This is a genomic window from Pseudomonas sp. OE 28.3 (genome assembly GCF_014268205.2).
Taxonomy (GTDB): domain Bacteria; phylum Pseudomonadota; class Gammaproteobacteria; order Pseudomonadales; family Pseudomonadaceae; genus Aquipseudomonas; species Aquipseudomonas edaphica.
Window position 1 is genome coordinate 6,470,781 of sequence record NZ_CP077082.1, and the last position, 56,659, is coordinate 6,527,439.

At 60.4% G+C, this 56,659-nt stretch carries 53 protein-coding genes and 1 other RNA gene (2 of these 54 only partly in view); 25 read left to right on the forward strand and 29 right to left on the reverse strand.

Annotation, left to right across the window (positions count from 1 at the left end):
* A protein-coding gene (tauA, locus tag HU759_RS29260; protein WP_169987991.1) for a taurine ABC transporter substrate-binding protein crosses the window boundary here: on the forward strand, window positions 1-585 show its 3' portion. Its footprint begins 402 nt before the window's first position; 585 of the gene's 987 nt are visible here — the last part of the coding sequence; the start codon falls outside the window, past its left edge; it ends in the stop codon at window positions 583-585.
* Between the two features lie 132 nt (window positions 586-717).
* On the opposite strand, the gene argA is transcribed toward tauA, so the two are convergent.
* Both argA and argE read right to left on the reverse strand, forming a co-directional pair.
* A complete protein-coding gene (gene argA / locus HU759_RS29265; RefSeq protein WP_017139545.1) occupies window positions 718-2,016 on the reverse strand; it encodes an amino-acid N-acetyltransferase in 1,299 nt (432 codons plus the stop codon).
* Between the two features lie 135 nt (window positions 2,017-2,151).
* A complete protein-coding gene (argE, locus tag HU759_RS29270) occupies window positions 2,152-3,300 on the reverse strand; it encodes an acetylornithine deacetylase (protein ID WP_170036762.1) in 1,149 nt (382 codons plus the stop codon).
* 158 nt (window positions 3,301-3,458) lie between these two features.
* On the opposite strand from argE, the gene HU759_RS29275 reads away from it, so the two are divergent.
* The gene (locus tag HU759_RS29275; RefSeq protein ID WP_170036760.1) at window positions 3,459-4,826 is read left to right on the forward strand and encodes a CYTH domain-containing protein; all 1,368 of its coding nucleotides are present in this window, start codon (window positions 3,459-3,461) and stop codon (window positions 4,824-4,826) included.
* Between the two features lie 310 nt (window positions 4,827-5,136).
* Here HU759_RS29275 and HU759_RS29280 read toward each other — a convergent pair whose 3' ends face one another.
* Window positions 5,137-5,607 carry an Lrp/AsnC family transcriptional regulator gene (locus HU759_RS29280; protein ID WP_003195279.1) on the reverse strand — a complete coding sequence of 157 codons (471 nt, stop codon included), beginning with the start codon at window positions 5,605-5,607 and terminating at the stop codon, window positions 5,137-5,139.
* 127 nt (window positions 5,608-5,734) lie between these two features.
* Here HU759_RS29280 and HU759_RS29285 point away from each other — a divergent pair, with 127 nt between their 5' ends.
* The 6 genes from HU759_RS29285 to HU759_RS29310 all read left to right on the forward strand — a co-directional run bounded on the left by HU759_RS29285 (window position 5,735) and on the right by HU759_RS29310 (window position 10,993).
* Window positions 5,735-6,073 (forward strand): hypothetical protein, encoded by a 339-nt coding sequence (locus tag HU759_RS29285; RefSeq protein ID WP_017135282.1) that lies wholly within the window; start codon window positions 5,735-5,737, stop codon window positions 6,071-6,073.
* 82 nt (window positions 6,074-6,155) lie between these two features.
* Window positions 6,156-7,850 carry a GspE/PulE family protein gene (locus HU759_RS29290; RefSeq protein WP_170036758.1) on the forward strand — a complete coding sequence of 565 codons (1,695 nt, stop codon included), beginning with the start codon at window positions 6,156-6,158 and terminating at the stop codon, window positions 7,848-7,850.
* 77 nt (window positions 7,851-7,927) lie between these two features.
* Complete coding sequence (locus tag HU759_RS29295; RefSeq protein ID WP_017135280.1) at window positions 7,928-8,848, forward strand: SPFH domain-containing protein; 921 nt, start codon at window positions 7,928-7,930, stop codon at window positions 8,846-8,848.
* A 10-nt stretch (window positions 8,849-8,858) separates the two neighbouring features.
* Entirely contained in the window at window positions 8,859-9,305 is a 447-nt protein-coding gene (locus HU759_RS29300) for an NfeD family protein (protein WP_017135279.1), read from the forward strand.
* Window positions 9,306-9,374: 69 nt separating this feature from the next.
* Entirely contained in the window at window positions 9,375-9,689 is a 315-nt protein-coding gene (locus tag HU759_RS29305) for a DUF2388 domain-containing protein (protein WP_017135278.1), read from the forward strand.
* Window positions 9,690-9,850: 161 nt separating this feature from the next.
* Complete coding sequence (locus HU759_RS29310; protein WP_056860748.1) at window positions 9,851-10,993, forward strand: DegT/DnrJ/EryC1/StrS aminotransferase family protein; 1,143 nt, start codon at window positions 9,851-9,853, stop codon at window positions 10,991-10,993.
* Window positions 10,994-11,066: 73 nt separating this feature from the next.
* On the opposite strand, the gene gcvH is transcribed toward HU759_RS29310, so the two are convergent.
* From gcvH to HU759_RS29355, 9 genes are all read right to left on the reverse strand, one after another.
* Entirely contained in the window at window positions 11,067-11,450 is a 384-nt protein-coding gene (gene gcvH, locus HU759_RS29315) for a glycine cleavage system protein GcvH (RefSeq protein WP_017135276.1), read from the reverse strand.
* A 52-nt stretch (window positions 11,451-11,502) separates the two neighbouring features.
* Window positions 11,503-12,585, reverse strand: coding sequence for a glycine cleavage system aminomethyltransferase GcvT (gene gcvT / locus HU759_RS29320; RefSeq protein ID WP_099550298.1), 1,083 nt, complete (start codon window positions 12,583-12,585; stop codon window positions 11,503-11,505).
* Window positions 12,586-12,741: 156 nt separating this feature from the next.
* Complete coding sequence (locus HU759_RS29325; RefSeq protein WP_170036756.1) at window positions 12,742-14,358, reverse strand: iron ABC transporter permease; 1,617 nt, start codon at window positions 14,356-14,358, stop codon at window positions 12,742-12,744.
* Window positions 14,359-14,538: 180 nt separating this feature from the next.
* Window positions 14,539-15,543, reverse strand: coding sequence for an extracellular solute-binding protein (locus HU759_RS29330; RefSeq protein ID WP_017135273.1), 1,005 nt, complete (start codon window positions 15,541-15,543; stop codon window positions 14,539-14,541).
* A gap of 160 nt (window positions 15,544-15,703) precedes the next feature.
* Window positions 15,704-16,921, reverse strand: coding sequence for a 2-octaprenyl-3-methyl-6-methoxy-1,4-benzoquinol hydroxylase (locus tag HU759_RS29335; RefSeq protein WP_170037053.1), 1,218 nt, complete (start codon window positions 16,919-16,921; stop codon window positions 15,704-15,706).
* 9 nt (window positions 16,922-16,930) lie between these two features.
* Window positions 16,931-17,416, reverse strand: coding sequence for a DUF4442 domain-containing protein (locus HU759_RS29340; RefSeq protein WP_186618282.1), 486 nt, complete (start codon window positions 17,414-17,416; stop codon window positions 16,931-16,933).
* Window positions 17,409-18,596, reverse strand: coding sequence for a 2-octaprenyl-6-methoxyphenyl hydroxylase (gene ubiH / locus HU759_RS29345; RefSeq protein ID WP_058421185.1), 1,188 nt, complete (start codon window positions 18,594-18,596; stop codon window positions 17,409-17,411). Before ubiH ends, HU759_RS29340 begins: the two co-directional genes overlap by 8 nt.
* Window positions 18,593-19,915, reverse strand: coding sequence for a Xaa-Pro aminopeptidase (gene pepP / locus HU759_RS29350; protein ID WP_170036752.1), 1,323 nt, complete (start codon window positions 19,913-19,915; stop codon window positions 18,593-18,595). The genes ubiH and pepP overlap by 4 nt, the downstream gene beginning before the upstream one ends.
* A 20-nt stretch (window positions 19,916-19,935) precedes the next feature.
* Window positions 19,936-20,493 (reverse strand): YecA family protein, encoded by a 558-nt coding sequence (locus HU759_RS29355; RefSeq protein ID WP_017135268.1) that lies wholly within the window; start codon window positions 20,491-20,493, stop codon window positions 19,936-19,938.
* A gap of 138 nt (window positions 20,494-20,631) precedes the next feature.
* On the opposite strand from HU759_RS29355, the gene HU759_RS29360 reads away from it, so the two are divergent.
* The 4 genes from HU759_RS29360 to HU759_RS29375 all read left to right on the forward strand — a co-directional run bounded on the left by HU759_RS29360 (window position 20,632) and on the right by HU759_RS29375 (window position 22,052).
* Window positions 20,632-20,841, forward strand: a complete 210-nt coding sequence (locus HU759_RS29360) for a TIGR02449 family protein (protein ID WP_003177365.1) — start codon at window positions 20,632-20,634, stop codon at window positions 20,839-20,841.
* The gene (locus tag HU759_RS29365; protein WP_017135267.1) at window positions 20,838-21,155 is read left to right on the forward strand and encodes a cell division protein ZapA; all 318 of its coding nucleotides are present in this window, start codon (window positions 20,838-20,840) and stop codon (window positions 21,153-21,155) included. The genes HU759_RS29360 and HU759_RS29365 overlap by 4 nt, the downstream gene beginning before the upstream one ends.
* A gap of 30 nt (window positions 21,156-21,185) precedes the next feature.
* A non-coding RNA gene (gene ssrS, locus HU759_RS29370) (6S RNA) lies at window positions 21,186-21,364 on the forward strand.
* 58 nt (window positions 21,365-21,422) lie between these two features.
* Window positions 21,423-22,052 (forward strand): 5-formyltetrahydrofolate cyclo-ligase, encoded by a 630-nt coding sequence (locus HU759_RS29375; RefSeq protein ID WP_099550294.1) that lies wholly within the window; start codon window positions 21,423-21,425, stop codon window positions 22,050-22,052.
* Window positions 22,053-22,061: 9 nt separating this feature from the next.
* Here the strand turns inward: HU759_RS29375 and HU759_RS29380 are convergent, their stop codons facing one another.
* Window positions 22,062-22,211 carry a hypothetical protein gene (locus tag HU759_RS29380; RefSeq protein ID WP_010207387.1) on the reverse strand — a complete coding sequence of 50 codons (150 nt, stop codon included), beginning with the start codon at window positions 22,209-22,211 and terminating at the stop codon, window positions 22,062-22,064.
* Window positions 22,212-22,405: 194 nt separating this feature from the next.
* Here HU759_RS29380 and HU759_RS29385 point away from each other — a divergent pair, with 194 nt between their 5' ends.
* From HU759_RS29385 to HU759_RS29400, 4 genes are all read left to right on the forward strand, one after another.
* The gene (locus HU759_RS29385; protein ID WP_099550293.1) at window positions 22,406-22,855 is read left to right on the forward strand and encodes an EVE domain-containing protein; all 450 of its coding nucleotides are present in this window, start codon (window positions 22,406-22,408) and stop codon (window positions 22,853-22,855) included.
* Window positions 22,856-22,995: 140 nt separating this feature from the next.
* A complete protein-coding gene (locus tag HU759_RS29390; protein WP_099550436.1) occupies window positions 22,996-23,961 on the forward strand; it encodes an efflux RND transporter periplasmic adaptor subunit in 966 nt (321 codons plus the stop codon).
* A complete protein-coding gene (gene rbbA / locus HU759_RS29395) occupies window positions 23,958-26,675 on the forward strand; it encodes a ribosome-associated ATPase/putative transporter RbbA (protein ID WP_186618283.1) in 2,718 nt (905 codons plus the stop codon). Before HU759_RS29390 ends, rbbA begins: the two co-directional genes overlap by 4 nt.
* On the forward strand, window positions 26,675-27,793 hold the full coding sequence (locus HU759_RS29400) for an ABC transporter permease (RefSeq protein ID WP_017135262.1): 1,119 nt from the start codon (window positions 26,675-26,677) through the stop codon (window positions 27,791-27,793). Before rbbA ends, HU759_RS29400 begins: the two co-directional genes overlap by 1 nt.
* Before the next feature lie 97 nt (window positions 27,794-27,890).
* On the opposite strand, the gene HU759_RS29405 is transcribed toward HU759_RS29400, so the two are convergent.
* Window positions 27,891-28,298, reverse strand: a complete 408-nt coding sequence (locus HU759_RS29405) for a flagellar basal body-associated protein FliL (RefSeq protein ID WP_017135261.1) — start codon at window positions 28,296-28,298, stop codon at window positions 27,891-27,893.
* A 150-nt stretch (window positions 28,299-28,448) separates the two neighbouring features.
* Here HU759_RS29405 and HU759_RS29410 point away from each other — a divergent pair, with 150 nt between their 5' ends.
* Both HU759_RS29410 and glpT read left to right on the forward strand, forming a co-directional pair.
* Window positions 28,449-29,426: an NADPH:quinone oxidoreductase family protein gene (locus HU759_RS29410; protein WP_017135260.1), complete on the forward strand. Its 978-nt coding sequence runs from the start codon at window positions 28,449-28,451 to the stop codon at window positions 29,424-29,426.
* Between the two features lie 281 nt (window positions 29,427-29,707).
* Complete coding sequence (gene glpT / locus HU759_RS29415; RefSeq protein ID WP_017135259.1) at window positions 29,708-31,045, forward strand: glycerol-3-phosphate transporter; 1,338 nt, start codon at window positions 29,708-29,710, stop codon at window positions 31,043-31,045.
* Here the strand turns inward: glpT and HU759_RS29420 are convergent.
* Window positions 31,042-31,695 carry a gamma-glutamylcyclotransferase gene (locus HU759_RS29420; protein WP_017135258.1) on the reverse strand — a complete coding sequence of 218 codons (654 nt, stop codon included), beginning with the start codon at window positions 31,693-31,695 and terminating at the stop codon, window positions 31,042-31,044. The genes glpT and HU759_RS29420 overlap by 4 nt on opposite strands.
* Before the next feature lie 26 nt (window positions 31,696-31,721).
* Complete coding sequence (locus HU759_RS29425) at window positions 31,722-34,103, reverse strand: TonB-dependent receptor (RefSeq protein WP_186618284.1); 2,382 nt, start codon at window positions 34,101-34,103, stop codon at window positions 31,722-31,724.
* Between the two features lie 301 nt (window positions 34,104-34,404).
* On the opposite strand from HU759_RS29425, the gene HU759_RS29430 reads away from it, so the two are divergent.
* Window positions 34,405-34,881, forward strand: a complete 477-nt coding sequence (locus tag HU759_RS29430; protein ID WP_017135256.1) for a hypothetical protein — start codon at window positions 34,405-34,407, stop codon at window positions 34,879-34,881.
* 123 nt (window positions 34,882-35,004) lie between these two features.
* On the opposite strand, the gene HU759_RS29435 is transcribed toward HU759_RS29430, so the two are convergent.
* The 6 genes from HU759_RS29435 to HU759_RS29460 form a co-directional block, all read right to left on the reverse strand.
* Window positions 35,005-35,973 (reverse strand): CDP-6-deoxy-delta-3,4-glucoseen reductase, encoded by a 969-nt coding sequence (locus tag HU759_RS29435; RefSeq protein WP_056860765.1) that lies wholly within the window; start codon window positions 35,971-35,973, stop codon window positions 35,005-35,007.
* Complete coding sequence (ubiD, locus tag HU759_RS29440; RefSeq protein WP_017135254.1) at window positions 35,973-37,439, reverse strand: 4-hydroxy-3-polyprenylbenzoate decarboxylase; 1,467 nt, start codon at window positions 37,437-37,439, stop codon at window positions 35,973-35,975. Before ubiD ends, HU759_RS29435 begins: the two co-directional genes overlap by 1 nt.
* Before the next feature lie 59 nt (window positions 37,440-37,498).
* Complete coding sequence (locus HU759_RS29445) at window positions 37,499-39,502, reverse strand: acyltransferase family protein (protein WP_177033781.1); 2,004 nt, start codon at window positions 39,500-39,502, stop codon at window positions 37,499-37,501.
* A 155-nt stretch (window positions 39,503-39,657) separates the two neighbouring features.
* The gene (gene rho, locus HU759_RS29450) at window positions 39,658-40,917 is read right to left on the reverse strand and encodes a transcription termination factor Rho (RefSeq protein WP_003176825.1); all 1,260 of its coding nucleotides are present in this window, start codon (window positions 40,915-40,917) and stop codon (window positions 39,658-39,660) included.
* Between the two features lie 235 nt (window positions 40,918-41,152).
* Window positions 41,153-41,482 (reverse strand): thioredoxin TrxA, encoded by a 330-nt coding sequence (gene trxA / locus HU759_RS29455; RefSeq protein ID WP_003213989.1) that lies wholly within the window; start codon window positions 41,480-41,482, stop codon window positions 41,153-41,155.
* Between the two features lie 120 nt (window positions 41,483-41,602).
* Window positions 41,603-42,298: an FCD domain-containing protein gene (locus tag HU759_RS29460; protein ID WP_169988007.1), complete on the reverse strand. Its 696-nt coding sequence runs from the start codon at window positions 42,296-42,298 to the stop codon at window positions 41,603-41,605.
* Window positions 42,299-42,554: 256 nt separating this feature from the next.
* Between HU759_RS29460 and HU759_RS29465 the strand changes: the two genes are divergently transcribed.
* From HU759_RS29465 to HU759_RS29480, 4 genes are read left to right on the forward strand one after another with little or no spacing between them, the layout of a single operon-like run.
* Window positions 42,555-43,340, forward strand: coding sequence for a transporter substrate-binding domain-containing protein (locus tag HU759_RS29465; protein WP_017135251.1), 786 nt, complete (start codon window positions 42,555-42,557; stop codon window positions 43,338-43,340).
* Between the two features lie 14 nt (window positions 43,341-43,354).
* Window positions 43,355-44,023, forward strand: a complete 669-nt coding sequence (locus tag HU759_RS29470; RefSeq protein ID WP_017135250.1) for an amino acid ABC transporter permease — start codon at window positions 43,355-43,357, stop codon at window positions 44,021-44,023.
* Window positions 44,020-44,670 (forward strand): amino acid ABC transporter permease, encoded by a 651-nt coding sequence (locus tag HU759_RS29475; RefSeq protein WP_017135249.1) that lies wholly within the window; start codon window positions 44,020-44,022, stop codon window positions 44,668-44,670. Before HU759_RS29470 ends, HU759_RS29475 begins: the two co-directional genes overlap by 4 nt.
* Window positions 44,657-45,394: an amino acid ABC transporter ATP-binding protein gene (locus tag HU759_RS29480; protein ID WP_017135248.1), complete on the forward strand. Its 738-nt coding sequence runs from the start codon at window positions 44,657-44,659 to the stop codon at window positions 45,392-45,394. Before HU759_RS29475 ends, HU759_RS29480 begins: the two co-directional genes overlap by 14 nt.
* Before the next feature lie 4 nt (window positions 45,395-45,398).
* On the opposite strand, the gene HU759_RS29485 is transcribed toward HU759_RS29480, so the two are convergent.
* The 4 genes from HU759_RS29485 to HU759_RS29500 all read right to left on the reverse strand — a co-directional run bounded on the left by HU759_RS29485 (window position 45,399) and on the right by HU759_RS29500 (window position 49,937).
* A complete protein-coding gene (locus HU759_RS29485) occupies window positions 45,399-45,995 on the reverse strand; it encodes a hypothetical protein (RefSeq protein ID WP_017135247.1) in 597 nt (198 codons plus the stop codon).
* Window positions 45,961-48,399: a fimbria/pilus outer membrane usher protein gene (locus tag HU759_RS29490; RefSeq protein WP_225933016.1), complete on the reverse strand. Its 2,439-nt coding sequence runs from the start codon at window positions 48,397-48,399 to the stop codon at window positions 45,961-45,963. The genes HU759_RS29485 and HU759_RS29490 overlap by 35 nt, the downstream gene beginning before the upstream one ends.
* Before the next feature lie 43 nt (window positions 48,400-48,442).
* A complete protein-coding gene (locus HU759_RS29495) occupies window positions 48,443-49,123 on the reverse strand; it encodes a fimbria/pilus chaperone family protein (protein WP_264082992.1) in 681 nt (226 codons plus the stop codon).
* Between the two features lie 157 nt (window positions 49,124-49,280).
* Window positions 49,281-49,937, reverse strand: coding sequence for a DUF1120 domain-containing protein (locus tag HU759_RS29500; protein WP_017135244.1), 657 nt, complete (start codon window positions 49,935-49,937; stop codon window positions 49,281-49,283).
* A 477-nt stretch (window positions 49,938-50,414) separates the two neighbouring features.
* Between HU759_RS29500 and ppx the strand changes: the two genes are divergently transcribed.
* Window positions 50,415-51,917, forward strand: a complete 1,503-nt coding sequence (ppx, locus tag HU759_RS29505) for an exopolyphosphatase (RefSeq protein ID WP_017135243.1) — start codon at window positions 50,415-50,417, stop codon at window positions 51,915-51,917.
* 174 nt (window positions 51,918-52,091) lie between these two features.
* Here the strand turns inward: ppx and ppk1 are convergent, their stop codons facing one another.
* Window positions 52,092-54,314, reverse strand: a complete 2,223-nt coding sequence (ppk1, locus tag HU759_RS29510; protein ID WP_017135242.1) for a polyphosphate kinase 1 — start codon at window positions 54,312-54,314, stop codon at window positions 52,092-52,094.
* A gap of 18 nt (window positions 54,315-54,332) precedes the next feature.
* Complete coding sequence (hemB, locus tag HU759_RS29515) at window positions 54,333-55,346, reverse strand: porphobilinogen synthase (protein ID WP_138450130.1); 1,014 nt, start codon at window positions 55,344-55,346, stop codon at window positions 54,333-54,335.
* Between the two features lie 208 nt (window positions 55,347-55,554).
* Here hemB and HU759_RS29520 point away from each other — a divergent pair, with 208 nt between their 5' ends.
* Window positions 55,555-56,190 (forward strand): DedA family protein, encoded by a 636-nt coding sequence (locus HU759_RS29520; protein WP_026013544.1) that lies wholly within the window; start codon window positions 55,555-55,557, stop codon window positions 56,188-56,190.
* On the opposite strand, the gene HU759_RS29525 is transcribed toward HU759_RS29520, so the two are convergent.
* Window positions 56,171-56,659: the end of a sterol desaturase family protein gene (locus HU759_RS29525; protein ID WP_017135240.1), read on the reverse strand. Its footprint extends 747 nt past the window's final position; only the last 489 of its 1,236 coding nucleotides appear in the window; the start codon falls outside the window, past its right edge; the stop codon is at window positions 56,171-56,173. The two genes, HU759_RS29520 and HU759_RS29525, sit on opposite strands and share 20 nt — an antisense overlap.

Below are 56,659 nucleotides of genomic sequence, written 5' to 3' on the forward strand. Positions count from 1 at the left end.
GTCTCGACCTCCCATTACAGCCTGCTCGGTGCGCTGAAGCACTGGGGCCTGGACACTCAAAAAGTCAAAGTGGTGAACCTGCAACCGGCAGAAATCGCCGCCGCGTGGAAACGTGGCGATATCGACGGCGCATTCGTGTGGTCACCGGCGCTGGGGGAGATCCGCAAGACCGGAAAAACCCTGACCGACGCGGCCCAGGTGGGTCAGTGGGGCGCGCCGACGTTCGAAGTGTGGGTGGCGCGCAAGGATTTCGCGCAAAAACATCCTGACGTAGTGGCCAAGTTTGCCAAGGTCACGCTGGATTCGTTTGCTGACTATGCGGCCCATAAAGACCGCTGGACCGTCGATTCCGAACCTGTGCAAAAAATCGCCAAATTGACAGGTGCGAATGCCGCCGATATTCCTGAACTGTTGGCCGGCACCACCTTCCCGGATGCCCAGGCACAGCAGACCGAGGCACTGCTTAAAGGCGGCACCGCGAAGGCGATTGGGGAGACGGCGAAGTTTTTGAAGGAACAGGGGAAGGTCGAAACGGTGCTGCCGGATTACTCGGCCTTTGTGACCGATAAATTCATCAAAGAATAAATGCAGTCCCCTGTGGGAGCTGGCTTGCCTGCGATTGCATCACCTCGGTTTATCTGAAAAACCGAGTCGCCTGCATCGCAGGCAAGCCAGCTCCCACATGAGCCAGCTCTGTATTGGGCCGAAAGAACGGGCTTACAGCGCCTTCTCGAAAATCTTCGAATTACGCTGATAGTTGTACAGCGAGGCCCGTGCCGACGGCAGGCGGTCCACGCTGCTCGGCACAAACCCGCGCTCGCGGAACCAGTGGGCGGTGCGCGTGGTGAGGACAAACAAAGTCTTCAAACCCTGGGCCCGCGCGCGGGTCTCGATGCGCTCCAGCAATACATCACCGCGTGCGCCGTGACGGTACTCCGGGTTCACTGCCAGGCACGCCAGCTCACCGGCATCCGAATCGGCGATCTGATACAACGCCGCACAAGCGATGATCATGCCTTCGCGCTCGACCACGCTGAACTGCTCGATCTCACGCTCCAACACCTCACGCGAACGCCGCACCAGAATGCCCTGCTCTTCCAGCGGGCTGATCAGGTCGAGCAAGCCACCGACGTCTTCAATCGCCGCTTCACGCACCAGTTCGAATTGCTCCTGGGCCACCAACGTGCCGCCACCGTCGCGGGTGAACAGCTCGGTGAGCAACGCGCCGTCTTCGGCATAACTGACGATATGGCTGCGCCCTACTCCGCCACGGCAAGCCTCGGCGGCGGCATCCAGCAACTCAGCCTGATAGTTGTTACCCAGCCGCTGCAGGTGCGCCGGCACTTGTTGCGGGCGCAACTCACGCACCAGGCGACCATGCTCATCGAGCAAACCGAGGTCGGCGCCAAACAGCAGCAGCTTGTCGGCGCCCAGGTCGATGGCGGCGCGGGTGGCGACGTCTTCGCAGGCCAGGTTGAAGATCTCGCCGGTGGGCGAATAACCCAATGGCGACAGCAGCACGATGGAGCGCTCGTCCAGCAGGCGATTGATGCCTTTGCGGTCCACCCGGCGCACTTCGCCGGTGTGGTGGTAGTCCACGCCTTCGAGTACACCGATCGGCCGTGCAGTAACGAGATTGCCGCTGGCCACGCGCAAGCGCGAGCCCTGCATCGGCGACGAGGCCATGTCCATGGACAGCCGCGCCTCGATAGCAATGCGCAGATGCCCGACCGCGTCGATCACACATTCCAGGGTCGCCGCATCAGTGATGCGCAAACCTTCGTGGTAAGCCGGGGTGAGGCCGCGTGCTTCAAGGCGGGTTTCAATCTGCGGGCGCGAACCGTGCACCAGCACCAGCCGCACACCCAGGCTGTGGAGCAGCACCAGGTCGTGGACGATATTGCCGAAGTTAGGGTGGTCCACGCCATCGCCGGGCAGCATGACCACAAAGGTGCAGTCGCGGTGGGCGTTGATGTAAGGCGAAGCGTGACGAAGCCAATTGACGTATTCGGGCATAAAACCTGGGCCTGTAATAAAAAGCAGCCAAAAAAGGATGAATCGTGAAAGCGCACAGCGGGCTGATGGTTATCGTCGGAACAGGCTTGGCGACACGCTCGCTCTCCTTCTATGTACGAATAGGCAGGGGTTAATTTATGCAGGTTTCAGGCAGTAATGCTCGATCAGTTCCCGCAATAGACGCACTGTAGGCGTCAAGCGTGACATTTCGAGGTACTCGCCCGGTTGGTGAGCACAGGCGATATCGCCAGGGCCGAGCACCAGGGTTTCACAACCAAGGCGCTGAAGATAAGGCGCTTCGGTGCCGAACGCTACTGCTTGCGCACGATGACCGGTCAATCGTTCCGCCACCCGCACCAGCTCGGCATCTTCGGCCTGCTCGAACGGCGGCACTTCGGGGAACAACGGTGCGTAGTCGATCTTGACTTTATGACGCTCCGCCAAGGGTTCGAGCTTCTGACGAATGGCGGCGCGCAGTACCTGCGGGTCCATGCCCGGCAACGGCCGCAGGTCGAATTCCAGCGAGCATTGGCCGCAGATGCGGTTGGGGTTGTCGCCACCGTGAATACAACCAAAGTTCATGGTCGGTTGCGGCACGCTGAATTGCGGGTTGCGGTACTCACGCTGCCAGGCCAGGCGCAGGCCACGCAGTTCGCCAATAGCATCGTGCATGGCTTCAAGGGCGCTATGACCCAGGCTTGGGTCCGACGAATGGCCGCTTTGGCCCAGAATATCGATGCGCTCCATCATCACGCCTTTGTGCAGGCGGATCGGCTTGAGCCCCGTCGGCTCACCAATCACCGCCGCACGGCCCAACGGGCGTCCGGCCTCGGCCAGTGCACGAGCACCGGACATTGAGCTTTCTTCATCGCAGGTGGCGAGGATCAGCAAAGGTTGCTTGAACGGCTGATCCAGCAAGGGCAGCAAGGCTTCGATGGCCAGGGCAAAAAAACCCTTCATGTCGCAGCTGCCCAAGCCTACCCAGCGGCCGTCGACTTCCGTCAGTTTAAGCGGATCGGTCTTCCACAGCGCGGCGTCATACGGCACGGTATCGCTATGCCCGGCCAGCACCAGCCCGCCGGGGCCACTGCCGAAACTGGCGAGCAAGTTGAACTTGCCGGGGCTGACTTGCTGGATATCGATGGCAAAACCCAGGTCGCCCAGCCAACTGGCGAGCAGGTCGATGACCGGGCGGTTGGTCTGGTCGAGAGACGCTTGGGTGCAACTGACCGACGGCGCGGCAATCAGCGCGGCGAATTGCTCTTTCATGGACGGTAACGGCATGCGCGGCCTCTCAACTTCCCGGATGAGCCCCACTATAGAACCATCTGCACGACACAATAAACCGTTGCGGCACGTTGCCGGGCTCAGTCCTGTACACTGCACGACCTTGGCAGCCACACATTTCCCCGGCTGCGCTCCCGATCCTGGATTTTCCGGCCATGCAGAAAGAAACCGAAATCAAGCTCCGCGTCAGCCGCGAAACCCTCGCCGCGCTACGTGAGCACCCGCTACTGAAAAAACGCAACAAAAGTGGCTGGGAACGCCGTGAGTTGATGAACCAGTACTTCGACACCCCTGAACGCGACCTGGCCCAGGCCAAAGTCGCCCTGCGCCTGCGCAAGGACGGTGACGACATCATCCAGACCCTCAAGACCCGCGGCCAAAGCGTCGCCGGCTTGTCGGAACGCAATGAATACAACTGGGACCTGCCCAAAGCCAAGCTCGATGTGAAGAAACTCGACGGCGAGTGCTGGCCCGAGCAATTGGCCGAGCTGGACAAAAAGACCCTCAAGCCAATCTTCACCACCGATTTCGTGCGTGAGCGCGCCGAAATCGCTTGGGGCCGTGGCAAGGCCAAGGTGGTGATCGAAGCCGCCCTGGACCTGGGCCATGTGGTGGTCGGCAAGCAGAAAGAAGAAATCTGCGAGCTGGAACTGGAACTGCGCGAAGGCGAACCGGCTGCCCTGCTGGAACTGGCCGCCGAACTGGCCGCGACCCTGGCGCTGATGCCGTGCGATATCAGCAAGGCCGAGCGCGGCTACCGCCTGTACGACGCCAGCAGCTACTCGCTGAGCCTGCCAGCCCCGCAGATCCACGCCGAAATGCCGTTGGACGACGCCTTCGCCGCAATCATGTGGCACCTGTTGGGCAGCAGCCAGCGTCTGGCTGAGCAATACCGTTTCAACGGTCATTGGCGTCTGCTGCAGGACTGGGTCGACAACCTCGGTGAACTGCGCGCCCTGGTCGGCAGCCTCGGCCAGGCCGCGCCGCGTCAATCCACCAGCGAACTGCGCAGTGCACTGGACGCACTGCTGGAAGACTGGCGCCCACTGGTACAGGCTGGCGATGACGATGAAGACATCCGCAAAGCCGCGCCGGAACAGTTCGCCGAAGAACTCGAAGACGTGCGCTGGGGCCTGTTCTCGCTGAACACCTCGCGCTGGCTGCTGGCCCGCGCCTGGACCACCGACCGCAATGTGCGTGGCAACCGCCAGGGCGCCGCGCAAATCACCAACTGGCTGCCACGCCTGCTGGCTGACGACGCCGTCGCCCTGCAACTGCCGCGCTACCAGCAGCAACCGGAAGACCTGGCCGAGCAACTGCCGCGCATCGAGCGCATCCAGGCCTGGCTGCACCACGCACGTAACGTGGTGGACATCCCGGAACTGGACCGTTTGTACGGCGAACTGAACAAGTTGGCGCTGCTGGCCAACCAGCCGATCACCGATGAATCGCTGGATGCGCGCATGCATCAGGCGATTGCGGTGTATCAGAACCGGGCCTGGAAGACCCTGCTGCGCCTGTAAGATCGCTATCGCGGGCAAGCCCGCTCCCACAGGGGAATGCATTCCAATGTGGGAGCCGGGCTTGCCCGCGATGAGCATAGGTATCTACACAACTTCTGAAGGCAGCCGATTTCTCCTGTGGCGAGCAGGCTTGTCCTGCGTTGGGCCGCGAAGCGGCCCCAGTAAAGGCACTGCAATTTTCCTGAAAGAATTCAGTGTCTGGGTTTGGGGCTGTTTCGCGGCCCAACGCAGGACAAGCCTGCTCGCCACAACAGCCCACTGGCCACTAACCGGTTGTGTAGATACCTATGCCGCGATGAGGCAGGCCTTATCAACGCAAGACTGGCAGGCTGGTGGTGGACTTGATCTCCGATAAAGCCACGATCGAGTTCACCTCCTGAATCCCCGGCACCATCGACAGCTTCTCGAAGAAAAACCGCTCATACGCCTCGATGTCCGAGGTGACGATGCGCAGCAGAAAATCCACCGCACCCATCAGCACATAACACTCCAGCACTTCCGGAAACCCGCGAATCGCTTCGGTGAACTCGGTGAAGTTGGAACGGCCGTGGGCGTTGAGTTTGACCTCGGCAAAAATCTGCGTGTTAAGGCCGATCTTCTTGCGGTCCAGCAATGTGACCTGGCCGCGAATCACCCCTTCCTCCTTGAGCCGCTGGATACGCCGCCAGCACGGCGACTGGGACAGGCCCACCTGTTCGGCGATCTGAGCACTGGACAGCGAAGCATCCTCTTGCAGCAGCGCCAGGATACGGCGGTCGTAGGCGTCCAACTCACTGTGCATAAAAATACCTTTGAATGTGCTTATCCTGAATTGTTCTATTCAATAAATCGCAGATAGGGCCCATCTTAGATAAGAAATCTCCGCCCGCGAATGTAAAAATTTCTCCAGTCGAATTTGGAGAGTCAGCATGCACGCCGTCGAAACCACCCACACTCCCGCACGCGTCGACGCCTGGGCTGTCAACAGCGCCCATTGCCAGGCGCATTATCAGATCGTCGCCGAGGCCGAGCCGGACGTGCTGTGCCGGGTGCTCAACTATTTCGCTTTGCAGTTCCTGACCCCGCAACAGGTCAATGTGAGCCGTGAAGACGACCTGTTGAACATTGATATCGTCATGGACGGTTTGAGCTGGCACCGCGCCCAGGTGATCGGTGAAAAGATTAGAAACCTGATCAGCGTCTGCTCGCTGGAAGTGTGGCGAGCTGACTCTCTGCGGCCTGCAGCGATGACGGCGGCCAGCCTGTAAAAGCCGGCAATACTCATGGGAAGGTGGATGTTCGGGGGCAGGCTAGCCTGGGTTTACACCCGACGCCTGCCAGGAAATGCCCATGCCTACCGCCTTGCACACTCACCGCCTGGAACTGCATCAGTTGCTGCCGACGCTGGTCGAGCAAGGGCTGATAACCGCAGAGGTGGCACATTCACTGGCGGCGGCGCCCGCTACCCAACAACACCCTCTGGCATGCATCGCAGCCCACGGGCTGTGCCTGGAAACCTTGACGCAATGGCTGGCCACGCAGGTCGGGCAGCCTTATCTGCGTATCGACCCGCTCAAGATAGACGTGGCAACGGTAGTGCCATTGATGTCCCACGCCTTTGCACAGCGCCACGGGATCCTGGCGGTGGCCGTGGATGCGCAGACCGTCACCGTCGCCAGCGCCCAGCCCCATGTCCGCGACTGGGAAGCCGGGTTGGCACAGGTGCTCAAGCGCTCGATCAAGCGCGTGGTCGCCAACCCCAAGGCTATTGAGCGCTGCATCGGCGAGTTCTACCGCTTGGCCAAATCCGTCAGCGGCGCCGATCAAAAGGCGACGGTGGCCGGCAATGTCGAACTGCTCAGCCTCGGCGCCAGCGATCAGGAGCCGGATGCCAATGACGCGCATATCGTCACTATCGTCGACTGGCTGTTGCAGTACGCCTTTGGGCAGCGGGCCAGTGATATCCATGTCGAACCCTGTCGCGACCAAGGCCGCGTGCGTTTTCGCATCGACGGGCTGCTGCACGATGTGTATCAGTTTCCGCCTCAGGTCACGATGGCGGTGGTCAGCCGCCTCAAGAGCCTGGGTCGGATGAACGTCGCGGAAAAACGCAAACCCCAGGACGGCCGGGTCAAGACCAAAAGCCCGGCGGGCATAGAGGTGGAACTGCGCCTTTCGACTTTGCCAACAGCGTTTGGTGAAAAACTGGTGATGCGGATTTTCGACCCACAGGTGCTGCTGAAAGATTTTGACCAGCTTGGTTTGTCAGATGACGACCAACAACGCTGGCACGCCATGACCGGCCAGGCCAACGGCATCATCCTCGTCACCGGGCCAACCGGCTCCGGCAAGACCAGCACCCTCTACGCCACGCTCAAGCAACTGGCAACCCGCGAGGTCAACCTGTGCACGGTAGAGGACCCGATTGAAATGATTGAACCGGCCTTCAACCAGATGCAGGTGCAGCACAACATCGACCTGACCTTCGCCAGCGGCGTCCGCGCCCTGCTGCGCCAGGACCCGGACATCATCATGATCGGTGAGATCCGTGACCGGGAAACCGCAGAAATGGCGATTCAGGCCGCATTGACCGGGCATCTGGTGCTGTCGACGCTGCACACCAATGATGCGCCCAGCGCCATCAGCCGGTTGCAGGAGCTTGGCATTGCTCATTATTTGATCAAGGCTACCCTTATAGGGGTGATGGCGCAGCGTTTGGTGCGGCTTTTATGCCCTCACTGCAAACGCGCGGTGGGCGCGCCGGGCACCGCGCATGAAGCTGTCGGCTGTGCAGGATGCCGCGAAAGTGGTTATCGAGGCCGCGCCGGGCTCTACGAAATCATGCCGATGAGCGAGGCGCTCAAGGCGCTGATCACCCCAGGTGCCGACGTGCAGGCTCTACGCCGGGCCTCAGTGGAGCAAGGCATGCGCAGCCTGCGCATGGCTGGTATCGACAAAGTGAACGCCGGGCTGACCACCCTGGCAGAGGTATTACGGGTAACGCCTGGGGATTCAGAAACAAATGATTTGATTGTTCGCCCGTGAAACCGTCCTTATCCGTGACTGGGCCGTTACAATCGGCCACACGTCGCATCACTGACACCATCAGATAGGGAATCGCTATGCAGATCGGAACCGTACTGCTTCTTTTCGTGGGTTTGGCCGTTGCCATCCTGTTCATGGGCTTTAAAGTGGTGCCCCAGGGCTACCAGTGGACTGTCGAGCGTTTCGGCCGCTACACCAACACACTCAAGCCCGGCCTCAACATCATTATTCCGATCATGGACCGCATCGGTCGCAAGATAAACGTGATGGAAAGCGTGCTGGATATTCCACCGCAGGAAGTGATCACCGCCGACAACGCCACCGTGCAGATCGACGCCGTGTGCTTCTTCCAGGTGGTCAACACCGCCCAGGCCGCCTACGAGGTCAATAACCTCGAGCACGCCATCCGCAACCTGCTGCAAACCAACATCCGCACCGTGCTTGGCTCCATGGAGCTGGATGCCATGCTGAGCCAGCGTGACGGCATCAACGAAAAGCTGCTGCGTACCGTGGATGAAGCCACAGCGCCGTGGGGCATCAAGATCACCCGCATCGAGATCAAGGACATCAGCCCGCCTGCCGACCTGATGGCCGCCATGTCCGGCCAGATGAAAGCCGAGCGGATCAAGCGTGCGCAGATCCTGGAAGCCGAAGGCCTGCGGGCATCGGCGATCCTGACGGCCGAAGGTAAAAAACAGGCGCAAATCCTTGAGGCCGAGGGCAGTCGCCAGGCGGCTTTCCTGGAGTCCGAAGCCCGTGAGCGTCAGGCCGAGGCCGAAGCCCGTGCCACACAAGTGGTCTCCGAGGCCATCGCGTCGGGCAACGTGCAGGCGGTTAACTACTTCGTCGCGCAAAAATACATCGATGCCCTGGGCAAGCTGGCATCGGCCAACAACAGCAAAGTCATCCTGATGCCGCTGGAAGCCAGCCAGGTAATTGGCGCCGTCGGTGGCATCGGCGAAATCGTCAAGGCAACCTTCGACAACAAGAAAGGCTGAGGCAACTGCCATGTGGGAATTCCTGCAGCATCTGTCGTTCTGGGATTGGCTGGCACTGGGCACGGTGCTGTTGATTCTTGAAGTGTTCGGCGCCGGCGGTTACCTGCTGTGGATGGGCATCGCCGCTGCCGCTGTAGGCGTGATCAAGTTCGTGGTGCCGCCGCTGGGGTTGGAATGGCAACTGCTGCTGTTCGCCGTGCTGTCGATTTTGACCGCCGTCTATTGGTGGAAACGCCAACGCAGCAGCGCCAAGGTCAGCGACCAGCCGGGGCTGAACATGCGTGGCTCGGAGCTGGTTGGCCGCACGTTTGTGGTGCACCAGGCCATCGTCGATGGCCGGGGCAAGATAAAAGTCGGTGATGGCGTGTGGATGGCCACTGGCCCGGATACCCCGATAGGCGCTCAAGTACGTGTCATTGGTCAGGACGGCGTGGTTTTACAGGTCGAAACTGTTTAGTCAGTGATGGAACTCGACTGAGCTAACTACAATCAAACTGTTCAGATAACCCAGTCGGAGTCACCCATCATGCGTTTCAAATATGCTGTCGCAACCCTCGCTGTGCTTTCCCTTCCTGTCGGTTCAGCCATGGCCGACAGCTTTTGGCGTAATGTCATTTCATCGGGCGCTACTACCGGCTCGACGTACCTGACCTTCAAGGACCACAAGCTGGTGGTCGCCGCCCAAGACGACGCAGGCAGCTTTGTTGCCAGCGACGGCGGCATCCGCGGTCCATACCTGGAAGCCGCCATGCAGAAAGTCCGCGCTGACAACCCAGGCCTCAAGGCCACCGATATGGAATTGGCCAACGCTATCCTCGCGAAAAACGCTGTGACCGAGTAAAGCGCCCATAAAAAATGCCGCTCTTTGGGAGCGGCATTTTTTTGCTCGTAACATGACGATTCATTCACGTGTGACAGGCTATATTCAGTCGAACCGTGCAACCATGCGGTACTGATACGTTTATTACTCATCGCCTATCTGAAACGGATGCCTTCGTCGTTATGAGCCAACAGCCCTTTCTGCCGTTTTCCAAACCTACCATTGATGAAGCCACCATCTCGGCGGTCGGCGATGTACTGCGCTCGGGCTGGATCACCAGCGGGCCAAAAGTGCAGGCGTTCGAAGCACAGCTGTCGGAATACTTTGGCGGCCGGCCGGTGCGGACGTTCAACTCCGGCACCTGCACCATGGAAATTGCTCTGCGCATCGCCGGGATTGGCCCAGGGGACGAAGTCATCACCACGCCGATCTCCTGGGTCGCCACTGCCAACGTGATCCTGGAAGTCGGTGCCACGCCGGTATTTGCCGATATCGACCCGGTAACCCGCAATATCGACCTGGCCCAAGTAGAAGCTGCAATCACCCCACGTACCAAGGCGATCATTCCGGTGTACCTGGCGGGCCTGCCCCTGGACATGCCGATGCTGTATGCACTGGCCAACAAGTACAACCTGCGTATCGTCGAAGACGCCGCCCAGGCACTGGGTTCCAGCTGGGATGGCGAACGCATTGGCGCAACCGGCGACTTTGTATCCTTCAGCTTCCAGGCCAACAAGAACATCACCTCTTCCGAGGGCGGTTGCCTGGTATTGAACAATGCCGAAGAAGCCCGCCTGGCCGAGAAATATCGCTTGCAGGGCGTTACCCGCACGGGTTTCGATGGCCTGGACGTAGATGTGTTGGGCGGCAAGTTCAACATGACCGACATTGCCGCAGCCATCGGCCTGGGCCAGTTCGCTCATATCGAGAAGATCACTGCCCATCGCCAGAACCTGGCGCGCCACTACTTCAAATGCTTCGGCAGTGATTTCGAAGCGCAATACGGCGCACAACTGCCACCGGCAGACTTCGAAAACAGCAACTGGCACCTGTTCCAACTGGTATTGCCGGAGCGTCAGGATGGCAAGCCGGCACGCGCCACCTTCATGGAACAGATGCAGGCGCATGGCGTCGGCATTGGCTATCACTACCCGCCGATCCACCTGCTGAGCCTGTATCGGGCACAGGGTTTCAAGGAAGGCATGTTCCCGGTGTCGGAACGTGTTGGGCGTTTGATCGTGTCGTTGCCGATGTTCACGGCGATGACAGAGGCGGACGTAGAGCGGTCGGTTGCGGCGGTTAAAGCGGTATTGAAAGCGGGTTAAACAAAAAAGCGTTGGCTTGCAACAATCAATGTGGGAGCTGGCTTGCCTGCTCCCACATTGATTTGTGTCGTGTTTACTCGCCGATGGCAGCTTTGTAACCCGCAGCATCCAGCAGTTTTTCCAGATCGGCCGGGTTGCTTGGCTTGAGCTTGAAGATCCAGGCGCCGTAAGGGTCGGTGTTCAACAGCTCAGGGCTGCCACTCAGTTCCTCGTTGACGGCAATCACTTCGCCAGCAATCGGGGCGTAGATATCCGAAGCAGCCTTCACCGACTCAACCACGCCAGCCTGGCCTTCAGCTTCAAACTGGGCGCCAACTTCCGCCAGCTCAACAAACACCACATCACCCAACGCTTCCTGTGCATGGTCGGAAATCCCGACGGTCACAGTGCCGTCGGCTTCCAGACGGGCCCATTCGTGACTTTCGGCAAAACGCAGGTCAGCTGGGATATCGCTCATAATCTGTGTCCTCAAGAAGAAATGTCAGCGGCCTTCGGCCTGCCGGAAATAGTTAGATCAAGGTTTTGCCATGGCGTACGAAGGTCGGCTTGACCACTCGAACCGGGTACCACTTGCCGCGGATTTCCACTTCGGCCCGATCGGCGGTGGCCGTCGGTACGCGCGCCAGGGCAATGGATTTGCTCAGCGTAGGAGAGAAACTACCACTGGTGATCTCTCCTTCGCCAACATTGGCGATACGAACCACTTGGTGAGCGCGCAAAACCCCACGCTCCTCCAGTACCAGCCCGACCAATTTGTACTGCACACCCGCCGCTAACTCTGCTTGCAGCGCGCTGCGACCAATGAAGTTGCGACCGGCAGGTTCCCAGGCAATGCTCCAGGCCATGTTAGCCGCCAAGGGCGAAACATCCTGGTGGATATCCTGACCATACAGGTTCATGCCGGCTTCCAGGCGCAGGGTATCGCGGGCGCCAAGACCAATGGGTGAAATACCCGCGCCGACCAGGTCGTTGAAAAAGCCTGGCGCCTGATCGGCAGGCAGGACTATTTCCAGGCCGTCTTCACCGGTATAGCCGGTACGGGCGATAAACCAGTCACCGTCGGCCTGGCCTTCAAAGGGCTTGAGTTGATGAATCAGGTTGCTGCGCGACTGGGTGACCAGTTCGGCGATTTTCTGCCGGGCATGGGGACCCTGAATGGCGAGCATGGCCAACTCGGGCCGCTCCTGCAGTTGCACCGAATAGTTGCCCAGTTGCGCCTGCATCCAGGCCATGTCCTGGTCGCGGGTGGCTGCGTTGACCACCAACCGGTAACCGGCTTCGGTGCGGTAGACGATCATGTCGTCCACCACGCCGCCCTGCTCATTGAGCATGGCGCTGTAGAGCGCACGGCCGCAGCCATGCAAACGATCGACATCATTGGCCAGCAGGTGCTGGAGCCATTCCTTGGCCTGAGGGCCGGTGACATCGATCACGGTCATATGAGATACATCGAACACCCCGCAGTCGCGTCGCACCTGATGGTGTTCTTCAACTTGCGAGCCGTAGTGCAGAGGCATATCCCAACCGCCAAAATCGACCATTTTCGCGCCGAGGGCGAGATGCAGGTCATACAGAGGCGTACGCTGTCCCATGGGTTTCTCCTTCCGGGCTTGGCGAAGGTGCGCGGAGCTGCTGTTTGCGCTGAACACCTTGAATTACAAGGCCTGCAGCCACGCCCAGCGACTCGCTCCGAAAGACGAAGCGCACCGAATGCCGCGCATTGTAGCCGCAAGCCGTAGGACTGGCACCTAACCGATTTGCCTCGCAGAGCGTCGGATCAAGCCGATGACCGGCAGTAACCCCACCAGTACGAGGGTCAGCGCCGGCAACGAGGCTCGCGCCCATTCGCCTTCACTGGTCATTTCAAAGATGCGAACCGCCAGGGTGTCCCAGCCAAATGGGCGCATCAGCAAAGTTGCGGGCATTTCCTTGAGCACATCGACGAACACCAGCAACGCTGCGCTCAACGTGCCCGGCAGCAATAACGGCAGATACACTTTGCAAAACAGTCGTGGCCCGCTTACCCCGAGACTGCGTGCCGCTTCCGGCAACGACGGGCGGATTCGCGCCAGGCTGTTTTCCAACGGCCCGTAGGCCACCGCCAGAAAGCGCACCAGATAGGCCAGCACCAGTGCCGACAGGCTGCCAAGCAGCAAGGGTTTGCCCGCGCCGCCGAGCCACCCCGAGAGCGGTACCACCAGCTCTCGGTCCAGGTAGCTGAATGCCAACATGATCGACACCGCCAGCACCGAACCCGGCAAGGCATAGCCGACGTTAGCCAGGCTGATACCAGAGCGAATCGCCCGTGTCGGCGCCAGCCGGTTGGCGAAGGCGAGTATCAACGCCACGCTGACCGTGATCAGCGCCGCGATACCGCCTAAGTAAAGGGTGTGAACGATCAGGCCGGTGTAGCGCTCATCCAGGTCGAAGCGGCCGCGCTGCAAGAACCAGGCGACCAGTTGCAGCATGGGGATGACAAAGGCGCAGGCGAACACCAACCCGCACCACGTGCTGGCCGCTGCCGCCTTGAACCCTCGCAAGTGATACAACGCCTGGCCCCGTGGCCGCTCGTTGCTTGGGCGGCTGGCACCGCGGGCTCGCCGTTCGCCGTACAGCACCAGCATCACCACCAGCAGCAACAGGCTGGCCAGTTGGGCAGCGCTGGAAAGACTGAAAAAGCCGTACCAGGTCTTGTAGATGGCGGTGGTGAAGGTGTCGAAATTGAACACCGAGACCGCGCCGAAATCCGCCAGGGTTTCCATCAAGGCCAGGGCCACGCCGGCACCAATCGCCGGCCGTGCCATGGGCAGCGCGACGCGCCAGAACGCTTGCCAGGGCGATTGCCCGAGCACACGTGCCGCCTCCATCAGCCCTTTGCCCTGGGCAAGAAACGCCGTGCGCGCCAGCAGGTAGACGTAGGGGTAGAACACCAGCACCAACACGATAATCACGCCGCTGGTGGAGCGCACGCGCGGCAGCCGCAGGCCGGTGCCGAACCATTCACGCAGCAGGCTTTGCACCGGGCCAGCGAAATCCAGCAGGCCGACAAACACAAAGGCCAGTACGTAGGCGGGAATGGCAAAAGGCAGCATCAAGGCCCAATCGAGCCAGCGCCGCCCAGGAAACTCGCAGAGGCTGGTCAACCAGGCCAGGCTCACGCCCAGCAGGGTCACGCCCACACCGACGCCCAGCACCAAAGTAAGGGTATTGCCCATCAAGCGCGGCATCTGGGTGTCCCACAGGTGCGACCAGATTTGCGCATCAATGCTTTGCCAGGACAGCAACAGCACACTCAGCGGCAACAGCACCAGGGCGGCGACGCTGAAGACCGGCAGGTACCAGCGGCGTTGGGCGGGGTGGGCCAAGGGCTAGCTCTCAGGTTGGTAAAAAATTCAAGGTGAACACAAAGCAATGTGGGAGCTGGCTTGCCTGCGATAGCAGCACCTCGGTGTGTCAGTTACACCTGGGTGATGCTATCGCAGGCAAGCCAGCTCCCACACAAGCCCGCTCCCACATTTAGTTCGGCGCTTGCCTGCAAATTGTAGTTAGTTCCAGCCGGCGCGATCCATCAGGCGGATAGCCTCAGCCTGGCGCTTGCCTGCCACTTCCACCGGCAAGGTGTCAGCCACGAACTTGCCCCAGGTCGCCACTTCTGCTGATGGCGGCACCGCCGGGTTGGCCGGGAACTCCTGGTTCACATCGGCAAAGATCTGCTGCGCCTCAGGCGTGGTCATCCACTCGACCAATGCCTTGGCCGCTTCCGGATGCGGCGCGTGCTTAGTCAGGCCAATGCCCGACAGGTTCACGTGCACGCCACGGTCGCCCTGGTTCGGCCAGAACAGTTTTACCGCCAGGTCTGGCTTCTGCTTGTGCAGGCGGCCGTAGTAGTAGGTGTTGACGATCCCCACGTCGCATTGCCCGGCGTTGATCGCCTCCAGCACCGCGATGTCGTCGGAGAACACGTCGGTGGACAGGTTGTTGACCCAGCCTTTGACGATTTCCTCGGTTTTGGCCGCGCCATGGGTTTCGATCAGGGTGGCGGTCAGCGACTGGTTGTAGACCTTCTTCGCCGTGCGCAGGCACAAGCGGCCTTCCCATTGCTTGTCGGCCAGGGCTTCGTAAGTGGTCAGGTCACCGGGTTTTACCCGGTCGGTGGAATAGGCGATGGTCCGTGCACGCAGGCTCAAGCCGGTCCAGGCGTGGTTAGAGGAGCGATATTGCAGCGGAATATTCTTGTCGATCACCGCCGAGGTGAACGGCTGCAGGATGCCCATTTGCTCAGCCTGCCAAAGGTTGCCGGCGTCCACGGTGAGCAACAGGTCAGCCGTGGCGTTCTCGCCTTCGGCCTTGATGCGCTGCATCAGCGGGGCTTCCTTGTCGGTGATGAACTTCACCTGCACGCCGGTCTTTTTGGTGTAGGCATCGAACACCGGCTTGATCAGTTCGTCGATGCGCGAGGAGTAGACCACGACTTCGTCGGCTGCCTGCACGGTGGTGCTGCCGATAAGGGTGAGTGCCAGGGCAGTCAGGAGGCGCTTGGGTGCCAACATGGGTGCGGTCTCTCATTTGCAAAAAGAGGGCAAATGATAAGGACTCACATTTGGTAGCGCTTGGTGGAGGCGTTACGAGATGTTGCATGGCTGGGATTTGTGCTGGGGCCAATGGCCCCATCGCGGGCAAGCCCGGCTCCCACAGGGTACTCAGGCGCCCTCAGGGTTTGGCCAGCTCCGGGAGGTCGCCGGTCAGGCCCAAGGCCTGGCGGACGAAGATGGCCTTGGCTTCGGGCATCTGGTCGACCATTTTCAGCCCGGCGTTGCGCAGCCAGCGTAATGGCAACTGGTCGGCCTGGAACAGGCGCTCAAACCCTTCCATAGCCGCCATCAGCGCAAGGTTATGCGGCATGCGCCGACGTTCGTAGCGGCTCAAAACTTTCACATCAGCCAGGCGCTCACCGCGTTCATTGGCTGCCAGCAGCACCTCGGCCAGCACCGCCGCATCGAGGAAACCCAGGTTTACGCCCTGCCCCGCCAACGGGTGGATCACGTGGGCCGCGTCGCCGATCAACGCCAGGCCTTCTGCCACGTAGCGTTTGGCGTGTCGTTGGCGCAATGGCACGCACACACGTGGATCGGCGCTGAGCACCGTGCCGAGCCGCCCTTCAAAGGCGCGCTCCAGCTCACGGCAGAAATTTTCATCATCCAGCGCCATCAGGCGCTCGGATTCGGCCGGTGTGGTGGACCAGACGATCGAGCACCAGTCTTCCTGCCCCTCGCGCACCAATGGCAGAAACGCCAGCGGGCCAGTGTCGGTAAAGCGCTGCCACGCCGTGCGCTGGTGGGGCTGGCTGCTGCGAACGCTGGTGACAATGGCGTTATGCAAGTAATCCCACTCGCGGGTCGCTGTGCCGGTCAGGCGGCGTACGGCGGAGTTGGCGCCATCGGCGGCGACCACCAGCGGTGCACGCAATGTGCGGCCGTCGGCAAGGGTCAGCAGCCAGTCATCGCCGGAGCGGCGCATCTGTTCCAAGCGGGCGTTGGCCAGCAGGCCCAGGTCGCAGTCATGCAGGCGGTCGAGCAGCGCGTCCTGAACCACGCGGTTCTCGACGATATGCCCAAGCACTTCGGCGTGCACACTGGCCGCCGAGAAGTGGATCTGCCCGGTGCCGCTGCCGTCCCACACTTGCATCTCGCCATAAGGGCTGGCGCGCCGCGACACAATGCCGTCCCACACGCCGAGGCGCTCAAGGATGCGCTGGCTCGCGGCCGACAACGCGCTCACCCGTGGCTCGAAGGCAGCCTCACGGTCAAATGGCTTGACGCTCAGCGGGCTGCCGTCGAGCAGCAGCACCTGCAGGCCACTGCCCTGCAACGCGAGCGCCAGGGCGCTTCCGACCATTCCGGCCCCGACAATCAGCACATCTGCGCGCATGTCCATGCTTTAAGCCTGCTTTGCTGGCGGCTTGCGCCGCACGTAAAGGGTTTTGTCGACCCGCGCCACCAGGGTGCCGGAGCCGTCATGAATCTCGACCTTGAGGTGGGGCAGGTACTTCTCGCCACCTTCGGTTTGCCGGCGAATCTCGTCCAGCAAGGCGTCGTCGATGGAGAACTCGGCGTACACCGGGCCTTTGCCCGGCGACACAAAGTCGATGCCCGCGGCCTTGTCCCACACGATGTAGTCGCGGCCCAGGTTCTCCATCAACAGCAACATGTAGAACGGGTCAACCATCGAATACAGGCTGCCGCCAAATTGCGTGCCGACGTAATTACGGTTGTACCAGCCCAGGCCCATGCGCACTTTGACATGACGAAAGTCAGCGCTCATGTGCTGCACGCTTATCCCCGCCCCGAGATAAGGCGGATAAAGGGTCATGACCCAACGCAACAGCCGCGCTTTACCCAAACGTTGGATCAACCACTTACGCATCGGGGCGCGTACCCAAGCCCATGGCCTGACGGGCGAACCAGCGTTTGGCCGGCGGTAGCAGGTCCAGGCCAAGCAGGCCCATGTTGCGGCCCAAAGCCACTAACGGCTGGGCACTGCCAAACAGGCGTGTGACTTGATCGGAGAAACCCACCGTGAGTTTCTGGTCCAGATGCTGGCTTTCGCGATAGCGCTGCAAGGTCGCCAAGTCGCCCGGCACCGCCGGCCCGGCCAGCAAGGCTTCGGCCAAGGCATTGGCATCGCGCAGGGACAGGTTGAACCCCTGCCCGGCTATCGGGTGCAGGCTGTGGGCGGCATTGCCGAGGATCGCTAGGTGCGAGCGCACTTGTTCTTCGGCTTCCACCAGCGTCAGCGGGTACAGGTGCCGTGCGCCGACTTGCTTGAGGGTGCCCAGGCGATAGCCGAACACGCCCTGCAGTTCGCTCAAGAAACTGCGCTCATCGAGGCTGGCCAAACGCTGGGCGTCCATGCCGATGCGTGTCCACACCAGCGCGCAGCGGTTGTCCGGCAACGGCAACAGGGCCATCGGGCCTTCATCGGTAAAACGCTCGAAGGCCTCGCCGTTGTGGGCTTCGCTTGGGGTGATGTTGGCGATCAGCGCGCTCTGGTTGTAAGGGCGGGTTTTCACGCCAATACCTAACTGCTCGCGCAAACCGGAGCGGCCGCCATCGGCCAATACCGCCAGGTCGCAGTCCAGCACGGTTTCATCGTTGAGGGTCAGGCGATAGCCGTCGGGCAGCGGCTCCATACGTGTGACTTCCGCCGGGCAGCGCCAGCTCACCACCTCTTTGTCCAGGCCTTGCCACAGGCACTGTCCGAGCCAGGCGTTTTCCACCACATAGCCGAGGGCCGGCACGCCCTCCTCCATGGCGGACAAGCGCGCAGTGGAGAAACGCCCACGGTCAGACACGTGGATCTGCTTGATCGGCTCGGCGCGGCGGGAGATGTCCTGCCACACACCCAGGCGCTGATAGATCTGACGGGCACCGTAAGACAACGCCGAAGAACGTGCATCGTAGCTCGGTTGGTAAGTGTCGCCTGGGGCAAATGGCTCGATCAGCACGATCTTCCAACCCCGCGCCTTGGCGCCGGCCTGCAAGGCCAACGCCAGGCTGGCGCCCACCAGGCCACCACCGATAATCGCCAGGTTGACCCGGCTCATCGGGCAGCCGCCATCAGCGCTTCGATCTCAGCGACAGTTTTAGGCACACCACCGGTCAGAATTTCACAGCCTTGCTTGGTCACTACCACGTCATCCTCGATGCGTACGCCAATGCCACGCCATTTCTTTGCCACGTTCTGGTTGTCCGGCGAAATATAAATCCCCGGCTCCACGGTCAAGGCCATGCCCACTTCCAGCACTCGCCATTCACCGCCCACTTTGTATTCGCCCACATCGTGCACATCCATGCCCAGCCAGTGGCCGGCGCGGTGCATATAAAAGGCACGGTAGGCTTCGCTGGCGATCAACTCGTCGACGTTACCTTGCAACAGCCCCAACCTCACCAGCCCGGCGGTGATGACCTGCACGGTCGCCTCGTGGGCCTGGTTCCAATGTTTGTTCGGCGCAATCTGGGCGAAGGCGGCTTCCTGGGAGGCCAGCACAATCTCGTAGATCGCCTTTTGTTCTGGCGAAAACTTGCCGCTGACCGGCCACGTGCGCGTGATATCGCTGGCGTAGCAGTCGATCTCGCAACCGGCGTCGATCAACACCAGATCGCCGTCCTTGAGCAGCGCGTCATTCTGCTGGTAGTGCAGGATGCAGCTGTTGCGCCCGGCGGCGACGATGGAGCCATAGGCCGGCATCTTCGCGCCGCCCTTGCGGAACTCGTAATCCAGCTCGGCTTCGAGGCTGAACTCATACAACCCCGCGCGGCTGGCCTGCATCGCCTTGACGTGGGCCGCACAGGAAATTCGCGCAGCCTCGCGCATCACCTTCACTTCTGCCGCCGATTTATACAGGCGCATGTCGTGGAGCAGATGATCCAGGGCAACAAATTCGTTCGGCGGCTGGGCGCCCAGGTGCGCCTTGGAACGGATCACGTTGATCCACTCCATCAGATGCCGGTCGAATTCGGCGTTGCTGCCCATGGCCGAATACACCCGGTCGCGGCCTTCGATCAGGCCGGGCAGGATGTCGTCGATATCGGTGATGGGGAACGCATCGTCAGCACCAAAGTCGCGAATGGCGCCTTCGGTGCCGGCGCGCAGGCCGTCCCACAGTTCGCGTTCGACGTTGCGCTCGCGGCAGAACAGCACGTACTCGCCATGCTGGCGACCGGGCATCAGCACGATCACAGCTTCAGGTTCAGGGAAGCCGCTCAGGTACTGGAAGTCGCTGTCCTGGCGGTAGACGTGCTCGACATCACGGTTGCGGATGGCCACGGCGGCGGCCGGCAGGATCGCGATGCTGTTGGGTTCCATCTGCGCCATGAGCGCCTTGCGGCGACGGGTGTATTCCGCTTTCGGGATATGGATCATGGGCAGATGGGCTTCCTTACTTAGTGCAGCGACGGCTTGGGTGCGGCGGGCTCAGCGGATTTTTTGGTCTCGGTGAACAACAGCAGCGGCGCGACACGCAGGTATTCCATCACTTCCATATAGTCGCCTTCGCCGTCTTCGGATTCTTCCAGGGCATCTTGCACCTGGGAGATGGCCGCCAGGTCTTGCAACACTTCCTTGGCGTCGGTGCTCAGCTCCAGGCCGCCGGCGTTCACGCCAAAGCCGTGCAGGAAGCCCTGGCACCATTGGCCCAGTGCGGCGGCGCGTTCGGTGAGCGGTGCATCGTCGGTCGGCAGCAGCAGAACGACGGTGACGTCATCACCGGTCAGCTCGCCTTTAACCATCTCTTGCAGGCCGATCAGCGCGTTACGCACGTTCTCGGTAGGTTCGGTTTCCAGCAGCTCGGCCACATCGGCCAGCCAGTTGTCGGCATCGAAGCCAACGCCCGTGCAGCTGCGGCCCAACAGCACGCCGTGCAGTTCGGCAGGCGAGCAAGGATGACCGCTGGAGCTCAGCAGTTTGGAAAAAGCGTCGTACGGGGAGTTCTGAATAGGCATGGTGAGCTAGGCGCCAGACGGCGCAATGTCTAGAATGAAGCGCTGTATCCTAGCACCGGCAGACGTACCAAGACTATCGAGGGCGTCAGATCGTTTATCCTGAAGTTGCCATTCATCAGACAAATCCAGTGGAACCCAATGGAAGACACCGACCTGCAAGCGCTGATGGCCAGACTCGAACTGCTAATTGATCGGGTCGAGCAACTTAAGAGTCAAAACGGACTCCTATTAGCTCAGGAAAAGACCTGGCGCGAGGAACGCGCTCACCTCATTGAAAAAAACGAAATCGCCCGGCGTAAGGTCGAATCGATGATTTCGCGCCTGAAGGCCCTGGAGCAAGACTCATGAGTTCAAGCAATAGCGTTACCGTGCAGATCCTCGACAAAGAATATTCGATCATCTGCCCCCAGGAAGAACGTAGCAATCTGGTGAGTGCTGCCCGCTATCTGGACGGCAAGATGCGTGAAATCCGCAGCAGCGGCAAAGTCATCGGCGCCGACCGTATCGCCGTGATGGCCGCACTGAACATTACCCACGATCTGCTGCATAAGCAGGAACGGCCTGACGTGCAGGCCAGCGGCTCGACGCGTGAGCAAGTGCGTGACCTGCTCGAACGCGTGGATCTGGCACTTTCTACCGAGCCAGAGCCACCCAAGGGCTGATTGACGCGTCTGTTTAAGGTATACTCGCCCCACTCCCTGGCGTGTTTGCCAGTCGGCGATGTCCCTGAGCCGATTCGCACTACCCTGGAAGTTGCACGTTGGGCTGGTGTGCATGTCCGCTAGACGGAAAGCCTTAAAGCCTACTGCATCTTCCACCTTGAACTTTCGGGTTCAAGGGCTAAGTCGACAGCGGCTCTGTCGGGGAGCCTGAATTCCCAAACTCAATGCCAGTCCCAGGACTGGCATTGTTTTATGAGCCGAACAACCATGACCGAACCTGCGCCGCTTTCCCGTCCGCAACTTCGACGCATGTTGCGCAAAGCCCGCCGCGCGCTTACGCCGAGCGAGCAGCGCAAGGCCGCTCACGGCCTGTATCGGCAACTGGCACAGCACCCGTTGTTTCGCCGGGCCAAACATATCTCTTTATATCTGCCCACGGACGGTGAAATCGATCCGCGCCTGCTGCTGCGCGCTGCCCAGCGCCGGGGCAAGGCCACTTATCTGCCGGTACTCAGTGCCTGGCCGCGCACCAAGATGGTGTTCCAGCGTGTGCGGCCTGGAGATAAGTTGTTGCCCAACCGCTTTCGCATCCTTGAGCCGCACGTAAATGCCAACCGCCAGCGCCAAGTTTGGGCGCTGGACCTGGTGCTGTTGCCGCTGGTGGGCTTCGATGATGTGGGTGGGCGACTGGGCATGGGCGGTGGGTTTTATGACCGCAGCCTGGCCTACCTGGCTCGGCGCAAAAACTGGCGAAAACCCACGCTGCTGGGCCTGGCCCATGAATGTCAGAAGGTCGAGCGCCTGGCACAGGCAAGCTGGGATGTGCCATTGGCTGGCACGGTCACCGATAAAAAATGGTATGTCGCAGAAACGTCGCTGGAACCAGCGACGCCTTAAAAAGCAGTGTTAGCGCTTGAACGGTTGTGGCTGCTGCTGAGCCAGTTCAACCGGTGCATCGGTCTTGTTCGACCACAAGCTCTGGGCATATCCGGTGGTCACGACGCCCAGGCCAAACAAAATAACCAAAATCCATAGTAAATCCGGTTTACGTTGCATCGATTGCCCCCCTTCAGGCACCTCGTACACGATGACAACAACGTTCCAAAGTAGTCCGTTGCAGCTGCGTCAAGCTTAAAAGCGGGCATTCTGCGGTAACGTGACCCAACACGCAAACCTTGACGCCAACCGACTGTCGGTTTGTCATGGAATTGCCTGACAACTTATCCAATGCCTTTTTCAGGAGCCCAAAAATGGCCTACTGGCTGATGAAATCCGAGCCCGATGAACTCTCCATCAAAGGCCTGGAAAAGCTCGGTGAAACGCGCTGGGACGGGGTGCGCAACTATCAGGCACGCAACTTTTTGCGCGCCATGGCCGTTGGTGATGAGTTTTTCTTCTACCACTCCAGTTGCCCTGAGCCGGGCATTGCCGGTATCGGCAAAATTGTCGAGGCGGCCTATCCGGACCCGACCGCGCTGGAACCCGAAAGCCACTACTTCGATGCCAAAGCCACGCCGGAGAAAAACCCGTGGACTGCACTCAACGTGGCCCACGTCGAGACCTTTGCAAAGGTGCTGGGCCTTGGCTACCTGAAACAACAAACCGCCCTCGCCGAATTGCCGCTGGTGCAAAAAGGCAGCCGATTGTCGGTGATGCCGGTGACGGCCGAACAATGGGCAGCGGTACTCGCCCTGCGCTGAAAAGGCAGAACCCTGCGGTCACACCTGTGATGCATGCATCTGCACGCCAAGCGGGTTAGGCTTGCGCTTCATTTGACCGGTATCAAGACCCTTCGGGCGGTATCGGTCAAACTAGGATGCTAATGCCGCAGGATGCCGTCATGTCTACGAATCACACTATGTCGCGCCTTTTCGCCGTTGCGCTCATCACCTTGTTGCTGGGTGCCGGCGGCTTCGGTTATTGGCGATCGACTCAGGACCGCCTGCCCGAAGGCCTGAGCATGGGCAATGGCCGCCTGGAATCCACCGAAGTGCAGATCGCCGCCAAGATCCCCGGGCGCCTGGCCGAAGTGCGCGTAGATGAAGGCGACAAGGTGCTCAAAGGTCAATTGCTCGCACGCATGGACACCCGCACCCTTGAAGCCCAGCGCACCCAGGCCGAAGCCGAAGTGCTGCGCGCCAAGGAAAACTTCGCCGCCGCCGAGGCCAACGTGCAACTGCGCCAAAGCGAACAATTGCTGGCCCACCAGGAACTCAAGCGCACCCAGGAGTTGTACAAGCGCGGCTTTGCCAGCAGCCAGTTGATCGACCAGCAGCAAGCACGCCAGAACACCGGCAATGCGGCCGTGATCGCAGCGCAGGCTCAAGTCAACGCAGTGAAAGCGGCCATCGGCGCGGCGCAGGCCCAAGTGGCCCAGCTCACCAGCGAAATCGACGACAGCAGCCTGCGCGCGCCCATCGACGGCATCATTCAATTGCGCCTGGCTGAACCGGGTGAAGTGCTCGGCGCAGGCGGCAGAGTGTTACTGCTGATTGACCCGAATGATCAGTACATGAACCTGTACCTGCCCGCCTCCGTCACCGGCCGCCTGACCGTTGGCAGCGACGCACGCATCCTGCTCGACGCCCTGCCCCAGCAGCCGCTGCCGGCAAAAATCAGCTTTGTTGCAGCCAAATCGCAATTCACCCCAAAAGAGGTTGAGACCCGCGACGAACGCCAAAAACTGGTGTTCCGCGTCAAGCTGCGCCTGACCCAACCCAGCGCCGTACCACAAGCCAAACCGGGCATGCCTGGCGCGGGTTATGTGCGCACGGCAGATATCGACTGGCCGGCCAACCTGCAATGACCGACCTGGCGCTGCACGCCACCGGCATCCAACACCGTTACGGCAAGCAACAGGCGCTAATCGACATTGCCTTCAGCCTGCCGGCGGGCACCCGTTGCGGGTTGATCGGCCCGGATGGCGCGGGCAAGTCGAGTTTGCTGGGGCTGATCGCCGGGGTCAAAAAACTTCAGGCAGGTCAGCTTGAGGTGCTCGGCGGCTCCATCGAAGATCGCCGCCATCGCAATAGCCTGTACCCGCGCATCGCCTTTATGCCCCAAGGCCTGGGCGGAAACCTTTACCCTGAGTTGTCCATCAGCGAGAACATCCGGTTCTTCGCCACGCTGTTCGGTTTGTCCAAAGCCGATTGCGAGCAACGCATGCACAACCTGCTGCTGGCCACCGACCTCGCACGCTTCGCCGAGCGCCCGGCCGGCAAGTTGTCCGGCGGCATGAAGCAGAAGCTCGGCCTGTGCTGCGCGCTGATCCACGACCCTGATTTGTTGATCCTCGACGAACCCACCACGGGCGTCGACCCACTGTCGCGCCGGCGTTTCTGGGAGCTGGTCGACACCGTGCGCAGCGAGCGCCCACAGCTGACGCTGCTGGTAGCCACCGCCTACATGGAAGAGGCCGAGCAGTTCGAACATTGCCTGATGCTCGATCGCGGCAAGCTGATCGCCGACGGCCTGAGCCGCGAGCTGGCGGCCGTTACACCCAGCGGCAAACTGGATGAGGCTTTTACTCATTTCCAGGGTGACAGCGCCCACGACAACCAGGCGCTGGTGATCCCGCCGCGCGAAAGTGGCAACACTGACATCGCCATCGAAGCCCACGACCTGACGCTGCGCTTTGGGGATTTTACGGCGGTGAACAAGGTCAGCTTTGCGATTGGTCGCGGCGAGATATTTGGCTTCCTCGGCTCCAACGGCTGCGGCAAGACGACCACCATGAAAGTCCTCACCGGGCTGATGCCGGCCACCGAAGGCAGCGCCACGCTGCTGGGTAACCCGGTGAATGCCAAGGATTTGGCCACTCGCAAGCGCGTGGGCTTTATGTCGCAAAGCTTTTCGCTGTACGGCGAACTCAGCGTGCGCCAGAACCTGGTGCTGCATGCGCAACTGTTCGACTTGCCCAAGGCCGACAGCGGCCCGCGTATCGACGAGCTGATCCAGCGCTTCGACCTCGATGAAGTGGCCGAGCAACCCTCCGGCGAGTTGCCCCTGGGCCTGCGCCAGCGCTTGTCACTGGCGGTGGCGGTGCTGCATCGCCCCGAAGTGCTGATTCTCGATGAGCCCACTTCGGGCGTCGACCCCGCGGCGCGGGATGATTTCTGGCGGCTATTGGTTGAGTTGTCCCGCGAGCAAGGCGTGACGATCTTTCTGTCCACCCACTTTATGAACGAGGCCCAGCGCTGCGACCGCATCTCGCTGATGCACGCGGGCAAAGTGCTGGCCTGCGACACCCCCGACGCGTTGCAGCAGCAATTCCACGGCGACACATTGGAGGCTGCGTTCGTCACCTGCCTGGAACAGGCCCAAGGCGAACCCGAACCTGCCGCACCGAACAAAACTGTCAGCGAAAGCAGCACGCCGCCCGTCAGCAAACGCGGCTTCAGCATCGCCCGACTGCTGGCCGTGGCCAGCCGCGAAGGCAAAGAGCTGTTGCGCGACAAAGTGCGCATGGCCTTCGCCCTGCTCGGTGCGATGTTCATGATGGTGATCTTCGGTTACGGCATTTCCCTGGACGTGGAAAACCTTGCCTTCGCCGTCTACGACCAGGACCAGACTCCGCAAAGTCGCGCCTACCTGGAAGCCTTCCGCAGCTCGCGCTACTTCGCCGAACAAGCCCCCATCCGCGATGCCAACGAACTGCACCGGCGCCTGCAACGTTCAGAAATCAAACTGGCGCTGGAAATTCCACCCGGTTTTGGCCGCGACCTGTACGCCGGCCGCCAACCCACCGTGGCTGCGTGGATCGATGGCGGCATGCCGTTTCGCGCCGAAACCAGCCGTAACTACGTCGAAGCGGTGCACCAAGGCAATCTCCAGCAACTGGCCGAACTGAGCAGCCTGCCCGGCAGCACACAAGCCGCCGCCAAGCTGGAAACACGCTTTCGCTACAACCAGGATGTAGTCAGTGTGAACGCCATCGGCCCTGGCGTGATGGCGCTGATCCTGGCGTTTATCCCGGCAATGCTCACCGCGTTGGGCATCGTGCGTGAAAAGGAGCTGGGGTCGATCACCAACTTCTACGCCACGCCGCTGACGCGCCTGGAGTTCCTGTTGGGCAAACAGGCGCCGTATCTGGCCGTTAGCCTGGTGAACCTGGCACTGCTGGTGGCGATGAACCGCTGGCTGTTCGGCGTGCCATTCAAGGGCAGCGGCGTGGCGCTGGCGGTAGGCGGCCTGTTGTATGTACTCGCAACGACGAGCATGGGTCTGCTGATTTCCGCGTTCACCCGCACCCAGATCGCGGCGATCCTCGGCACCATGATCATCACCAGCCTGCCGACCATCCAGTTCTCCGGGCTTATCGTACCGCGCTCGTCCCTGGAAGGCGCGGCCGCGCTGATGGGCACGTTATTCCCCGCCGGGCACTTTCTGGATATCGCAGTGGGCACCTTCACCAAGGCCCTGGACCTGCGCCAGTTGTGGCCGCAATGCCTGGCGCTGTTCGGGTTTTTCGTCGGGTTCACTGGGCTGAGCCTGATCATGCTCAAAAAGCAGGAGGCCTGATGCACAAGCTCGCTCATATCCTGCGCCTGGGCTTCAAGGAATTGACCAGCCTGCGTCACGACAGCGTGTTGCTGCTGTTTTTGTTCTACGCCTTCACTGTCGCGATCTACATGCCCGCCGCTGGCTCGGTCATTGGTGTGCACAACGCCAGCGTGGCGTTTGTTGATGAGGACCACAGCGCGCTGTCGCGGCAAATGGCCGAGGCGCTGCAGCCGCCCGAGTTTCAACCGCCTGCACCACTGGACTACGACCAATTGGACAAGGTCATGGACAGCGGCGAGTACACCTTCGTGATCAATGTGCCAGCCAACTTCCAGGCCGACCTGTTGGCCGGGCGCCAGCCGGGTGTGCAGGTGAACGTCGATGCCACAGCGATGAGCCAGGCATTTATGGGCGCAGGCTATATCGGCCGGATTTTCCAGCGTGAGTTACAAAGCTACGGCGGGCAAACCGACGCGGCTGGCAAGACGCCTGCGCGGCTGACCACACGGGCGTTGTTCAACACCAACCTGGAAGGCGGCTGGTTTTTGGCGGTGATCCAGATCGTCAATAACATCACCATCCTGGCCATTGTGCTCACCGGCACAGCGCTGCTGCGCGAGCGTGAGCACGGCACGCTCGACCATTTGCTGGTGCTGCCACTGACCGCGCTGGAAATCATGCTGGCAAAAATCTGGAGCAACATGCTGGTGGTGGTGCTGTGTACGTGGCTGTCGCTGGAGCTGGTAGTCAAAGGCTTGCTCGGTGTGCCGCTGGCCGGGTCTTTGAGCCTGTTTTTGCTGGTGACGGCGCTGTACCTGTTTGCGAGCACGGCACTGGGGATCTTCCTCGCCACCCTTGCGCGTTCGACGCCTCAGTTTGGCTTGCTGGCGATTCCGGTGATTATTCCGATGCTGCTTCTGTCTGGCGGCAGTACGCCATTGGACAGCATGCCCGAGTGGTTGCAATGGGTGATGCAGGGCTCGCCGTCGACGCACTTTGTGAGTTTGAGCGCGGCCATACTGTTTCGTGATGCGGGCGTGGGTGTGGTGTGGCCGGATTTGCTGGCGTTGGTGGGGATTGGGTTGGTGTTTTTTGCGGTGGCCTTGGCCAGGTTTCGTAAAAGCCTGGCTTCCTGAAGCGTCTGTACCGGCGCCATCGCGGGCAAGCCCGCTCCCACCCTTGGAATGCATTCACCTGTGGGAGCGGGCTTGCCCGCGATAGTCGCGCAGCGACTTACTGGATGATCAAGTTGTTGAACAACAGGTCTTCCACCACCGGCTTGCCGGTCTCGTCATTCATGACTTGCTGGGTTTGCTTCAGGGCTTCCTGGCGCAGCTTTTCTTTGCCTTCGACCGTGCTCATGGCTTCGTTGGTCTGCTGGGTAAACAGCGCCACCAGTTGGTTACGAATCAGCGGGTCGTTGGCTTTGACGGCCGCTGCCGCTTCAGGCCCGGTCACGCGCAGGGCGATGTCGGCCTTGTAGACCCGCAGTTTTGCCGTGCCATCCAGGCCGTAATTGCCCACAAAGGGTGGGGTCAGGCTGATATAGCTGACCTTCGGCGCCTCGCCTTCTTTCGCTTCTTCGGCCTGGGCTGCCAACGGCAAGGTCAGGGCGAGCATCAACAGGATCCACGCTTTCACAGTTCATTCCTCGAATTCGGTTGCCGGGTAGCATAACGCTAGCGAGGCTGAGTACAAGCTTATGGCGACTTATCAGGGCCAGGCATGCTCGTTGACCCACGGGCGTACCCTCCTACACTTATCGGCCACGACGCCAAAAGGAATAGTCCGATGAAAGCTGTGCTGTGCAAAGCCTTCGGCCCCGCCGAAACCCTGGTGCTGGAAGAGATCGCCAGCCCCGCGATCAAGAAGAACGAAATCCTGCTGGACGTGCACGCGGCCGGGGTGAATTTCCCGGACACCTTGATCATCGAGGGCAAGTACCAGTTCAAGCCGCCCTTCCCGTTCTCGCCGGGTGGCGAAGCGGCCGGCGTGGTCAGCGAAGTGGGTGAAAAGGTCAGCCACCTCAACGTCGGCGACCGGGTCATGGCCCTGACCGGTTGGGGCAGCTTTGCCGAGCAGGTCGCGGTGCCGGGCTATAACGTGCTGCCGATCCCGCCGAGCATGGATTTCACCACTGCCGCCGCCTTCAGCATGACCTACGGCACCTCGATGCATGCACTGAAACAACGCGCCAACCTGCAACCTGGCGAAACCCTGCTGGTGCTCGGCGCTTCCGGCGGCGTGGGCCTGGCGGCGGTGGAAATCGGCAAAGCCATGGGCGCCCGGGTGATTGCCGCCGCCAGCAGCGCCGACAAACTCGCCGTGGCCAAGGCGGCCGGTGCGGATGAGCTGATCAACTACAGCGAAGCCAGCCTCAAAGACGAGATCAAGCGCCTGACCGACGGCAATGGTGTCGATGTGATCTACGACCCCGTCGGCGGCGACCTGTTTGACCAGGCCGTGCGTGGCATTGCCTGGAACGGACGCCTGCTGGTGGTGGGCTTTGCCAGCGGGCGCATTCCCGAACTGCCGGTAAACCTGGCGCTGCTCAAGGGTGCGTCGGTAGTCGGGGTGTTCTGGGGCTCGTTCGCCCAGCGCCAGCCGCAGGACAATGCGGCGAACTTCCAGCAGTTGTTCACCTGGTATGGCGAGGGCAAGTTGAAGCCGTTGGTGTCGCAGACTTACCCGCTTGAGCAGGCTGCGCAGGCGATCAATGACCTGGGGCAACGCAGGGCTGTGGGAAAGGTTGTCGTCCAGACCCGCTGAATGCGGTTCATGTGGGAGCTGGCTTGCCTGCGATGGCGGCGGGTCAGCTCACACAGCTGCAATTGATAGACCGCTATCGCAGGCAAGCCAGCTCCCACAGTTGATCTCTTTAGGTCTTAAGACCTGATACCGACCCACACTTATCTATTAGCGACATGTTCGTAAGAGAACATGCAATCGCTCCAATTTCCTGTGTTTGCAGATAAGAGGCGATGCTATTTTCGGTAACGAAACTGTAACATTCGCATCCGCAGTCAAAACAAGAAATTTGGAGCTCTTGAATGTTTGCTTTCTTTCGTCCTGCCGCACACCAGGCGCCCCTGCCTGAAGAAAAAATAGACAGTACCTATCGACGGCTGCGCTGGCAGATCTTCGCCGGTATTTTCTTCGGTTACGCGGGCTACTACCTGCTGCGCAAAAACTTCTCGCTGGCCATGCCGTACCTGATCGACGAGGGTTACACCCGTGGCGAGCTGGGCCTGGCAATGTCAGCCATCGCGATTGCCTACGGCTTGTCCAAGTTCTTGATGGGCCTGGTGTCCGACCGCTCCAACCCACGCTACTTCCTGCCCTTTGGCCTGTTGATATCGGCCGGGGTGATGTTCATTTTCGGTTTCGCACCTTGGGCGACGTCCAGCGTAACCATGATGTTCATTTTGCTGTTCATCAACGGCTGGGCCCAGGGCATGGGCTGGCCGCCGAGTGGGCGCACCATGGTGCACTGGTGGTCGCAGAAAGAACGCGGCGGCGTGGTGTCGGTGTGGAACGTGGCGCATAACGTCGGCGGCGGCCTGATCGGCCCGCTGTTCCTGCTGGGTATGGCGTGGTTCAACGACTGGCACGCAGCGTTCTATGTGCCGGCGACCGTGGCATTGGCCGTGGCGGCATTTGCCTTCATCACCATGCGCGACACCCCGCAATCGGTCGGCCTGCCGCCCATCGAGCAGTACAAGAACGACTACCCGGAAGGCTACAACGCCAGCCACGAAGACGAGTTCAGCGCCAAGGAAATCTTCGTCAAGTACGTGCTGCGCAACAAAATGCTGTGGTACATCGCCTTCGCCAACGTGTTCGTCTACCTGCTGCGCTACGGCGTACTGGACTGGGCACCGACCTACCTCAAAGAAGCCAAGCACTTCGACGTGGATAAAACCTCGTGGGCGTACTTCTTCTACGAGTGGGCGGGCATTCCAGGCACGCTGCTGTGCGGCTGGATGTCGGACAAGATCTTCCGTGGCAACCGTGGCCTGACCGGCATCGTGTTCATGGCGTTGGTCACCGTGGCGACCCTGGTTTACTGGCTCAACCCGCCAGGCAACCCAATGGTCGACATGATTGCGCTGTTCTCCATCGGCTTCCTGATCTACGGCCCGGTGATGCTGATCGGCCTGCAGGCGCTGGAACTGGCGCCGAAGAAAGCCGCGGGCACCGCTGCTGGTTTCACGGGCTTGTTCGGCTACCTGGGTGGTTCGGTGGCAGCGAGTGCGGCCATGGGCTACACCGTGGACCATTTCGGCTGGGACGGTGGGTTTGTGTTGCTGGTGGGCGCATGCCTGTTGGCGATCGCGTTCCTGATCCCGACGCTGTGGCACACCAACAGCGTCAGCGCGGCGCGTTAATTCCCGCCGCAGTCTTTGGCACAACGCTTGAGCCGCGCCTCCAGATTCTTATCTGGCATGGCGTGGCTACGCAGGGCGTTCACGGTCTGCTCGACATAATCGCGAGTGGTGCCGTAACGCCCGCAAGCGCTTTCCAGCACGTGGTTAAGCACGATATCGGGCAGGTTGCCAGCATAGCTGGGCAAGTGCCGCTCCAACACAAACCCCAGCGCCTGCACTTGGCTGCCATCTTCCAGGCGGCAGCTGAGCCAGTGCGGTCGGTACGACGGGTAAGGCATCTCGCGCTGCCACAAGGCATAAAGCGAGGCCTCAAGCTGGTCTTCCGGCAAGCGGTAGGCAAACCCGCTGCAAGAACCGCCGCGATCCAGGCCGAACACCAACCCCGGCGACTCCGGCGTGCCTCGATGCTCATGTGACCACAGGTACAAACCCCGGTGATAACCGTGAACCCGTGCGCGCATGCGCTGGGTCGACGAGCATTCGGGACGCCAGATCAGCGAACCATAAGCGAATAGCCAGACCGGCCCGCCCTTATGCCTGGCCATGGTGGCCTGCATCGAACTCATTAATTGCTCGTGAGTCAGTTGCGGCCCCAGATCGAGCCGCGGAGGGTAAGCCAATTGCAACAGATCGGTTTCAATAACGGTCATGGCGGATCGCTTAGGTCCCCTGCGTGTTACCAGTTGTAAGCAACTTTACCGTAATAAAACGCGCCGCTGTAACCGTACGGCGAAAAAGTGCTGTAGGCGAGGTTGCCGCCGCTGCTGGCGTAGGCATTGACCTTCTCCGGGTATTTATCGGTGATGTTGTCGCCGCCCAACGTGAAGGTCCAGTTCTTCAACTTATAGTCTGCCGACAGGTCCAGCACCCAGGCGGCCTTGAAGGTCTGGTCGTTGACCTTGTCGGCCTGGTAGCTGGTGAATTCCCCATAGCGCACCAGGTTGCTGTGCAGCGCCCAACGACCGTAGGTGAAGTCGTTGCCCAGGCTGAGCTTGTGCTGCGGCGTGGTATCGCCCAGCAAACCAATGCGCTCACGGCGGTCTACCCGCACCAGGTTGGCGCCCAGGCTGTCCAGAATCGCCGGGTTGGGCTTCACGTCGGTGACTTTGGTGTGGTTGTAGTTGTAGCCCACGGTGCTGTTCCAGCGGATGCCGTTATCGAACGGGTAACGATAGTTGGCCACCAGGTCGACACCGTCGGTGCTGGTGTCGGTGGCGTTGGTGAAGTAGCGGGCGCTGGTGTAGTTGATGTTGCCGACGCCATTGGCTTGCAGGTAGGCGATAGTCGCCGGGTTGAGATTGAGGTTGGATGACAAGCTGATGCGGTCGCGGATGTCGATGCGGTACACATCGAGCGTCACCGTCAGGTCATCGGCCGGCTCCAGCACCAGGCCAAGACTGTAATTGCGCGACTTCTCGGCCTTCAGGTCTTCGGCGCCCAACAGGCGGGCGACCTGGCTGTTGGCCGGGAAGGTGCCAGCTTCCTGGATGGTGTTGCCGATCAGCTGTGACGAGGTGTAGGCAAAGTTCTGCTGGGCCAGGGATGGCGCACGGAAACCATTGGAAATGCTGCCACGCAAGGCGACTTGCGGGGTGAAGTCATAACGCGCCGACAGCGAGCCGCTGACGTTGGAGCCGAAGTCGCTGTAGTCCTCATGACGCACGGCGGCCGAGGCGCTGAGTTTTTCGGTGAAGTTGGTTTCCAGGTCCAGGTACTGAGCCCAGTTGTGCCGCGAGGTACTACCGGCGTCGGCATCACGGAACCCACCCAGGCCCGAACTGCCGGTCTGGTAGTAGGACGCTGGCTCGCCCGCTTCAATTTGATAACCCTGGCGCAGGTATTCGCCGCCAAAAGCCAACGACACCGGGTACGGCAAAAAGCCCACGTCGAACTCACGGGACAGGTCCAGGCTGACCTGGCGCTGATCGTTGCTCAAGGTACCGTTGTTAAATTTGCGCGGAGTGACCAGGCCGAGTGAGGTGTTGATGGTTTCGGTGCCCAGTTCGTACTGGTTCTTGCCATAGTTGGCCGACAGGTCGTAATGCCAATCGTAGGCCAGCACGCCGCGCAGGCCGACCACCAAGGACGTGTCTTCAAGATTGCCCTTGATCAAAGGCAGGTAGCCATTGGGGTTGAGCGCCGGGATGTTGTTGGACGCGTTGCTCGCCCGATAGAACGCCGCCGTTTCGCCACGACGCTTGCTGTAACCGCCGAAGGTGTAGAACTCGGCTGCATCGTTGAAGGAATATTCGGAGTTGAACTGGAATTTGCCTTCATTGGTGGCCGGCTCGCCCTGACGAAACACGCGCTGACCATAGGTGGTGGAACCCACGCTGCCAGGGCGGAAATCGTCACCGGCGCGGTTGGTGTAGTCGTTGTCGGTGCCTTCGCCCGAAACGTTGATAAAGCCGTTTTCGCCCAAGGCAAACCCGGTGTTGCCGCTGACGTTGCGCTGGATGCCGTCACCCTTCTTGTACTCGCCAAATTTGGTCGAGACAGAGCCGCCGTGGTCGTCGTGCTTGAGGATCACGTTGATCACCCCGGCAATCGCGTCCGAGCCATAGCGCGCCGACGCGCCGTCGCGTAGCACTTCGATATGGTCGACCGCCGACAGCGGGATCGCATTCAAATCCGCTGGCGCCGAACCGCGCCCCACGGCCCCGCCCAGGTTGACGAAAGCACTGGTGTGGCGGCGTTTACCGTTGACCAGCACCAACACCTGATCCGGCGACAAACCGCGCAACTGCGCCGGGCGTACCAGTTCGGCACCGTCCACCAGACTGGGGCGCGGGAAGTTGATGGAAGGAATCAGGCGCGCCAATACCGCGCCCAGCTCATCGGAGCCGGTGCTGCGCAATGTGTCACCGGAAATGACATCGATCGGCGACAACGAGGCACTGGCGGTGCGCTCTTGGGCACGGGTGCCGGTGACGATCACGGTGTCGAGTTTTGGTGCATCGGCGGCTGTTGCGTCCGCCCAGACCGGATTGAATCCCACAGCAGTCAGCAAATTGGCCGACAAAATAGCTGTGTACGCATGTTTCTTGTAACTCCCCATACCGCTCCCCTGCCATTCAAGCCCGGCAATCAAAAAATCAAAGCTTCAATGCTCTGAGTTCACACGATCGGTCCGGCTGGCGGGCGGTAGCGGTCAGTTACTGGTTATTGACGATAAGGCGGTAGTCCGTCGCCTTATAGCTTAATGAGATTATTCCTACATCTAAAATACCTTAATTGCATAAGCATAGGCGGCCGTGTTTTCAGCGCTGGTTCAGGTCATGCCCAACATAAGCCGCCAAACTGCAGATGTTTAGCGACCCACATTAGCCGCTTCTTCAAACGACTATCGAGGTCGAACCATGAAATACCTTTTTTCCGGTCTGCTGCTTTTGCTGCAAACCACCACTGCTCTGGCTTCCGAGGCCGCCGCCAATGACGACAAAGGTTTCTGGTACGCCCAGACCAGTGTCTACACCAAGCATTTTTCGCCGGACCCAAAGCACAACAACAATCAGGACTTGATCAACCTGGAACGTAACGAGGCGTCGGGGTTGGTGTATGGCGGGGCGACGTTTCGCAACTCGTTCAGCCAGCGCTCGTATTACGTCTACGCCGGCAAGCGTTACGATATTGGCGACTCACCGTTTTATATGAAGGTGACCGCGGGCGCGCTACAGGGCTATCGCGGTAAGTACCGCGACAAAATCCCGCTCAACCGTTATGGCGTTGCACCGGCGATCATTCCGTCTGTGGGGGTTCACTTCGGCCCGGTGGCCAGTGAGTTGGTGTTACTGGGGTTCAATGCGGCGATGCTGACGGCAGGCGTGCGTTTCTAGGAACGCCGCCTACCCATGTGGGAGCTGGCTTGCCTGCGATAGCGGCGGGTCAGCTAACACACCTGCAACTGATACACCGCTATCGCAGGCAAGCCAGCTCCCACACTGGTTCAGCTCAAGGCTTCAAGGGCGTGGCGCGTAGGCAAACACATCGGCGCGCATCTGGTGTGCATCCATACCTGCGTCGACCAATGCGTCCAGCGTGCCGTAGATCATCGCCGGTGAACCACTGGCGTAAACGTGCACCGCCTTGAGGTCGCTGATGTCTTCACACACGGCCTCATGCAGCAGCCCGCAGCGCCCTTCCCAACCGCACAGGTCGCTGACCACTTTGTGCAGGAACAGGTTGGGCAGTTGCTGCCATTGCTCCCAGTGTTCGATTTCGTAGAAGTCTTCCGGGCGGCGCACGCCCCAATACAGGTGCACAGGGTGCTTGAAGCCCGAGGCGCGGCAATGTTCGATCAGGCTGTGCATCTGCGCCATGCCGGTGCCGGCAGCGATCAACACCAGCGGCCCGTCCGGCAGTTCGGCCAAGTGAGTATCACCAAACGGCAGTTCAACACGGGCCATCTGGTTACGCTGCAACTGCTCGATCAAATTGCGCGCACTGTCCTCGCGAACCAGCACATGCAGTTCCAGCTCGCGCCCGGCATGGGGCGCCGAGGCCAGGGAAAACGCCGATTTATCGCCGTTGTCACGCTCGATCATCAGGTATTGCCCGGCGTGGTAACGCACCGCCTTCCCGGCCGGCGCACGCAAGCGCACGCGCCATACATCGCCACCGACGTCCACGCACTCACTCAATTGGCACGACAACTTGCGCAACGGCAACTCTCCCGGCGCCAGCACGCCATCCCACAACACAATGCAATCTTCCAACGGCTCGGCGATGCAGGTGTAGAACTCACCATGGTCGCGCACCTCTCCGGCTTGTTGCACCCGGCCTTCCACCAGCAGCGCGGCGCACACATGGCACACGCCATTGCGACACGCCTGTGGGCATTCGTAGCCCAGGCGACGCGCGCCTTCAAGGATTCGCTCACCAGGGACCAGCTCCAGTACGGCGCCGGAAGGTTGCAGGGTTACACGCATCAATCTATTCCCAATTCTTTCCAGATCGCATCAACACGTGCGGTCACAGCGTCATCCTTGACGATCACCCGACCCCACTCGCGGGTGGTCTCACCCGGCCATTTGTGGGTGGCATCCAGGCCCATCTTCGAGCCCAGGCCCGATACCGGCGAAGCAAAGTCGAGGTAGTCGATCGGCGTGTTATCGATCATCACCGTGTCGCGCTTGGGGTCCATGCGCGTGGTGATGGCCCAGATCACGTCGTTCCAGTCCCGGGCATTGATGTCGTCGTCAGTGACGATAACGAACTTGGTGTACATGAACTGTCGCAAAAACGACCACACACCGAGCATTACCCGCTTGGCATGGCCTGGGTACGACTTCTTCATGGTCACGATGGCCATGCGGTACGAGCAGCCCTCGGGCGGCAGGTAGAAGTCGGTAATTTCCGGGAACTGCTTTTGCAGGATCGGCACGAACACTTCGTTGAGCGCCACACCAAGGATGGCCGGCTCATCCGGCGGACGGCCGGTGTAGGTGCTGTGGTAGATCGGTTTGATGCGGTGGGTGATGCGCTCGACGGTGAACACCGGGAAGCTGTCGACTTCGTTGTAGTAACCGGTGTGGTCACCGTAAGGGCCTTCATCGGCCATTTCGCCCGGATGAATCACGCCTTCGAGGATGATTTCGGCGGTGGCCGGCACTTGCAGGTCATTGCCACGACACTTCACCAGCTCGGTGCGGTTGCCGCGCAGCAGGCCGGCGAAGGCATATTCGGACAGGCTGTCAGGCACCGGCGTCACGGCGCCGAGGATGGTCGCCGGGTCGGCGCCCAGGGCCACGGACACGGGAAACGGCTTGCCTGGGTGCTTTTCGCACCACTCACGGAAGTCCAGCGCGCCGCCACGGTGGCTCAGCCAACGCATGATCACCTTGTTGCGGCCGATCACTTGCTGACGGTAGATCCCCAGGTTCTGGCGATCCTTGTTCGGGCCTTTGGTGACGGTCAGGCCCCAGGTGATCAGCGGGCCGACATCGCCCGGCCAGCAGGTCTGCACCGGCAACATGGCCAGGTCGACGTCATCGCCTTCGATGACCACTTCCTGGCACACCGCGTCCTTGACCACTTTGGGCGCCATGGCAATGATCTTGCGAAAGATCGGCAGCTTCGACCAGGCGTCCTTGAGGCCCTTGGGTGGCTCGGGCTCCTTGAGGAAGGCCAGCAACTTGCCGATCTCGCGCAGCTCGCTGACCGACTCGGCGCCCATGCCAAACGCAACACGGTCGGGCGTGCCGAACAGGTTGCCGAGCACCGGAATATCAAAGCCGGTCGGGTTTTCGAACAGCAGCGCCGGGCCCTTGTTGCGCAAGGTACGGTCGCAAATCTCAGTCATTTCCAGCACCGGGGAAACCGGCACCTGGATACGTTTCAACTCTCCGCGCTGCTCAAGTTGCTGCACGAAATCCCGAAGATCCTTGAATTTCATTAACCATGCCACCCGTAAAATAGGCGTACATCCTACCTGCTCTTAAGAGCGCTGGCAGCTTATTGCACGTCATTGCGACTCACACCCGACTCAACGGACTCATTACGCATGGTGTGGAAGAAGGGCTCAAGGAACCCTTCCACATAACGCGTGCCTACGGCCGAGAGGTGGTTGTCATCGGTATACAGCGACTGGCCATCGCGCTCGACCCGGCACCAGCCATTCGTCTCGCACAGCTTGGGCGCGGGGTCCATGAGTTGCACACCGGGGTCTGCCGCGGCGATGCGCTCAAAAACGCTGCTGATATAGGCCTGGCGCTCGACGTGCTCGGCCAGGGGCAAGCCTTCGCGGTCGGTCGGGCGTCCCAGCATCGCCAGGCGGCTGAGCCGGTAAGGCACGTTGAAAGCCTGCAGCGGTACCTCCTTGACCAGCCACACCCTGTGCCCGCTGGCACGCAGTTGCTGCACCAGCGCACTCACACCCTCGGCAAACAGCCGTTCAGCGACGGCGCGGTCGTACTTGCCCGTTTGCGGGTCATGAAGGGAAGCGCCGGTGTCGCCGGAGCGCTGGCCATAAACGTAAAGGCTCCAGCGGGCTACCAGCACCACATCACTGAACTGTTCCTTGCTCAACAACTGGGTGACACGCTCGTTGAACGCTCGGCAGCCTGGGGTGTTTTCTTTGCGGTCGAACGGCAGGCACCCGGCGTAACCGGCCTGAGTGATGCCGAAGTCGTACTTGCGCGAGCCGTCGTTCAACGCCGGGATGAGTGCCGAGGCATGGCTGTCGCCCCAGACCAATGCGCGGGCAGCACTCGCCTGCGGGCCAAAATGGCAAAGTTTGCGGTTCGGGTCTTTCTTGTCATCCGACAGGCACTTAATCAGCGTGGGGCTCCAGGTATACGCTTGGGCGAACTGCAACGCCTGGGGCGACAGCCGCGATGCAAACCCATCCGACCACACCAGGCCTTTGCCGATCAGACCCAGCCCGGCGAGCCCGACCACGCCCGCGATCAGAATCGACCGACGACCCGCCAGCAGGCGCCGCTCACGAAACGGCCCCTCGACGAACCGCCAGGACACATAACCCAGCACCAGGCTCAAGACGAACAGACCCGCCAGCGCCCAGGAGGGCAGGCCAAAAATACTCGCGTACTTGCCAAACACCAGCACCGGCCAGTGCCACAGGTACCACGAATAGGAAATCAGCCCGATGCCCACCAGCACGCGACTGCCCAGCAAGCGCCCTACCCAGGTTGGGTGTTGGCCGTTAGCCCAAATCAACCCCACCACACCCAATACCGGCAACAAAGCCGCCGCCCCAGGGAACGCGGTGTTGGCGTCGTAGCCCAATACCGCCACCAGAATCAGGCCCAGGCTGAACAGACTCACAGCTTGCGCCAACAGGGGACTTGCGCGCCCTGCCCGCACTGGCATCACAGCCAGCATGGACCCGGCCAACAATTCCCAGGCACGCATGGGCAGCAGGAAGAAGGCTTTGTCCGGCTCATTGGCCACCGCCCACACGCTCGCCGCAAACGACACCAGCAGCAACACAAACAAGGCGCTGCGCCACTGCTTCAGCCAACTCGACAACAGCGCCAGCAAGAGTGGGAAGGCAATGTAGAACTGCTCTTCAACCGACAGCGACCAGGTGTGCAACATCGGCTTCATGTCGGAGGCCGTGTCGAAATAGCCGTCCTGGCGCATGAAGAACAGATTTGAGATGAACACCACTTGGTTGTGTATCGAGCGTCCCAATTCCGAATAGTCTTTGGGCGCCATTAAGAACCAGCCAGCCACCAATGACGTAAACATCATGACCAGCAAAGCCGGCAGGATACGCCGTGCCCGTCGCGCCCAGAAATCGACGAAGCTGAAACGCCCCGCTTCACGCTCGCGCCAGATGATCGAGGTAATCAGGAAACCTGAAATCACGAAGAACACATCAACGCCGACAAAACCGCCAGTAACGCCGGGAACCCCAAAATGGAACAAAACCACAGCCAGGACAGCAATGGCGCGCAGGCCATCAATGTCTCTTCGGTAAGCAAGAGCGGTCATAAATCGTAATCAGCCTGATACAAATTGAAGAGAGCGTAGGCGTACTCGCCATTTTTGTTTCTTTACTGACACTCTCGGCACACAAACCTCCCTGTTTGGCGCAAAAAAAATGGCACCCTTCAAGGGCACCATTTTCTCAGACCTGAACCGTAGTATTACTTACGCTTCATAGACAGGAAGAACTCGTCGTTGGTCTTGGTGGTTTTCAGCTTGTCGATGAGGAACTCGATGGCGGCTACTTCGTCCATCGGGTGCAGCAGCTTGCGCAGGATCCACATGCGCTGCAGTTCGTCGTCGGCGGTCAGCAACTCTTCACGGCGGGTGCCGGAGCGGTTGATGTTGATCGCAGGGAACACACGCTTTTCAGCGATACGACGGTCCAAAGGCAGTTCCATGTTACCGGTACCTTTAAACTCTTCGTAGATCACTTCATCCATCTTCGAGCCGGTTTCAACCAGCGCGGTGGCGATAATGGTCAGCGAGCCGCCTTCTTCGATGTTGCGCGCAGCACCGAAGAAACGCTTTGGTTTCTCCAGGGCGTGGGCATCGACACCACCGGTGAGTACCTTGCCGGAGCTTGGGATCACGGTGTTGTAGGCACGCGCCAGACGGGTGATGGAGTCGAGCAGGATCACCACATCCTTCTTGTGTTCGACCAGGCGCTTGGCCTTCTCGATCACCATTTCGGCAACCTGCACGTGGCGGGTTGGCGGCTCATCGAACGTCGAGGCAACCACTTCGCCGCGCACGGTGCGCTGCATTTCGGTTACTTCTTCCGGGCGCTCATCGATCAGCAATACGATCAGGTGAACTTCCGGGTTGTTACGCGCGATGTTCGCTGCAATGTTCTGCAGCATGATGGTCTTACCGGCTTTCGGCGGTGCGACGATCAGGCCGCGCTGGCCTTTGCCGATCGGGGCGCACAGGTCGATGACACGACCGGTCAAGTCTTCGGTGGAGCCGTTACCGGCTTCCATCTTCATGCGCACGGTCGGGAACAGCGGCGTCAAGTTCTCGAAGAGAATCTTGTTCTTCGCGTTCTCAGGACGATCGAAGTTGATCGTGTCGACCTTGAGCAGGGCGAAATAACGCTCGCCTTCCTTCGGAGGACGGATCTTGCCGACGATGGTGTCACCGGTGCGCAAGTTGAAGCGACGGATCTGGCTCGGCGAGACGTAGATATCGTCTGGGCCGGCGAGATAGGAAGCGTCTGCAGAGCGGAGGAAGCCGAAGCCGTCCTGGAGAATCTCCAGCACGCCATCACCGGAGATTTCCTCGCCGCTTTTCGCGTGCTTTTTGAGCAGGGAGAAAATCACGTCCTGCTTGCGCGAACGGGCCATATTTTCTATGCCCATTTCTTCGGCCAATTGGAGCAGGTCGGTAATCGGCTTTTGCTTGAGTTCAGTCAGATTCATATAGGAATGACGTAATCATTTATGGAGGGGGGAAATTAAGCTTTTGGCTTAATGAGGCCGCGCCGCAGAGAAGGCGACAGGATCGCGTACTAATCGAAAAGGAATGCGTCGGCGACGGCTTGCAGGGGGCAGTGGAGAAACCAGTGCGGGGCCGAATGTACCACCTGAATTTCGGAGCGTCTAGCCCTGTTTCACGAAAAAGCCCCGCTATTTTGCGGGGCTTTTTTGACGACGCTTAGATGTTCGCGTCGAGGAAAGCTTGCAGCTGGGACTTCGACAGCGCACCCACTTTAGTGGCTTCGACGTTGCCGTTCTTGAACAGCATCAGGGTCGGGATACCACGCACGCCGTGTTTGGCCGGGGTTTCCTGATTGTCGTCGATGTTCAGCTTGGCAATGGTCAGCTTGCCTTCGTAAGTGGTCGCAATGTCGTCCAGAACAGGGGCGATCATTTTGCAAGGGCCACACCATTCAGCCCAGTAGTCAACCAGTACCGGGCCTTGAGCCTTGAGTACTTCGGCCTCAAAGGTCGCGTCGGTGACGTGCTTGATAAGATCGTTGCTCATGGATGTCTCCGGATTGTAAGCAAAAAAAACGTGGCCCATCATAGCCGCCCTTCCCCCGTTCAGGAAGCCGCCTCTGATTGAGTCTTGCTATGGCGTCGCATGAGTTTGGGTATAGCCCACTCACGGCGTCACGGGAGTCACGAAGGCGATGCCCGTGCGCAATGCCGCATTGCGCACGTGTTCCTGCATGGTTTTCTGCGCCGCAGCACTGGCGCGCCTGGCCAGGGCACGCAGGATCTTGCGGTGCTCTTGCCAAGTCTCCATGGCCCGTTCCGGTCGGATGAACGGTAGCTTCTGGCTCTCCAGGAACACCTCGGCACTGGCACTCAGGATGCTCACCATCGCCTGGTTACCGCTGGCCAGCAGGATCCGCTGATGGAACTCGAAGTCCAGCCGGGCAGCGGCTTCGAAGTCGCCAGCCTTGAGCACTTTGCGCATGGCCTCGACATTGTCTTGCAGGCTGTCCAGTTCATCGAGAGTCAACGTCACTGCCGCCAACCCCGCGGCGAACCCTTCCAGGGCGTAGCGCAACTGGAAGATATCCAGGGGCGTGGCCTGGGCAGCGAAGGGCCAGGCGAACCCCGGCGTTTCTTGCACCTCTTGCACAAACACGCCTTTACCCGGCTGCACACTCACCACGCCCAATGCACTTAAAGACGACAACGCCTCGCGCAACGATGCCCGACTCACGCCCAACTGTACCGCCAGGTCGCGCTGGGACGGCAACGCGTCACCCGCTGCAAAGCCCTGTTCCTTGATCAGTTTGCGGATGGCCTGCAGGGCCGCTTCCGGTACGGCTTGGGCGATGGAATTCATAGAAAACTCAAGGTTGCAGTCAACGGAGCGGCTAGTTGTAAAGCTATTCGCAGCCGGCGGCAAGCCGCGCCCCAAAGGGGCTCGCGAGGTTTTATCGGCGCTCGAAAAAGGTGCGAAAAACTTGCTCACTGTTCAGACCAGTAAGACCACCAGAACTCAACAAATACCAGCGTTCCAGGCCATTGGCGCCGTGATGGCATGGGCCGTGCAATGGCTCGAAACAGAATATTCCCGCGCCCTTCCCCGGAGAGTTGCCATGACCAAGCGCTACAGCGCCCTGCTCACTGCCCTGTTTGCCAGCCTGATGCTGAGCCAGGCGCCCGCCCATGCCAACGGTCTGGACGATATCGTCGCCCGTGGCACCCTCAAGGTTGCCGTGCCCCAAGACTTCCCGCCGTTCGGCTCGGTTGGCCCGGACATGAAACCCCGTGGCCTGGACGTCGACACCGCCAAGCTGCTGGCCGACCAGCTCAAGGTCAAGCTGGAACTGACCCCGGTGAACAGCACCAACCGTATCCCGTTTCTCACTACCGGCAAGGTCGACCTGGTGATTTCCAGCCTGGGCAAGAACGCCGAGCGCGAAAAGGTCATCGACTTCTCCAAGGCCTACGCGCCGTTCTACCTGGCCGTGTTCGGGCCACCTGATGCGGCCATCCACACCACCGATGACCTCAAGGGCAAGACCATCAGCGTGACCCGCGGCGCCATCGAAGACATCGAGCTGACCGCCGTCGCGCCCAAGGAAGCCACGATCAAGCGCTTCGAAGACAACAACTCAACCATCGCCGCCTACCTGGCCGGCCAGGTCGACCTGATCGCCAGCGGCAACGTGGTGATGGTGGCGATCAGCGAGCGCAGTAATAAACGTGGGCTGGAGCTGAAAGTGAAACTCAAGGATTCGCCGGTGTACGTGGGAGTTAACAAGAACGAGCCAGCGCTGCTGGAGAAGGTCAACCAGATCCTGGTCGCGGCCAAAGCCGATGGCAGCCTGGAAAAGAACGCGATGCAGTGGCTTAAAGAGCCACTGCCTGCCGATCTTTGATGCGGAGCTGATTCATGGCGTATCAATTTGACTTTGTGCCGGTGCTGGCCAATACCGACCTGCTGCTACGCGGCGCGCTGTTTACCCTTGAGCTGACGGCTATCGGCGCGATCCTCGGCGTGGCCCTGGGCACCGTCGGCGCTGTGGTGCGGGCATGGAAGATCCAGCCGTTTTCCTGGGTCTTCGGGGTGTATGTCGAGTTGATCCGCAACACGCCGTTTCTGGTGCAGTTGTTTTTCATCTTCTTCGGCCTGCCATCCCTGGGGCTGAAAATCACCGAGTGGCAAGCCGCCGTACTGGCGATGGTGATCAACCTGGGGGCGTACTCCACCGAGATCATTCGCGCCGGCATCCAGGCGGTCCCAAGCGGGCAGCTGGAAGCCGCAGCGGCATTGGCGATGACGCGTTTCGAGGCGTTTCGCCATGTGGTGCTGTTGCCGGCACTGGGCAAGGTGTGGCCGGCCCTGAGCAGCCAGATCATCATTGTGATGCTCGGCTCGGCGGTGTGTTCGCAGATCGCCACCGAAGAGCTGAGCTTTGCCGCCAACTTTATCCAGTCACGCAACTTCCGCGCGTTTGAAACCTACGCACTGACCACCCTGGTGTACCTGTGCATGGCGCTGATGATTCGCCAGTTGCTCAACTGGATCGGCCGTCGCTACGTGATGAGGAACAGCCGATGAGTGATTTCTCCTTCTGGGACATCGTGCGCAACCTCGCCACCGGCTTGCAATGGACCTTGCTGCTGTCGCTGGTGGCGTTTGTCGGTGGCGGCGTTATCGGTTTACTGGTGATGACGATGCGCATCAGCCGCAAAGCCTTCCCGCGCAATCTCGCGCGCACCTATATTGAACTGTTCCAGGGCACGCCGCTGTTGATGCAGCTGTTCCTGGTGTTTTTTGGCATCGCGCTGCTGGGTGTGGATATCTCGCCCTGGCTGGCGGCGGCGATTGCCTTGACCCTGTTTACCAGTGCTTACCTGGCCGAGATCTGGCGCGGCTGCGTCGAGTCGATTGCCCACGGGCAATGGGAAGCCTCGGCCAGCCTGGCGCTTAACCCGCTTGAACAACTGCGCTACGTGATCCTGCCGCAAGCCCTGCGCATTGCCGTGGCGCCCACCGTGGGCTTTTCGGTGCAGGTGGTCAAAGGCACCGCCGTGACCTCGATCATCGGTTTTACCGAACTGACCAAAACCGGCGGCATGCTCGCCAACGCTACCTTCGAGCCCTTTATGGTCTACGGCCTGGTGGCGCTCGGCTACTTCCTGCTCTGCTACCCCTTGTCCCTCAGTGCGCGCTACCTGGAAAGGAGACTGCATGCCTCTGCTTAGAATTTCCGCCCTGCATAAATATTACGGCGATCACCACGTACTCAAGGGCATCGACCTGACGGTTGAAGAAGGCCAGGTGGTGGCGATCATCGGCCGCAGTGGCTCGGGCAAGTCGACCTTGCTGCGTACCCTCAATGGCCTTGAATCGATCAACGACGGCGTAATTGAGGTCGACGGCGAATACCTCGACGCCGCCCGCGCCGACCTGCGCAGCCTGCGGCAGAAAGTCGGGATGGTGTTCCAGCAGTTCAACCTGTTCCCACACCTGACCGTGGGCGAGAACGTCATGCTCGCGCCACAAGTGGTGCAGAAAGTGCCCAAGGCCAAAGCCGCCCAGCTTGCCCGGCAGATGCTGGAGCGGGTGGGGCTGGGGGAAAAGTTTGATGCCTTCCCTGATCGTCTGTCCGGCGGCCAGCAGCAACGGGTCGCCATAGCCCGTGCGCTGGCCATGTCGCCCAAGGTGCTGCTGTGCGATGAAATTACCTCGGCACTGGACCCGGAGCTGGTCAATGAAGTGCTCAGTGTGGTGCGCCAATTGGCCAAGGACGGCATGACCCTGATCATGGTGACCCACGAAATGCGCTTTGCCCGGGAAGTCGGGGACAAGCTGGTGTTCATGCATCAGGGCAAGGTGCATGAAGTGGGCGACCCCAAGACCTTGTTCGCCAACCCAAAGACGCCGGAGTTCGCCAATTTCATCGGCTCGGTGGAGCAGCCGGGCTGATCGATTAACCGCCGGGCAACCATTCAAAGTGCCCCTGGCCTTCGAAGACGGTCTCGTGGCGCACTGAAAAGGCATCGGGCGGTAAATACGTGTCGATCTGCACTTGTGCTGAAAAGCGTGTGCCGGTCAGCGGCAAACCACCGGCTTTGGCTATCAGCACGTGACCGGGCAGTAAGTGCCCGCTGGTAGCCGTTTCTGTGGGCTGTGACGTACTCAGTTCAACGGCGCGACCATCGACCTGGGCATGCTTGAGGGCCAGGGTGAAGCTGCCCTGTCGGCCGAATCGATAGCCTTGCGTCCCCGCCGGAACACCCGTAAAGCGCAAGGCGACAGCCCCTGGTTCGGCACATACGACACTCAGCTGCAGCGTTCGCCTGCCCAGGATGATCGGCTGGCTTGCGAGCGGCTCGCCCAACAACTCCGCGCGCCGGAGCACGCCGTGGTCGACCCTTGGCTGGCTGAGGGAAAGGCGGCAGTCATTCGCCGAAGCCTCCGGGGCCGCTATCGCGAGCATGAACAACAAGCTAACGCCCAGGCACAGTCGACGCAGGGTGTATTGCGCCGATTCATTGGGCACGACATATCGCCGAAGCCGTTTCATAGAGCTTGTCCTCTGGGGATTGCGACTCAAGGTTCAGATGCAGCAGGCACGCGCGGGCAGAGCCCGGCGGCGAAACGCTGAGGATTTGCCCGTCATCCATGTTGTTCAAAAAGATCAGGCCCTCACCCACCACATTGGTCAGGTAGGTGTTGTCCGGGCCAAACACCGCAGAGCCCTGGGGCAGAGGTGTACCTTGCTCATCGCGCACCTCAAGCAGTACCCGGCGAACATTCACCACTTGGAAATCCACGGTATTGAATGATCCGCGCCCGACGGCGAGGATTTTGGTGCCGTTCTTGAGATCGACCCGCTTGGGCAAGGACTGGGTCTGCACCTCCAGGTGGCTGGTGGTATAGGCCGGCAAGCCGGGAATCACCGCATGCCCACGGTAATCGGTCCACACCGGGCCTTGTGGGGTCGTAACCTTGGCCGCTGACACTTCCCCCACCGAAAGCACACCAAAGGTGTCCTGCACTGCGTAGGGGGAAAAGGTCAGGCCGCGCGCGTGAGCCACCACGGCACCCTGCAGTTGCCCGCTGTAGCTGGTGCTCGTGGGCGTGCGGTTCACGCCCAGGCCCACACGGGTGTAGCGCGGCATCACGTCAACATTCGCGCGAACCGCTTGCTGGCGCTCCTGCAGATCCCGCTCAACCCCCACTTCGTAGTTCACATACTCATTGACCCGCTCGGACAATGCCGTGCCCATATCGGCACGGCCATTGCGGCGACTGGCGTAGGACGTCAGGCGGCGATCTTCTCCAAAGGGCACCGTGACCTGCAGGCGCAAGGACAGCCCCTCTGGCGTGACCTCATCACGTGTTTCTCGCTCACGGCTTGCGGTCTTGCGCCGCCGCGAAGCGCCCACCTGCGAGTCGGCGATCAACGCTACATCCACCTGCCTGAACCCCTTGTTCCACGAGGCAAATACATGTTCGGCAAGCTGCCCATCAAACTGCGTACTGCGTGAGTAGCTGACTGAAAAAGCCCCCAAGGTCGGTTCTGCCCAGTTGAACCCTACCGTGTACTGATTCTGGAAACGGGTCTGCAGATCATTTTTTTTCAAACCCGGGCCTGCCTCGAGGACATCGCGATAACCTGGGCTTTGGGTCGTCGCACTCAGGCTCATCTCAACACCCGCCACCAACGGGCTGCCCAGGGATACGGCGCTGCGGCTGCCGTTCACACCCGCCTCACCATCGCGCGAGATGTTTTGCCGAGCACTGACGGTAACCCGCTGGAAAAACACACTGCTCATAGTGCCGCCGGCCGACTGGTACTCATCTGTACTCAATAAACCGAACCCCAGGGATGACTGCCGGCCAAGCCCCCAGGTGCCGCTGCCCATGACAACAGTCGGCGCCTCGCGGCCTTCGCTCAGCTGTTCACGTACCTTGCCAAGGGCGAAGTCAAAGCCTGGGGTTATGGCAATAGCCGCACCAAAGGAAGCCGCCGGCACCACGAAACTGCGGGTGCCGCCCCGCGTGCCGATAACGCTGACCTCCAGGTCACTGGTGCCATTGAGCAAAGGCAAGCCTGTCAGGCTGAACGGCCCCTCGGGCACTAACGTGGTATGGATCAGCGCACCGGACTGGCGCACCTCGACACGCGCCTGGCTGTGGGCCAAACCCTCCACCACCACACCATGATTGGCGCCGGCGCGGGAGACACCATCAGGAAACAGCTGTAACCCCGATAGCTGAATCCCACCGAACACCGGGCTTCGGGTAGAAATCTGGCCCACCTGGAAAGTTGACTGCAACGCCGCGATATCACGCTGGGCGTAGGCCTGCACATGCTCGCTGCTGCTTTTGCCGTTATCAGAAATATAGAACTGCCGGCTGCGGACCACCCAATTACCCAGGTTGAATCCCGCCTCGGTATAAGCCGAAACGAACCGGCTGGGGCCACTGCGCGACTGGGTCTGAAACCCGAGCACATCGTAGTTGAACAACGCCGCCGCACCGCCCTCGGAAAAACCTCCCACTTCCCATTCAGGCTCACGCAAGGACTGGGTAGGCACAACCAGCACCACTTCTTCGCTGCCCGGCTGCAACCTGACGATGGTCGCGGGGAACTCACCCACGAAATCGTGACAGGCCTGATCCGCCGAGATGTCCGATTGCACGATCGCCAAGGGCACTTTAAGGCCAGCTTTCTCCAGCAAACCCTGGGTAAAACACAGCTGCCCCTGATAATCGAAACGGGCCTCGACCAACCCCAGGGAATTCCCGTTGACCCGCAGCCCCACTATCTGCCTGCCCTCACGAAACCGCGCCGCACTGCGAAAGTAGTCGGAGACCTTCGGGTCGATGCCATAGCTGGCCAGGACAGCCAGATCAAAGCCCTCTCCCAACTCGACTGCCAAAGCAAAACCGGGAGCACCCCACAAGGCTGCCAACCCCATGAAAAGCCCCGGGCGGCGAACCGTCAGTCCAGTCATCGAACGCTTAGCGCCCATGACCCAGAACATCTGCCTGGTAGTCATCGACAGCAAACCCAAAGGTCGTGGCCGGCTGCAGCACCACCGAGGACACCTCGGCCACAGGCCCTTGGGTATTGAGCGTCAACACCTCACCCGGCAGGATATAAGTGCGGGGCAGCAAGCCGGTTTGTTTCAGCGGATTAAGCTGCACTTCCAATCCCATGCGCACCACATAGGCACTGTCGTTATGCACGCTCAAGCGATCACCCTGGCGCTTCCACTTGAGCAGTTCCCAAGGTGCCTGGTGCCGGGGCAAACCTGCCGGGTGCAGGATCAGCGGCAAGTTTTGACGCAGGGTGATACCAATGGTCGCACCACCTGGCTCACGCGCCTGGGGAATTCCCTCGAAGGACACGCGCTTGAGGCGTTGAGTCTTGAGCGGCGACTTCAGGGTGCTGATAAAACGGACCAGTTGCGTTTCCCCTGGCTCCACGCGAGCAATGGGCGGGGTGACGATCAACAGGGTTTCAAGATCCTCGGGCACATTTTCTATGACGGAGTGCAGTAACGCAGGGGTTGGATCAGTGTTTTTTATATTGATCGTGGCTTCGCCATTCTCCTCATAAAGAATGACAACCGTTGTTTCAGGCAACATACCGTCGGCATGGGCTACGCTATACAGCAACAAAGCCATACAACACGATATGAAACCAATTATTCTTGAAAGACCGTTCACCGAGTTCTCCCTGGAACATTCACAAACAAATGAGTACGTGTAATTGCACAGCTACATGAAAACAGCCGATAACTAATAAGAGTCCCCCTGACTGACTCTGCCTCGCTATCGACTGTTGCTCAAACGTTTAGATGTAATCCAGAACCAGCGTCGCGTGACCATCCAACGCAATATTGCCGGTAAGGTTCAGATCACTTGCGCGATTGATCACCGCTTTGACGGCAATAACACCGGTTAGCTGAGAGATCGAAGCTGGCGCATTGACAGCGCCGTTACGCCAGGAATGCTGGTTAGGTGTCTGGGAAACCTTACCGTCGCTGGCTTGCCAGGCTGCGTCCTTGCTCGACCGTACAATCGGGTTGAGCGCCACACCGTTGGACGTCAGGTTTCTGAGGGTGACCGAATAGCCGCCGGTGCGCCTGCCACCATACGTACCGAGACCATAGTTTTGGGCTTCGGTGTAGCCAGCGCCCAATATGCCAGTAACTTTACTGGAGGCCCGCAAGTCAGTGACAGACAAGAAAAACCTGGCAGGTGTAGTACCGCAATTGACGACCAGCGAAGTGGAACGCTCCGCAAGTGGGTTGAAATTCGTCTGGGACAATTGATTGGCTCGAATCGTGCCATAGTCGATAACCCCGCCGGCGCTAACGCTCATACTGCAAGCCGCCGGAATAATGGTGCCCTTGACGATCAGGTTGCCGGTCGGGTTGGTAGTTGCATAGGCGCCTACACTGGCAAACAGGCACGCAATCCCCACGGCCAAACCAAATACTTTTTTCATCTTTTACCCGTCATTAGAAGTTAACAGACGTTACTTATTAAAGGCTGAAAAGCTCCGCTTCTAAAACACGACATTCCCTGACATAAAACGCCATAAACAAATAACACCACGGCATCATTGCCGACGGGCAGTCTCGCTTGTAAGTGACCTAAAAAAGAATAGGAGAGCACGTCAACTGCTGTCCGAATACAACAAAAATATGACCACCCTTTTCAACTGCATCAGTAGTCATAACTAAAAAACCGAGCAGAACAAATACAAAACCCTTGTAAGGAAAGTCCCGAGAGTTTTTATAGGCATAAATTTAATACCTCGTACCTAGCCTTAAGTTTATTCGCTAGAGCAAAGGAGAATCGCCCTACATCTCCAACAGGCATTGCCTCCCGCACCGACAGGAAGATTCCTGAAGCACAACGCGTTGGCGCCAGCGGTCGATCGTGGCACGATGGTCGGGTTATCGACCGAGACCCCCAAACCATGCCGCAATCCCAAGCCAAGAATTTGTCCCTGATCGCCGCCATCGACCTGGGCTCCAACAGCTTTCACATGGTCGTGGCCAAGGCCCAGAACGGCGAAATCCGCATCCTCGAGCGGCTCGGCGAGAAAGTTCAACTGGCTGCCGGCATCGACGACCAGCGCCAGCTCAATGAAGAATCCATGCAGCGCGGCCTCGACTGCCTCAAGCGTTTTGCCCAACTGATCAACGGCATGCCATTGGGCGCCGTGCGAATTGTCGGCACCAACGCCCTGCGTGAGGCGCGCAACCGTGTCGAATTCATCCGCCGCGCCGAAGAAATCCTCGGGCACCCGGTAGAAGTCATCTCCGGCCGGGAAGAGGCGCGCCTTATCTACCTGGGCGTGTCCCACACCCTGGCCGACACGCCCGGCAAGCGCCTGGTGGCGGATATCGGCGGCGGCAGTACCGAGTTCATCATCGGGCAAAGATTCGAGCCATTGCTGCGCGAGAGCCTGCAAATGGGCTGCGTGAGCTTTACCCAGCGCTATTTCAAGGACGGCAAGATCACTCCGGCACGCTATGCCCAGGCCTACACGGCCGCGCGGCTGGAGATCATGAGCATCGAGCATGCGCTGCACCGCTTGACCTGGGATGAAGCCATCGGCTCGTCCGGCACCATCCGCGCCATCGGCCTGGCCCTCAAAGCCGGCGGCCATGGCACCGGTGAGGTCAACGCCGAAGGCCTGGCATGGCTCAAGCGCAAACTGTTCAAGCTGGGCGATGCCGAGAAAATCGACTTCGACGGCATCAAGCCCGACCGTCGTACCATCTTCCCGGCTGGCCTTGCGATTCTCGAAGCGATTTTCGACGCCCTCGAACTGCAACGTATGGACCACTGCGACGGCGCCCTGCGCGAAGGCGTGCTGTATGACCTGCTGGGCCGCCATCACCACGAAGACGTGCGTGAGCGCACCCTCACCTCGTTGATGGAGCGTTATCACGTCGACCTGGAACAAGCGGCCCGGGTGGAACGCAAAGCCCTGCACGCCTTTGACCAGGTAGCCGAGGACTGGGACCTGGAAGACGGCGTCTGGCGCGAACTGCTGGGCTGGGCCGCCAAGGTGCATGAAGTGGGCCTGGACATCGCCCACTACCATTACCACAAGCACGGCGCCTACCTGATCGAGCACTCGGACCTCGCCGGTTTCTCCCGCGAAGACCAACAGATGCTCGCCCTGCTGGTGCGTGGCCATCGCCGCAACATTCCCAAGGACAAATTTGCCGAGTTCGGCGACGAAGGCATCAAGCTGATCCGCCTGTGCGTGCTGCTGCGCTTTGCGATCCTGTTCCACCACATCCGTGGCACCCAGGAAATGCCCCAAGTCACCCTGCGCGCCCATGGCGACAGCCTGGACGTGGTGTTCCCCAAAGGCTGGCTGGATGAAAACCAGCTGACCCAGGCGGACTTTGCCCAGGAAGCGGAGTGGTTGACGCGGGTGGGGTTCGCGCTGAACCTGCGCTGATACGATCTATGTAACGCCACAAAACAAATGTGGGAGCGCGCTTGCTGTGGCGAGCAAGCTTGCTTGCGCTGGGGTGCGTAGCGCCCCCAAAAAGCCGGAGACTGCTGCGCAGTCAACGGGAGCAAGCTCCCTCGCCACAGCAAGCCCGCTCCCACATTAGGTCTGTGCAGGCTTTTAGTTCACCGCAAGAATCGGGCTACCCAGCTTCTCCAGCAACGTCGCCTGCGCACTGCGCGGGTTCTGGTTGCCGGTCGGGGTGTTGCGCACGTAGCGCCCGTCCGATTGCAGGCTCCAGCTGTGGGTGTTGTCGGTGAGGTAGCTTTCCAGCTCTTTCTTGACCCGCATGATCAGCTTCTTGCCTTCGACCGGGAAGCAAGTCTCCACACGCTTGTCGAGGTTGCGCTCCATCCAGTCGGCACTGGAGAGGAACATCTGCTCCTCGCCGCCGTTGAGGAAGTAGAACACCCGTGTGTGCTCCAGGAAGCGGCCGATGATCGAGCGCACGTGGATGTTATGCGACACACCCACAATGCCAGGGCGCAGGCAGCACATGCCACGCACCACCAGGTCGATGCGCACCCCGGACTGGCTGGCCTTGTACAGCGCGCGGATGATCTTCGGATCGGTCAGCGAGTTGAACTTGGCGATGATGTGCGCCGGCTTGCCGTCGAGGGCGAACTGGGTTTCGCGGGCAATCATGTCGAGCATGCCCTTCTTGAGCGTGAACGGCGCGTGCAGCAGCTTCTTCATGCGCAAGGTCTTGCCCATGCCGATCAACTGGCTGAACAACTTGCCGACGTCCTCACACAAAGCGTCGTCGGAGGTGAGCAGGCTGTAGTCGGTGTAGAGCTTGGCGTTGCCGGCGTGATAGTTACCGGTGCCCAAGTGGGCATAACGCACGATCTCACCAGCTTCGCGACGCAGGATCAGCATCATCTTGGCGTGGGTCTTGAAGCCGACCACGCCGTAGATCACCACCGCACCGGCCGCTTGCAGGCGGCTGGCCAGTTGCAGGTTGGACTCTTCGTCAAACCGCGCACGCAGCTCGATCACCGCCGTGACTTCCTTGCCGTTACGCGCAGCGTCTACCAGCGCATCGACGATTTCCGAGTTGGCGCCAGAGCGGTACAGGGTCTGGCGCACAGCCAACACATGCGGGTCCTTGGCGGCCTGGCGCAGCAGGTCGACCACTGGCGTGAACGACTCGAACGGGTGCAACAGCAGAATGTCCTGCTTGCTCACCACGCTGAAAATGTTCTCGCTGTTTTGCAGCAGTTTCGGGATCTGCGGCGTGAACGGCGTGTATTGCAGCTCCGGGTGGCTGTCCAGGCCGGTGATGCTGAACAGACGCGTCAGGTTCACCGGGCCATTGACCTGGTACAGCTCGGACTCGGCCAGGTTGAACTGCTTGAGCAGGTAGTCCGACAGGTGTTTGGGGCAGGTGTCAGCCACTTCCAGGCGCACCGCGTCGCCATAGCGCCGCGAGAACAGCTCGCCGCGCAGGGCGCGGGCCAAGTCTTCGACGTCTTCGGAGTCCAGCGCCAGGTCGGCGTTACGGGTCAGGCGGAACTGATAGCAGCCCTTGACCTTCATACCCTGGAACAGGTCATCGGCATGCGCGTGGATCATCGACGAGAGGAATACATAGTTATCGCCAGCGCCCCCTACTTCTTCCGGTACCTTGATGATCCGTGGCAACAGACGCGGCGCCGGGATGATCGCCAGGCCAGAATCGCGACCGAAGGCATCGATGCCTTCCAGCTCAACAATAAAGTTGAGGCTCTTGTTCACCAGCAACGGGAACGGGTGCGTCGGGTCGAGGCCGATCGGGGTGATGATCGGTGAAATCTCGTCACGGAAGTAGCGACGCACCCAGGTCTTGATCTTGGTGGTCCAGTGACGACGACGGATGAAGCGGACCTGATGTTTTTCCAGTTCCGGCAGCAGGATGTCGTTGAGGATCGCGTATTGGCGGTCCACATGGCCGTGCACCAGCTCGCTGATGCGCGCCAGGGCCTGATGCGGCTGCAGGCCGTCGGCACCGGCTTGTTCGCGGGCAAAGGTGATTTGCTTTTTGAGGCCGGCAACGCGGATCTCGAAGAACTCGTCCAGGTTGCTGGAGAAGATCAGCAGGAATTTAAGCCGCTCCAGCAGTGGGTAGGACTCATCCAGCGCCTGCTCCAGCACGCGGATGTTGAATTGCAGTTGTGACAGCTCACGATGGATGTACAGGCTGCTGTCATCCAGGTTGGTCACCGCTGCCACCGGGGCCGGCGCGGGCGCTTCAGCCACCACAGCAGGCGCAGCCGGCTCCAGCTCCGGTGGGGTTTCGGCGATTTGTTCAACCACCGGGTGAGCGTCTTTTACAGCAACTTCGGAGAGTCCTTCGGTATTCATCGAGTGTTCCTGTGAGGGCTATTGTTGCTCTCTAAGCAATTGGGCAGCGCGGGCGGCGAAGTAGGTCAGAATGCCATCAGCACCCGCACGTTTAAAGGCAGTCAGGGATTCGAGGATCACCCCTTCACTCAACCAACCATTCTGGATCGCGGCCATGTGCATGGCGTATTCACCGCTGACCTGATAGACAAAGGTCGGCACCTTGAATTCCTCTTTGACCCGATAAAGGATGTCCAGGTAAGGCATCCCGGGCTTGACCATCACCATGTCGGCGCCTTCGGCCAGGTCGGCCGCCACTTCGTGCAGCGCTTCATGGCTGTTGGCCGGGTCCATCTGGTACGAGGCCTTGTTGGCCTTGCCCAGGTTCAACGCCGAACCCACCGCATCGCGGAACGGGCCGTAATAGGCGCTGGCGTACTTGGCCGAGTAGGCCATGATGCGCACATTGACGTGGCCGGCCAGTTCCAGGGCTTCGCGGATCGCCTGGATGCGGCCGTCCATCATGTCCGACGGTGCCACCACCTGGGCGCCTGCTGCGGCATGGGACAAGGCCTGCTTGACCAGCGCATCGACGGTGATGTCGTTCTGAACATAGCCGTCTTCGTCGAGAATGCCATCCTGGCCGTGGGTGGTGAACGGGTCCAGCGCCACGTCGGTGATCACCCCCAGTTCCGGGAACCGCTCACGCAAGGCCCGGGTGGCGCGCTGGGCGATGCCATCCGGGTTCCAGGCTTCGGCGGCGTCGAGGGACTTGAGCTCGGCCGGTGTCACCGGGAACAGCGCCAATGCCGGAATCCCCAGTTCAACCCAACCGGCTGCCTCTTCAAGCAGCAAATCAATGGTCAAGCGCTCCACGCCCGGCATCGACGCCACAGCCTCCCGACGATTTTCGCCGTCCAGCACAAACACCGGCAGGATCAGATCATTCGGCGTCAGTACATTTTCACGTACAAGGCGGCGAGAAAAATCATCACGGCGATTGCGTCGCAGACGGGTGGCGGGGAACAGGCGATTGGCAGGGGTAAAGCTCACGACAGACTCCTGAGCCCGCGTTTACGGGCGAGCGTTGCAGTTATAAGCGGCCATTATGACGAAGGAATGACAGTTGTGCTTATCGATGCGACCTGTAGTCGCATTCGTCGTTTATGTAGGAATTGTTCACTTCGTGACACATCTCGATACTTTCATGAATGTTCACGAAGGCGTAGGCTGCGCGTTCATTTCGCCAGCACCCCAGACCATGCTTCAACAATTTCTGCATGACTTCGGCTACTTTGCGCTCTTCCTGGGCACCTTCTTTGAAGGCGAAACCATTTTGGTTCTCGCAGGCTTCCTGGCGTTCCGTGGCTACATGGATATCAACCTGGTGGTGGTCGTTGCCTTTTTTGGCAGCTATGCCGGCGACCAGCTGTGGTATTTCCTGGGGCGCAAACACGGGCGCAAGCTGCTGGCGCGCAAACCGCGTTGGCAATTGATGGGTGACAAGGCCCTGGAACATATCCGCAAGCACCCGGATATCTGGGTGCTGAGCTTCCGCTTCGTTTATGGGTTGCGCACCGTGATGCCGGTGGCGATTGGCCTGTCGGGCTACCCGCCGGCCCGCTACTTGATCCTCAACGGTATCGGCGCCGCCATCTGGGCCGCGGCCTTGGGCGCGGCGGCCTACCACTTCGGTGCGGTGCTGGAAGGCATGCTCGGCAGCGTCAAGAAATACGAGCTGTGGGTGCTGGGCGCGTTGCTATTGTTGGGCTTTGGCCTGTGGCTGCGCCGGCGCTTCAAGAACGCGCGTATCGCCCGCGAAGCCTGTGCTGAGGCCAAGGCCCGGCTGGCTGCCGAGCAGGCGCCGGAGCAACCGCCTAAGACGCCAGTCGAGTAAGCCGGCTTCTGCAACAGTAAAGGCCGATCGCACTGAGCAAGCTGTAACTCACCAGGCCCAGCCAGCCCAGGCTGCTGGCCGGCCACAAGCCGACCAGCGGCGCCAGCCACACCAACGGCACATTCAGTCCCAGGCGCACCAGCTCGGCTTTCAGCGCCCACGGCCGATTCTCCAGGGCCACGCCCAAGGTGAACAGCCCCAGCGCCATCGCACTCCAGCCCAGCACCAGCGCCGCCGTGGGCAGCCCCTCGCCGAAATTCATCAGGTAACTGCCAAACCCTACATACGCTGCAAATTGCAGGGCGATATATACCTGCTGGCGCGCGTCCAGCGGCACCTCGAATTTACGGAACTGGCTCAAGTCGGGCTTGGCCATCGGGTACTTGGCTTTCACGTCCGCCGGGCGCCAGCCGGTGCGCATGAACCAGATACGCAGCTTGTCCCACCAGCTCTCAGTGCGCCGCGCATC

Coding starts and splice junctions, on each gene's coding strand:
- argA (WP_017139545.1), bottom strand. CDS start 2,016: ATGCCCGAATACGTCAATTGGCTTCGTCACGCTTCGCCTTACATCAAC.
- argE (WP_170036762.1), bottom strand. CDS start 3,300: ATGCCGTTACCGTCCATGAAAGAGCAATTCGCCGCGCTGATTGCCGCG.
- HU759_RS29275 (WP_170036760.1), top strand. CDS start 3,459: ATGCAGAAAGAAACCGAAATCAAGCTCCGCGTCAGCCGCGAAACCCTC.
- HU759_RS29280 (WP_003195279.1), bottom strand. CDS start 5,607: ATGCACAGTGAGTTGGACGCCTACGACCGCCGTATCCTGGCGCTGCTG.
- HU759_RS29285 (WP_017135282.1), top strand. CDS start 5,735: ATGCACGCCGTCGAAACCACCCACACTCCCGCACGCGTCGACGCCTGG.
- HU759_RS29290 (WP_170036758.1), top strand. CDS start 6,156: ATGCCTACCGCCTTGCACACTCACCGCCTGGAACTGCATCAGTTGCTG.
- HU759_RS29295 (WP_017135280.1), top strand. CDS start 7,928: ATGCAGATCGGAACCGTACTGCTTCTTTTCGTGGGTTTGGCCGTTGCC.
- HU759_RS29300 (WP_017135279.1), top strand. CDS start 8,859: ATGTGGGAATTCCTGCAGCATCTGTCGTTCTGGGATTGGCTGGCACTG.
- HU759_RS29305 (WP_017135278.1), top strand. CDS start 9,375: ATGCGTTTCAAATATGCTGTCGCAACCCTCGCTGTGCTTTCCCTTCCT.
- HU759_RS29310 (WP_056860748.1), top strand. CDS start 9,851: ATGAGCCAACAGCCCTTTCTGCCGTTTTCCAAACCTACCATTGATGAA.
- gcvH (WP_017135276.1), bottom strand. CDS start 11,450: ATGAGCGATATCCCAGCTGACCTGCGTTTTGCCGAAAGTCACGAATGG.
- gcvT (WP_099550298.1), bottom strand. CDS start 12,585: ATGGGACAGCGTACGCCTCTGTATGACCTGCATCTCGCCCTCGGCGCG.
- HU759_RS29330 (WP_017135273.1), bottom strand. CDS start 15,543: ATGTTGGCACCCAAGCGCCTCCTGACTGCCCTGGCACTCACCCTTATC.
- HU759_RS29335 (WP_170037053.1), bottom strand. CDS start 16,921: ATGCGCGCAGATGTGCTGATTGTCGGGGCCGGAATGGTCGGAAGCGCC.
- HU759_RS29340 (WP_186618282.1), bottom strand. CDS start 17,416: ATGCGTAAGTGGTTGATCCAACGTTTGGGTAAAGCGCGGCTGTTGCGT.
- ubiH (WP_058421185.1), bottom strand. CDS start 18,596: ATGAGCCGGGTCAACCTGGCGATTATCGGTGGTGGCCTGGTGGGCGCC.
- pepP (WP_170036752.1), bottom strand. CDS start 19,915: ATGATCCATATCCCGAAAGCGGAATACACCCGTCGCCGCAAGGCGCTC.
- HU759_RS29355 (WP_017135268.1), bottom strand. CDS start 20,493: ATGCCTATTCAGAACTCCCCGTACGACGCTTTTTCCAAACTGCTGAGC.
- HU759_RS29360 (WP_003177365.1), top strand. CDS start 20,632: ATGGAAGACACCGACCTGCAAGCGCTGATGGCCAGACTCGAACTGCTA.
- HU759_RS29365 (WP_017135267.1), top strand. CDS start 20,838: ATGAGTTCAAGCAATAGCGTTACCGTGCAGATCCTCGACAAAGAATAT.
- HU759_RS29375 (WP_099550294.1), top strand. CDS start 21,423: ATGACCGAACCTGCGCCGCTTTCCCGTCCGCAACTTCGACGCATGTTG.
- HU759_RS29380 (WP_010207387.1), bottom strand. CDS start 22,211: ATGCAACGTAAACCGGATTTACTATGGATTTTGGTTATTTTGTTTGGC.
- HU759_RS29385 (WP_099550293.1), top strand. CDS start 22,406: ATGGCCTACTGGCTGATGAAATCCGAGCCCGATGAACTCTCCATCAAA.
- HU759_RS29390 (WP_099550436.1), top strand. CDS start 22,996: ATGTCTACGAATCACACTATGTCGCGCCTTTTCGCCGTTGCGCTCATC.
- rbbA (WP_186618283.1), top strand. CDS start 23,958: ATGACCGACCTGGCGCTGCACGCCACCGGCATCCAACACCGTTACGGC.
- HU759_RS29400 (WP_017135262.1), top strand. CDS start 26,675: ATGCACAAGCTCGCTCATATCCTGCGCCTGGGCTTCAAGGAATTGACC.
- HU759_RS29410 (WP_017135260.1), top strand. CDS start 28,449: ATGAAAGCTGTGCTGTGCAAAGCCTTCGGCCCCGCCGAAACCCTGGTG.
- glpT (WP_017135259.1), top strand. CDS start 29,708: ATGTTTGCTTTCTTTCGTCCTGCCGCACACCAGGCGCCCCTGCCTGAA.
- HU759_RS29420 (WP_017135258.1), bottom strand. CDS start 31,695: ATGACCGTTATTGAAACCGATCTGTTGCAATTGGCTTACCCTCCGCGG.
- HU759_RS29425 (WP_186618284.1), bottom strand. CDS start 34,103: ATGGGGAGTTACAAGAAACATGCGTACACAGCTATTTTGTCGGCCAAT.
- HU759_RS29430 (WP_017135256.1), top strand. CDS start 34,405: ATGAAATACCTTTTTTCCGGTCTGCTGCTTTTGCTGCAAACCACCACT.
- HU759_RS29435 (WP_056860765.1), bottom strand. CDS start 35,973: ATGCGTGTAACCCTGCAACCTTCCGGCGCCGTACTGGAGCTGGTCCCT.
- ubiD (WP_017135254.1), bottom strand. CDS start 37,439: ATGAAATTCAAGGATCTTCGGGATTTCGTGCAGCAACTTGAGCAGCGC.
- HU759_RS29445 (WP_177033781.1), bottom strand. CDS start 39,502: ATGACCGCTCTTGCTTACCGAAGAGACATTGATGGCCTGCGCGCCATT.
- rho (WP_003176825.1), bottom strand. CDS start 40,917: ATGAATCTGACTGAACTCAAGCAAAAGCCGATTACCGACCTGCTCCAA.
- trxA (WP_003213989.1), bottom strand. CDS start 41,482: ATGAGCAACGATCTTATCAAGCACGTCACCGACGCGACCTTTGAGGCC.
- HU759_RS29460 (WP_169988007.1), bottom strand. CDS start 42,298: ATGAATTCCATCGCCCAAGCCGTACCGGAAGCGGCCCTGCAGGCCATC.
- HU759_RS29465 (WP_017135251.1), top strand. CDS start 42,555: ATGACCAAGCGCTACAGCGCCCTGCTCACTGCCCTGTTTGCCAGCCTG.
- HU759_RS29470 (WP_017135250.1), top strand. CDS start 43,355: ATGGCGTATCAATTTGACTTTGTGCCGGTGCTGGCCAATACCGACCTG.
- HU759_RS29475 (WP_017135249.1), top strand. CDS start 44,020: ATGAGTGATTTCTCCTTCTGGGACATCGTGCGCAACCTCGCCACCGGC.
- HU759_RS29480 (WP_017135248.1), top strand. CDS start 44,657: ATGCCTCTGCTTAGAATTTCCGCCCTGCATAAATATTACGGCGATCAC.
- HU759_RS29485 (WP_017135247.1), bottom strand. CDS start 45,995: ATGAAACGGCTTCGGCGATATGTCGTGCCCAATGAATCGGCGCAATAC.
- HU759_RS29490 (WP_225933016.1), bottom strand. CDS start 48,399: ATGGGGTTGGCAGCCTTGTGGGGTGCTCCCGGTTTTGCTTTGGCAGTC.
- HU759_RS29500 (WP_017135244.1), bottom strand. CDS start 49,937: ATGAAAAAAGTATTTGGTTTGGCCGTGGGGATTGCGTGCCTGTTTGCC.
- ppx (WP_017135243.1), top strand. CDS start 50,415: ATGCCGCAATCCCAAGCCAAGAATTTGTCCCTGATCGCCGCCATCGAC.
- ppk1 (WP_017135242.1), bottom strand. CDS start 54,314: ATGAATACCGAAGGACTCTCCGAAGTTGCTGTAAAAGACGCTCACCCG.
- HU759_RS29520 (WP_026013544.1), top strand. CDS start 55,555: ATGCTTCAACAATTTCTGCATGACTTCGGCTACTTTGCGCTCTTCCTG.